This is a genomic window from Pseudomonas sp. NPDC077451 (genome assembly GCF_044543345.1).
Classification (GTDB): Bacteria; Pseudomonadota; Gammaproteobacteria; order Pseudomonadales; family Pseudomonadaceae; genus Stutzerimonas.
In genome coordinates this window covers 1-57,671 of sequence record NZ_JBITVX010000006.1, presented here as the reverse complement: position 1 = coordinate 57,671, position 57,671 = coordinate 1, and the positions used below count along the sequence as shown (strand labels likewise).

At 60.2% G+C, this 57,671-nt stretch carries 45 protein-coding genes and 1 pseudogene (1 of these 46 running past the window's edge); 31 read left to right on the top strand and 15 right to left on the bottom strand.

Annotated elements, in window-relative coordinates; genetic code table 11:
• The 9 genes from ACIGHL_RS11655 to ACIGHL_RS11615 all read left to right on the top strand — a co-directional run.
• Window positions 1-1,267, top strand: partial view of a potassium/proton antiporter gene (locus tag ACIGHL_RS11655; RefSeq protein ID WP_216707058.1) — the 3' portion only. It extends 479 nt beyond the left edge of the window; the window shows 1,267 of its 1,746 coding nt (coding positions 480-1,746); its start codon lies off the left edge, out of view; its stop codon occupies window positions 1,265-1,267.
• Window positions 1,268-1,376: 109 nt separating this feature from the next.
• On the top strand, window positions 1,377-4,679 hold the full coding sequence (gene mscK, locus ACIGHL_RS11650; RefSeq protein WP_128121642.1) for a mechanosensitive channel MscK: 3,303 nt from the start codon (window positions 1,377-1,379) through the stop codon (window positions 4,677-4,679).
• An 80-nt stretch (window positions 4,680-4,759) separates the two neighbouring features.
• Window positions 4,760-6,220, top strand: coding sequence for a protein adenylyltransferase SelO (selO, locus tag ACIGHL_RS11645; protein ID WP_216707057.1), 1,461 nt, complete (start codon window positions 4,760-4,762; stop codon window positions 6,218-6,220).
• Between the two features lie 281 nt (window positions 6,221-6,501).
• Entirely contained in the window at window positions 6,502-7,020 is a 519-nt protein-coding gene (locus tag ACIGHL_RS11640) for an Hcp family type VI secretion system effector (RefSeq protein ID WP_019339876.1), read from the top strand.
• 258 nt (window positions 7,021-7,278) lie between these two features.
• A complete protein-coding gene (locus ACIGHL_RS11635) occupies window positions 7,279-9,393 on the top strand; it encodes a type VI secretion system Vgr family protein (RefSeq protein WP_216707056.1) in 2,115 nt (704 codons plus the stop codon).
• Window positions 9,390-10,238: a DUF4123 domain-containing protein gene (locus ACIGHL_RS11630; protein WP_181690047.1), complete on the top strand. Its 849-nt coding sequence runs from the start codon at window positions 9,390-9,392 to the stop codon at window positions 10,236-10,238. Before ACIGHL_RS11635 ends, ACIGHL_RS11630 begins: the two co-directional genes overlap by 4 nt.
• A gap of 14 nt (window positions 10,239-10,252) precedes the next feature.
• Complete coding sequence (locus ACIGHL_RS11625; protein ID WP_128121640.1) at window positions 10,253-13,690, top strand: T6SS effector BTH_I2691 family protein; 3,438 nt, start codon at window positions 10,253-10,255, stop codon at window positions 13,688-13,690.
• A 7-nt stretch (window positions 13,691-13,697) separates the two neighbouring features.
• Window positions 13,698-14,471, top strand: coding sequence for a hypothetical protein (locus ACIGHL_RS11620; RefSeq protein ID WP_128121639.1), 774 nt, complete (start codon window positions 13,698-13,700; stop codon window positions 14,469-14,471).
• Window positions 14,472-14,797: 326 nt separating this feature from the next.
• Window positions 14,798-15,841, top strand: a complete 1,044-nt coding sequence (locus tag ACIGHL_RS11615; RefSeq protein ID WP_128121638.1) for a hypothetical protein — start codon at window positions 14,798-14,800, stop codon at window positions 15,839-15,841.
• 222 nt (window positions 15,842-16,063) lie between these two features.
• Here ACIGHL_RS11615 and ACIGHL_RS11610 read toward each other — a convergent pair whose 3' ends face one another.
• A complete protein-coding gene (locus tag ACIGHL_RS11610) occupies window positions 16,064-16,780 on the bottom strand; it encodes a UTRA domain-containing protein (protein WP_128121637.1) in 717 nt (238 codons plus the stop codon).
• A gap of 349 nt (window positions 16,781-17,129) precedes the next feature.
• On the opposite strand from ACIGHL_RS11610, the gene ACIGHL_RS11605 reads away from it, so the two are divergent.
• The 6 genes from ACIGHL_RS11605 (at window position 17,130) to ACIGHL_RS11580 (ending at window position 22,851) form a co-directional block, all read left to right on the top strand.
• Complete coding sequence (locus ACIGHL_RS11605) at window positions 17,130-18,188, top strand: ABC transporter substrate-binding protein (RefSeq protein ID WP_128121636.1); 1,059 nt, start codon at window positions 17,130-17,132, stop codon at window positions 18,186-18,188.
• Window positions 18,189-18,431: 243 nt separating this feature from the next.
• Window positions 18,432-19,235 carry an alkaline phosphatase family protein gene (locus tag ACIGHL_RS11600; RefSeq protein ID WP_128121635.1) on the top strand — a complete coding sequence of 268 codons (804 nt, stop codon included), beginning with the start codon at window positions 18,432-18,434 and terminating at the stop codon, window positions 19,233-19,235.
• Window positions 19,232-20,143, top strand: a complete 912-nt coding sequence (locus ACIGHL_RS11595; protein WP_241509288.1) for an ABC transporter permease — start codon at window positions 19,232-19,234, stop codon at window positions 20,141-20,143. The genes ACIGHL_RS11600 and ACIGHL_RS11595 overlap by 4 nt, the downstream gene beginning before the upstream one ends.
• The gene (locus ACIGHL_RS11590) at window positions 20,130-20,927 is read left to right on the top strand and encodes an ABC transporter permease (protein WP_128121634.1); all 798 of its coding nucleotides are present in this window, start codon (window positions 20,130-20,132) and stop codon (window positions 20,925-20,927) included. The genes ACIGHL_RS11595 and ACIGHL_RS11590 overlap by 14 nt, the downstream gene beginning before the upstream one ends.
• 269 nt (window positions 20,928-21,196) lie before the next feature.
• Window positions 21,197-22,198 carry an ABC transporter ATP-binding protein gene (locus tag ACIGHL_RS11585; RefSeq protein WP_128121633.1) on the top strand — a complete coding sequence of 334 codons (1,002 nt, stop codon included), beginning with the start codon at window positions 21,197-21,199 and terminating at the stop codon, window positions 22,196-22,198.
• On the top strand, window positions 22,198-22,851 hold the full coding sequence (locus ACIGHL_RS11580) for an HAD family hydrolase (protein WP_128121632.1): 654 nt from the start codon (window positions 22,198-22,200) through the stop codon (window positions 22,849-22,851). Before ACIGHL_RS11585 ends, ACIGHL_RS11580 begins: the two co-directional genes overlap by 1 nt.
• Before the next feature lie 18 nt (window positions 22,852-22,869).
• On the opposite strand, the gene ACIGHL_RS11575 is transcribed toward ACIGHL_RS11580, so the two are convergent.
• The 7 genes from ACIGHL_RS11575 to ACIGHL_RS11545 form a co-directional block, all read right to left on the bottom strand.
• On the bottom strand, window positions 22,870-24,066 hold the full coding sequence (locus ACIGHL_RS11575) for a hybrid sensor histidine kinase/response regulator (RefSeq protein WP_446697549.1): 1,197 nt from the start codon (window positions 24,064-24,066) through the stop codon (window positions 22,870-22,872).
• 3 nt (window positions 24,067-24,069) lie between these two features.
• Window positions 24,070-24,672, bottom strand: coding sequence for a chemotaxis protein CheB (locus tag ACIGHL_RS11570; RefSeq protein WP_128121630.1), 603 nt, complete (start codon window positions 24,670-24,672; stop codon window positions 24,070-24,072).
• Window positions 24,669-25,487, bottom strand: a complete 819-nt coding sequence (locus ACIGHL_RS11565) for a CheR family methyltransferase (protein WP_128121629.1) — start codon at window positions 25,485-25,487, stop codon at window positions 24,669-24,671. The genes ACIGHL_RS11570 and ACIGHL_RS11565 overlap by 4 nt, the downstream gene beginning before the upstream one ends.
• Window position 25,488: 1 nt before the next feature.
• Entirely contained in the window at window positions 25,489-28,992 is a 3,504-nt protein-coding gene (locus ACIGHL_RS11560; RefSeq protein ID WP_128121628.1) for a response regulator, read from the bottom strand.
• A 216-nt stretch (window positions 28,993-29,208) separates the two neighbouring features.
• Window positions 29,209-29,367 carry a YqaE/Pmp3 family membrane protein gene (locus ACIGHL_RS11555; RefSeq protein ID WP_045423855.1) on the bottom strand — a complete coding sequence of 53 codons (159 nt, stop codon included), beginning with the start codon at window positions 29,365-29,367 and terminating at the stop codon, window positions 29,209-29,211.
• Window positions 29,368-29,756: 389 nt separating this feature from the next.
• Window positions 29,757-29,972 (bottom strand): hypothetical protein, encoded by a 216-nt coding sequence (locus tag ACIGHL_RS11550; RefSeq protein WP_045423854.1) that lies wholly within the window; start codon window positions 29,970-29,972, stop codon window positions 29,757-29,759.
• Complete coding sequence (locus ACIGHL_RS11545; RefSeq protein WP_128121627.1) at window positions 29,972-30,805, bottom strand: MBL fold metallo-hydrolase; 834 nt, start codon at window positions 30,803-30,805, stop codon at window positions 29,972-29,974. Before ACIGHL_RS11545 ends, ACIGHL_RS11550 begins: the two co-directional genes overlap by 1 nt.
• Before the next feature lie 240 nt (window positions 30,806-31,045).
• Between ACIGHL_RS11545 and ACIGHL_RS11540 the strand changes: the two genes are divergently transcribed.
• From ACIGHL_RS11540 to ACIGHL_RS11530, 3 genes are read left to right on the top strand one after another with little or no spacing between them, the layout of a single operon-like run.
• A complete protein-coding gene (locus ACIGHL_RS11540) occupies window positions 31,046-32,410 on the top strand; it encodes an NfeD family protein (RefSeq protein WP_128121626.1) in 1,365 nt (454 codons plus the stop codon).
• Window positions 32,411-32,413: 3 nt separating this feature from the next.
• Window positions 32,414-33,175, top strand: coding sequence for a slipin family protein (locus ACIGHL_RS11535; RefSeq protein ID WP_128121625.1), 762 nt, complete (start codon window positions 32,414-32,416; stop codon window positions 33,173-33,175).
• Between the two features lie 9 nt (window positions 33,176-33,184).
• Window positions 33,185-33,685 (top strand): LEA/WHy family protein, encoded by a 501-nt coding sequence (locus ACIGHL_RS11530; RefSeq protein ID WP_128121624.1) that lies wholly within the window; start codon window positions 33,185-33,187, stop codon window positions 33,683-33,685.
• A gap of 186 nt (window positions 33,686-33,871) precedes the next feature.
• Here the strand turns inward: ACIGHL_RS11530 and treF are convergent, their stop codons facing one another.
• A complete protein-coding gene (gene treF / locus ACIGHL_RS11525) occupies window positions 33,872-35,470 on the bottom strand; it encodes an alpha,alpha-trehalase TreF (protein WP_128121664.1) in 1,599 nt (532 codons plus the stop codon).
• Window positions 35,467-36,234 (bottom strand): SDR family NAD(P)-dependent oxidoreductase, encoded by a 768-nt coding sequence (locus ACIGHL_RS11520; RefSeq protein ID WP_128121623.1) that lies wholly within the window; start codon window positions 36,232-36,234, stop codon window positions 35,467-35,469. Before ACIGHL_RS11520 ends, treF begins: the two co-directional genes overlap by 4 nt.
• 198 nt (window positions 36,235-36,432) lie before the next feature.
• On the opposite strand from ACIGHL_RS11520, the gene rarD reads away from it, so the two are divergent.
• A complete protein-coding gene (gene rarD, locus ACIGHL_RS11515; protein ID WP_128121622.1) occupies window positions 36,433-37,326 on the top strand; it encodes an EamA family transporter RarD in 894 nt (297 codons plus the stop codon).
• Window positions 37,327-37,333: 7 nt separating this feature from the next.
• Here the strand turns inward: rarD and ACIGHL_RS11510 are convergent, their stop codons facing one another.
• Window positions 37,334-37,852 carry a glycine cleavage system transcriptional repressor gene (locus ACIGHL_RS11510; protein ID WP_127840299.1) on the bottom strand — a complete coding sequence of 173 codons (519 nt, stop codon included), beginning with the start codon at window positions 37,850-37,852 and terminating at the stop codon, window positions 37,334-37,336.
• Between the two features lie 293 nt (window positions 37,853-38,145).
• Here ACIGHL_RS11510 and ACIGHL_RS11505 point away from each other — a divergent pair, with 293 nt between their 5' ends.
• The 11 genes and pseudogenes from ACIGHL_RS11505 to ACIGHL_RS11455 all read left to right on the top strand — a co-directional run bounded on the left by ACIGHL_RS11505 (window position 38,146) and on the right by ACIGHL_RS11455 (window position 52,052).
• Window positions 38,146-40,326 (top strand): malate synthase G, encoded by a 2,181-nt coding sequence (locus ACIGHL_RS11505; RefSeq protein WP_128121621.1) that lies wholly within the window; start codon window positions 38,146-38,148, stop codon window positions 40,324-40,326.
• Window positions 40,327-40,879: 553 nt separating this feature from the next.
• A pseudogene (locus ACIGHL_RS11500) lies at window positions 40,880-42,148 on the top strand (methyl-accepting chemotaxis protein); the annotation flags it as partial.
• Between the two features lie 21 nt (window positions 42,149-42,169).
• Window positions 42,170-43,318: a hypothetical protein gene (locus ACIGHL_RS11495; protein WP_216707054.1), complete on the top strand. Its 1,149-nt coding sequence runs from the start codon at window positions 42,170-42,172 to the stop codon at window positions 43,316-43,318.
• An 11-nt stretch (window positions 43,319-43,329) separates the two neighbouring features.
• Complete coding sequence (locus tag ACIGHL_RS11490; protein ID WP_128121619.1) at window positions 43,330-43,734, top strand: type 2 periplasmic-binding domain-containing protein; 405 nt, start codon at window positions 43,330-43,332, stop codon at window positions 43,732-43,734.
• A 182-nt stretch (window positions 43,735-43,916) separates the two neighbouring features.
• Window positions 43,917-45,851: a putative nucleotidyltransferase substrate binding domain-containing protein gene (locus ACIGHL_RS11485; RefSeq protein WP_128121618.1), complete on the top strand. Its 1,935-nt coding sequence runs from the start codon at window positions 43,917-43,919 to the stop codon at window positions 45,849-45,851.
• Window positions 45,848-46,552, top strand: a complete 705-nt coding sequence (locus ACIGHL_RS11480) for a 3'-5' exonuclease (RefSeq protein WP_045423828.1) — start codon at window positions 45,848-45,850, stop codon at window positions 46,550-46,552. The genes ACIGHL_RS11485 and ACIGHL_RS11480 overlap by 4 nt, the downstream gene beginning before the upstream one ends.
• A 121-nt stretch (window positions 46,553-46,673) precedes the next feature.
• Window positions 46,674-47,189: an RNA polymerase sigma factor gene (locus tag ACIGHL_RS11475; protein ID WP_216707053.1), complete on the top strand. Its 516-nt coding sequence runs from the start codon at window positions 46,674-46,676 to the stop codon at window positions 47,187-47,189.
• Window positions 47,190-47,191: 2 nt separating this feature from the next.
• Window positions 47,192-48,169 carry a FecR domain-containing protein gene (locus tag ACIGHL_RS11470; RefSeq protein WP_128121663.1) on the top strand — a complete coding sequence of 326 codons (978 nt, stop codon included), beginning with the start codon at window positions 47,192-47,194 and terminating at the stop codon, window positions 48,167-48,169.
• A 126-nt stretch (window positions 48,170-48,295) separates the two neighbouring features.
• Window positions 48,296-50,722, top strand: coding sequence for a TonB-dependent receptor (locus ACIGHL_RS11465; protein ID WP_128121617.1), 2,427 nt, complete (start codon window positions 48,296-48,298; stop codon window positions 50,720-50,722).
• A complete protein-coding gene (locus ACIGHL_RS11460; protein ID WP_128121616.1) occupies window positions 50,722-51,846 on the top strand; it encodes a PepSY-associated TM helix domain-containing protein in 1,125 nt (374 codons plus the stop codon). The genes ACIGHL_RS11465 and ACIGHL_RS11460 overlap by 1 nt, the downstream gene beginning before the upstream one ends.
• A 20-nt stretch (window positions 51,847-51,866) precedes the next feature.
• Window positions 51,867-52,052 carry a hypothetical protein gene (locus ACIGHL_RS11455; protein ID WP_128121662.1) on the top strand — a complete coding sequence of 62 codons (186 nt, stop codon included), beginning with the start codon at window positions 51,867-51,869 and terminating at the stop codon, window positions 52,050-52,052.
• Between the two features lie 120 nt (window positions 52,053-52,172).
• On the opposite strand, the gene ACIGHL_RS11450 is transcribed toward ACIGHL_RS11455, so the two are convergent.
• From ACIGHL_RS11450 to rloA2, 4 genes are all read right to left on the bottom strand, one after another.
• Window positions 52,173-52,694: a hypothetical protein gene (locus ACIGHL_RS11450; RefSeq protein ID WP_128121615.1), complete on the bottom strand. Its 522-nt coding sequence runs from the start codon at window positions 52,692-52,694 to the stop codon at window positions 52,173-52,175.
• A gap of 98 nt (window positions 52,695-52,792) precedes the next feature.
• Window positions 52,793-54,562: a sodium:solute symporter family protein gene (locus ACIGHL_RS11445; RefSeq protein WP_128121614.1), complete on the bottom strand. Its 1,770-nt coding sequence runs from the start codon at window positions 54,560-54,562 to the stop codon at window positions 52,793-52,795.
• 5 nt (window positions 54,563-54,567) lie between these two features.
• Window positions 54,568-54,834, bottom strand: coding sequence for a DUF4212 domain-containing protein (locus tag ACIGHL_RS11440; RefSeq protein WP_045423810.1), 267 nt, complete (start codon window positions 54,832-54,834; stop codon window positions 54,568-54,570).
• A gap of 648 nt (window positions 54,835-55,482) precedes the next feature.
• Window positions 55,483-56,004 carry a retropepsin-like aspartic peptidase RloA2 gene (rloA2, locus tag ACIGHL_RS11435; RefSeq protein WP_045423808.1) on the bottom strand — a complete coding sequence of 174 codons (522 nt, stop codon included), beginning with the start codon at window positions 56,002-56,004 and terminating at the stop codon, window positions 55,483-55,485.
• A 144-nt stretch (window positions 56,005-56,148) separates the two neighbouring features.
• Here rloA2 and dbpA point away from each other — a divergent pair, with 144 nt between their 5' ends.
• Entirely contained in the window at window positions 56,149-57,528 is a 1,380-nt protein-coding gene (dbpA, locus tag ACIGHL_RS11430) for an ATP-dependent RNA helicase DbpA (RefSeq protein ID WP_128121613.1), read from the top strand.
• Window positions 57,529-57,671: the final 143 nt, after the last annotated feature.

Below are 57,671 nucleotides of genomic sequence, written 5' to 3'. Positions count from 1 at the left end.
CAACGACCCGATGGCGATGTTTCTGACCGTCGCACTGATCGACATGCTCGCCTCCGGCCAGACCGGCTTTGGCTGGGGCTTCTTCATCAGCCTGCTGCAACAGTTCGGCATCGGCACCCTGCTTGGCTTGTCCGGCGGCTGGCTGCTGCTGTATCTGATCAACCGGCTATCGGTTGCCGATGGCCTCTACCCGCTGCTGGCAGTGGCCGGCGGCATCATGATCTACGCATTGTCCGGCGCCATCGGCGGTAGCGGCATCCTCGCGGTCTACGTCTGCGGTCTGCTGCTGGGTAATCGCCCCATCCGCAACCGCCACGGCATCCTGCACATGTTCGACGGCCTCGCCTGGCTCAGTCAGATCGGCATGTTCCTGGTGCTCGGCCTGCTGCTCACACCCAGCGAGCTGCTGCCCATCGCCCTGCCGGCGCTGGCACTGTCGTTGTGGATGATTCTCTTTGCCCGTCCGCTGGCGGTGTTCATCGGGCTGGCACCGTTTCGCAGCTTCCACCTGCGTGAGCGCCTGTTCATTTCCTGGATCGGCCTACGCGGCGCAGTGCCGGTGATTCTTGCGGTATTTCCGCTGATGGCCGGGCTGGAGAACGCCCAGTTGTTCTTCAACGTGGCGTTTTTCATCGTGCTGGTTTCGCTGCTGCTTCAAGGCACCACGCTGACCTGGGCGGCGAAGAAGGCCAAGGTCGAGGTGCCGCCCTCTCCGCTGCCGATCTCCCGCGCTGGGTTGCAGATTCACACGACCAGTCAGTGGGAACTGTTCATCTATCGCCTGACCGCCAAGAAGTGGTGCATCGGCGCCGCGCTGCGCGAATTGAAGATGCCCACTGGCACACGCATCGCAGCCCTGTTCCGCGGCAAGGCACTGCTGCACCCATCGGGCAGCACGCGCCTGCAAGTCGACGACATCCTTTGCGTCATCGGCCATGAAGAAGACCTTCCGGCGCTCGGCAAGCTGTTCAGCGAAGCCCCGCAGCGCGGCCGAGACATGCGCTTCTTTGGCGACTTCATACTTGAAGCGGAAGCCGAGATGAGCGCCCTTGCGGCCCTGTATGGCCTGAAACTGGGCGAAGTCGACGGCAGTCAGCAGATCGGCGACTTCATGGCCGAACGCGTCGGCGGCAAGCCAGTAACGGGCGATCAGATCGAATGGAACGGCCTGACCTGGACCATAGCCGCCATGGAGCATGGCCAGGTGCGCAAGGTTGGCCTGAAGTTTCCCGAGGGCAACAAACCCGGTCCATCGCTGCATTTCTGAAGCGCTGTACAGCCGCGACGCACCGAGCCAGAGCGTTCCGATCTATGGGCTCGCCTCGGCCTTCTGCAGCCCTTAGACTCCGCACTCTTTTCTTCACTCGATAATGTTCATGGCACCCTTGCGTATCTTCTTGCTGGCGACCCTGCTCGCCTTCGTTCCCGCTTCGGCATTCGCTCAATCCATTCCAGGCCTGACCGGCACCAAACCGGCCGCCGAAGAGGCGAAACCTGCCCAGCCGAGCGCTGACGAACGTGCTCAACGCCTTGCGGAGCAGGCCGCGACCGCGCAGCAGCGACTGACCGAACTGAAGGCCGAACTCGCCAGCGCGCCGAAAGAAATCGCCGAGTCCCAGCGAGATCTGAGCAAACTCAAGGCCAGCGACACCAGCGATCTGGTCGAAAAGCTGGCCAAACTGAAGATGCCGGCCCTCGAGCAACGCCTGGCAGAGCGTGTCGAGGAGTTATCGACCTGGCAGACAGCGCTGACCGCGGCTAACAGCATGATCATCAGCGCCCAGACGCGTCCCGAGCGCGCTCAGGCCGATATCAGCAAGTCGCAGATGCGGATCGACGAGATCAACAACCTGCTCAAGGCCGGCCGCGAAAACGGCAAGCCACTGAGTGATGAACGCCGCGCCCTGCTTGCGGCGGAAAAGTCTGCCCTCAACGCGCAGATCGAACTACGTCGCAACGAACTGGCCGGCAACAGCTTGCTGCAGGACCTGGGCATTGCTCGTCGCGATCTGCTGTCCGAGCGCATCGCCCGTGCCGAGCGCGAAACCATGGCGCTGCAGACGGCCATCAACAACAAGCGCCGGGAAGAATCCGAACAGACCGTCGCCGAATTCTCGCTAAAGGCCGAGAAGACCGGCTCCGACAAGCTGCTGCCGGCCGAAAGCGCCGAGAACAAGCGTTTGTCTGGCTACCTCTTGCGAGCCACCGAGCGGCTCAACGACCTCACCCAGCAGAACTTGCAGACCCGCCAGCAACTCGACACGCTCAACCAGGCCGACCAAGCACTGGAAGAGCAGATCGCCGTTCTTGAGGGCAGTCTGCTGCTGTCGAAGATCCTCTCGCAGCAGAAGCAGGCCCTGCCGCAGCTCTCGCTGGATAGCAACCTGGCGGATGAGATCGCTGATATTCGGCTCTATCAGTTCGAGCTGAACCAGCGCCGCGAAGCCGCCGGCAACGTCGAAGACTATGTAGAACAACAGCTGGCCAGTCAGCCTCCCAGCGAGGTGACTCCCGAATTACGCAGTGCGTTGCTGGAGCTGGTTCGCACGCGCAGCGAGCTGCTCGATCGACTCAACCACTCGTTGAACGCTCTGCTGAGCGAGTCGATTACGCTGCAGCTGAACCAGCGCCAACTGCAGAGCAAGGCCGAAGCCCTGCGCAATACGCTGGACGAGCAGATGTTCTGGATCCCCAGCAATCGGCCACTCGATCTGGACTGGTTCAAGAACATGCCCACGCTGCTCGACCGCCAGCTGCGGGCGATGCCCTGGGGCTCGGTGTTCGAAGCCTTAGGCGCAGGCCTGCTGGAGCGGCCACTATTCTTCGTTCCGCTGTTGCTGATGATCGGCGTGCTGCTCTGGCGCCGTCAGGCGATCAACACCAAGCTGGATTCGCTGAGCAGCGACATCGGGCACTTCCGTGACGACAGCCAGCTGCATACGCCGATGGCGCTGCTGCTGAATCTGTTGCTGGCGCTGCCGGGCGCATTGTTTCTCGCGCTGTGCGGTTACCTGCTGCAGATGGACGGGCGCGGGCAGAACGACGCCCTCGGCGCCGCGTTCTATCAGATGGCGCAGGCCTGGTTGGTGTTCTACAGCGCGTATCGGATGCTCTCGCCCAATCGGGTCGCCGAAACGCACTTCGGCTGGTTCCGGCCGCAGGTCACCTTCCTGCGCAACGAAATCCGACGGCTGGGGCTGGTGGTTATGGCCCTGGTGGCCGTGGTGGCGATTGCCGAACATCAACCGGGCAATCTAGTCGACGATGTGATCGGCATCGTCGTGGTCCTGGTCTGCTTCGCCCTGATGAGCTGGCGCCTCACGCGCCTGTTGCTGAAAGGCCCGGCCAGCCAGAACGCTTCACCGCTTCAGCGCTTCATCGGTCTGCTGTTCAGCCTCCTGCCGCTGGCGCTGATCCTGGTGGTGGGTTTTGGCTATTACTACACGGCGCTGAAACTGACGGGGCGCTTGATCGATACGTTGTATCTCCTACTGGCCTGGATCGTCATCGAAGCGACGCTGATTCGCGGGCTGACAGTCGCTGCTCGCCGACTTGCTTACCAGCGTGCCCTGGCCAAGCGTGAAACTCAGCCCGACGAGCCCATAGACAGCAGCGAGGCAAGCGGTGAGGGCGGCCTCGATATCGAGCAGGTCAACCAGCAGTCCCTACGCCTGACCCGCCTGGCGATGTTCGGCCTGTTCTTCGCGGTGCTCTATTGGGTCTGGGCGGATCTGATCAGCGTGGTCTCCTACCTCGATAACGTCGTACTCTACGAATTCGTCAGTGGTGCTGGCGACACCGCCACGACCAATGCCATCACCCTTAACAACCTGCTTGGGGCTCTGCTGATCGTCGCCATCACGGTGGCCCTGGCGCGCAACCTGCCGGGTCTGCTGGAAGTGCTGGTGTTATCAAAACTGCACCTGGCGCAGGGCAGCGCCTATGCCACCACGACGCTGCTGTCGTATCTGCTGGCCGGCATCGGCTTCGTCTCCTTCCTGTCGACGCTTGGCGTCAGCTGGGACAAGCTGCAGTGGCTGGTGGCCGCGCTCTCGGTTGGCCTGGGTTTCGGCATGCAGGAGATCTTCGCCAACTTCATTTCCGGTCTGATCATCCTCTTCGAGCGTCCGGTGCGGATTGGCGATGTGGTGACCATCGGCAATCTCTCAGGCACAGTCAGCCGGATTCGCATCCGTGCCACCACCATTACCGACTTCGACCGAAAAGACATCATCGTCCCAAACAAGACCTTCATCACCAGCCAGCTGGTGAACTGGTCCCTGAGCGACACCATCACCCGCGTGACGATCAAGGTCGGTGTCGCCTATGGATCCGATCTGGATCTGGTGAAAAAACTGCTCTACAAGACCGCGAATGAAAACCCGCGGGTATTGAAGGAACCGGAGCCACTCGTATTCTTCCTGACCTTTGGCGAGAGCACGCTCGACCACGAGCTGCGCGTCCACGTACGCGACCTCGGCGACCGCAACCCCGCCACTGATGAGATCAACCGGGCCATCGACTGCGAATTCGCCAAGGCTGGTATCTCGATCGCCTTCCGCCAGGTCGATGTGTTCCTGAAAAACTTCGACGGCAAACAGCTACACCTGGGAACCGCGCCACGGCTCGCTCAGCCCGATAACCAGGGCGCTACACCGCCCACCGACAGTCAGGCCTGAGGAACGTCCCCTCCTTTCCCGGCCTCCAAACACAAAGCGCGCCCGCACAGGGCGCCGAACCGCAAGGTGCCGGAGCCCCCGTGAAGACGCTTACCGAGCTGAATTTCGACAACCGCTTCGCCCAGCTGGGCGAGGTTTTTTCCACCGAAGTCACGCCCCAGCCGCTCGAAAATCCGCGCCTGGTAGTGGCCAGCGAAGCCGCCATGGCCTTGCTCGATCTCGACCCGGCAACCAAGGACGATCCGCTGTTCACCGAACTGTTCGCCGGCCACAAGCTCTGGAGCACGGCGGAACCACGGGCGATGATCTATTCCGGCCACCAGTTCGGCAGCTACAACCCGCAACTAGGCGATGGCCGTGGTCTGCTGCTCGGTGAGGTGGTCAACGAGGCGGGCGAGCATTGGGATCTGCACCTCAAAGGCGCTGGCATGACGCCCTATTCCCGCATGGGTGACGGCCGTGCCGTGCTGCGTTCATCAATCCGCGAGTTTCTTGCCAGCGAGCACCTGCACGCGCTGGGTATTCCCAGCTCCCGCGCGCTCTGCGTGACCGGGTCGGAGACACCGGTCTACCGCGAACGCCAGGAGCTAGGCGCAATGTTGATGCGCCTCGCGCCCAGCCACGTCCGCTTCGGCCACTTTGAATTCTTCTACTACACCAAGCAGCACGACGAATTGAAGAAGCTGCTCGATCATGTTGTCGAAAACCACTTTTCAGACTGCCTGGAGCATCCAGAGCCGTACCATTGCTTCTTCCGTGAAGTGCTGGAGCGCACCGCGGAAATGGTCGCTAAATGGCAGGCCTATGGCTTCTGTCATGGCGTGATGAACACCGACAACATGTCGATCCTAGGCATTACCTTCGACTTCGGACCTTACGCCTTCCTCGACGACTTCGATGCGCGCTTCGTCTGCAACCACTCCGACCATGCCGGCCGGTATTCCTACGAGAACCAGGTTCCGATTGCGCACTGGAACCTCGCCGCGCTGGCGCAGGCGCTGACGCCCTTCATCGCCATCGAGCAGCTGCGGGCGACCATGGACCTGTTCCTGCCGATCTACGAAACGGTGTGGCTCGGTCTGATGCGCAAACGGCTCGGCTTGCAGACCGCCGAGGAGAGCGACAAAGAGCTGATCCAGCGCTTGCTACAGCTGATGCAGAGCAGCGCCATCGACTACACGCGCTTCTTCCGCGAACTCGGTGACAGCCATCCAGAGATGGCTCTGGCTCGACTGCGTGAAGATTTCGTCGATATCAAAGCCTTCGATGAATGGGCCGCGACCTACCGCCAGCGTTCCGAGCGCGAAAGCGTCGATCACGAGGCGCGCCGGACCCGCATGCACGCAGCCAACCCGAAGTACATTCTGCGCAACTACCTGGCGCAAAAGGCAATCGAGGCCGCCGAGGCAGGCAACTACGGCCCGGTGCGCGAGCTGCATGGGGTGCTTAGCCGCCCCTTCGACGAGCAGCCAGGCATGGAGCACTACGCCGAGCGCCCGCCGGAATGGGGCAAACACCTGGAAATCAGCTGCTCGTCCTGAGCCATGACGCTGCGCAGAATGCTGCGCAGGCTTTGGCTTGGGGCGATCGACCTGTAGTTGTGAAGCGAGCAATGGTGGGTGCTAGAGAGACATGCGCCAAATATTGCGCAACTGCGGGCAGGATGTTGCCCAACTAAATGTGAGCGATGGCGCAGAGCAGACGGCCTGGACCACAGCGTGAAAGCCTAACTTATTGAAAAATAGAGATTAAATATAACTGGCACGCGCCTTGTACTTACTCTGCTGCCACTCTGGCATTCAACAAGGCAAGGAGAGCGTTCATGCCAACACCCGCGTATCTGTCCCTCGAAGGCACCAAGCAAGGCCTGATCACCGCAGGCACTTTCACCGAGGACTCGGTCGGCAACATTTTCCAGGAAGGACACGAAGACCAGATTCTGGTGCAGGCTTTCCAGCACCAGGTCATCATCCCGCGCGACCCTCAGTCCGGCCAACCCACCGGCCAGCGCGTTCACAAACCCCTGATGATCACCAAGGTGTTCGACAAGTCGTCGCCGCTAATCTTCAACGCTCTGACCTCGGGTGAACGCCTGAACAAGTGCCGCCTGGAGTGGTACCGCACCTCCTCCACCGGTACTCAGGAGCACTACTTCACCATCGAACTGGAAGATGCGGTGATCGTCGACGTGCAGTCGCGCATGCCCAACTGCCAGGACCCGAACATGTCCCACTTCACCCATCTGGAAGACGTGTACTTCACCTACCGCAAAATCGTCTGGACCCACGAAGTCTCCGGTACTTCTGGCTCCGACGACTGGCGTACCCCGATCTCGGCATAAGCCTCGATCAGGCCTCGCGGCCACGGTTAATCCACATCGGCCAGGTTTACCTGGCCGATGCGTTTCTAGCTGACGCATTCGGCAAACAACGTAGTGCTTCACACGGATATTTCGCCAAAAGGGCGAGAATAGCTGCCAGCTTTCTGCGGAACTGGATGCCTCTCCAATCCGCGCTACGGCACGCCAGAAATACAGGCGATGCCGCCTTGCGAGCCATTACCGGCTCGCCGCCATGGACTGGTTACAAAGGAACAGGGAATGTTCAATCCGGCTAACGACACGCACTTCAGCCTTGCGATTGAAGGCGCTCAATTTGACTTGCAGGTACTCGAATTCAAAGGTCGAGAGGCCATCTCGCAGCCCTTCGCGTTCGACCTCGAACTGGTCAGCGAGCGCTCCGATATCGATCTGGAAAGCCTGCTACATCAGCGCGCCTTTCTAGCCTTGTCGCCTGCTGGCAAGGGTATCCATGGCTTGATCTACAGCGCAGCGCAAGGCAACTCCGGCAAACGCCTGACGCGCTATCGCCTCACCTTGTGCCCACAGCTAGCCTATCTATCTCACCGCACCAACCAGCGCATCTTCCAGCACCTCTCGGTACCGCAGATCATCGCCAAAGTGCTAGAAGAGCACGGCATTCTCGCCGGCGACGGCCACCGTTTCGATCTTGGGCCGGTGGTTTATCCCAAGCGGGACTACTGCGTTCAATACGATGAAACGGACCTCCAGTTCCTCCAGCGCCTCTGCGAGGAAGAAGGCATTCACTACCACTTCCAGCACAGCGATGCCGGCCACATGCTGGTCTTCGGTGATGACCAGACGGTATTTCCGACGCTTGCCTCGGTTGCCTATCAGCAGGACAGCGGTCTGGTTGCCGATGAGCCGGTCATCAAACGCTTTGGCGTGCGCGTCGAAACCCGCACCGGCCGCGTCACCCGCCGCGATTACGATTTCGAGAAGCCCCGTCTGACCATGGAGGCGGCGGTTAGAAGCAACACCCAGCCCGACCTCGAGGATTATGACTATCCCGGCCGCTTCGTCGACCGCGAGCGAGGCAAGCACCTATCCCAGCGCGCGCTGGAACGCCATCGCCACGACTTCGAACTGGCTGAGGGAGAAAGCGACCAGCCGCTGCTGGTCAGCGGCCACTTTCTATCACTCAGCGATCATCCGCGCGGCGACTGGAATCAGCTATGGCTGCTGACTGAAGTTTTCCACGAAGGAAAGCAACCTCAGGTGTTGGAAGAGTCCGTCACTGATTCTTCAGGCATCGCCGCGCTGACGCCCTTTCCCCTAAGTGGCGGGGAAAGGGAAGCCCGGCTAAGGGATGAGAGATCCCTTGCAAACAACGACTTCACCCAAGGCTACCGAAACCAGTTCACCGCGACCCCTTGGGCCGCTCCCTTCCGCCCCGCACTTCGCAACCCCAAACCACGCATCCTCGGCAGCCAGAGCGCGGTCGTAACCGGCCAGGCCAGCGAAGAGATCCACTGCGACGAATACGGCCGAGTGAAGGTACAGTTTTTCTGGGACCGCGAAGGCAAAGCCGATGAGCACGCGAGCTGCTGGCTGCGCGTGTCATCCAGTTGGGCCGGCGACCGCTACGGCGGCGTGGCCATCCCACGCGTCGGCATGGAAGTGCTGGTGACCTTTCTCGAAGGCGACCCAGACCAGCCCCTGATCACCGGCTGCCTGTACCACAAGGAAAACGCCGTCCCTTACGACCTGCCTGCGAACAAGACCCGCAGCGTGTTCAAGTCCCTGAGCAGTCCGGGCGGTGGCGGTTACAACGAACTGCGCATCGAAGACCGTAAGGGCGCCGAGCAAATCTACCTTCACGCCCAGCGCGACTGGGACGAGAACATCGAACACGACCAGAAGATCCGCGTCGGCCACGAACGCCACGACACCGTCGAGGCCAACAGCTACAGCGAATTCCGCGCCGAAGAACACCGCACCACGCACGCCGACCGCCGCAGCGAAGTCAAAGCAGACGACCACCTGACCGTCGGCAATAACCAGCACGTCAAGATCGCCACCGGCCAGTTCATCGAAGCCGGCAACGAAATCCACCTCTCCAGCGGCCTGAAAGTGGTCCTCGAAGCTGGTAGCGAACTGACCTTCAAGGCCGGTGGAAGCTTTATCAAGCTTGATGCTGATGGCATCACGATGGCCGGGCCTTTGATCAGGATGAACTCGGGTGGTAGTCCCGGGAAGGGATCGGGAGCGGCGCCGATTTTGCCTGGGCAAGTTAGCCCGGCGGATGTGGATATGGCGGGTAGGCTGCTGGTACCTGCCCAGCGCCAGGCGTTATTGCGAACGACACCAAGGTGTGAGATATGCGAGCGAGCCAACCAGGAAGCCGAAGCATGAGCCGCAATTTCCTGCTCGTGGACGGTGTGCTTCGTCAGGACGCCCTGCAATGGCTTTATGGGGTAGGGGAGCCTATCGAGGTCATTCCTCTCTACAGCGGCACCCGCTGGGACGGCGTCAAAGAGCTCGGCCCAATTCTGGTTGGTCTGGACAGCCATTCGTCCTTACTGGGTGAATGGCGAAGCAGCCCCTCTCTTCAGCGCCAGACCAGCAGAATACAAAGCTCGTCATCACTGAACGATGTCGCCGATCACCTGAGCCAGTTCATCACCATCACGGACAATTTAGGTAGCTACAGCCTCTTCCGTTTCGCGGATCCGCTGGTGACCTCTTACTGGCTGAACAGCTATCCCCAATCTGCTTATCAAACTCTTCTGGGCCCCATAATCGAATGGCTCGTACCCCTACCCCCGCCTAACTGGGCTCCCTCGCATGCAGTCGAATGGCAGTCCTATCGCTCACAGCCCAACAGCTCCAGATTGGAAGGCAAGCTCAACCATCTCATTGATGATCAGGTTGAGGCGCTCGAACAGGCCTATCGGCGCAGCTTCAAGGAGCGGCTATACGGTTGGTTGATCGAAGATTACCCCCAAACCTTATCAGGGCTTGGTGAACAGGAGCGAGGCCAATGGCTGGAACAACGCTTGCTCGATGCCGAAGCCTGGGGACTGGTCAACGAGCGGAGCATTGCGATCTGGCTCGAGCGCTGCGCCTGCTGGGGCGATAACTTCGCTACACGCTCCGATAGCCCTTACCAGGCCTGGTTAGCTAGGACACCAGACGCCCAGAAACTACCGCCAGAACGGCGTATTCAAGCCCTGGATGAAGACTGCCTTGCCGGCTAAAGGAACGGATTTCCATGAGCACGACGACCTCCGATACAACCTTGCAACAAGCCAAACGCAATCAGGCCTTCGAGAACAAGCCCGCCAATGCAAACGGCCAGTGCCCGCTAAAAGCAGTTGATATTGCAATCCATCCCGTTCGCTATTCGATAGATGAGTCACCGGCACGCGGCAGTGCACAAGGTCCAAACCCGCTGCCCAAAGGCTGGCCGAGCAACCACCTGCCGACGCTCAAGACGCGCAGTTATACCCTGCGCCAGCTCCGTGACGGCTGGCTTTATGTGTGGGATGAAACTGATCGCACCCTTCACGAATATCAGGTGAAGGGGCACCAGCTCATCCGCCACCAATGGGGCAGTGCACAGCTGGGCAAGGATGAACGAAACAACCCCGGTGACAGCAAACCCTACCTGCTTTACCCAAAGCGCAGCCGCCTGCTCATTGCCTATGCCCCGGTGCAGTGGACCTGGCGCTTGTGCGAAAAAATACGCAGCAATCCCCAGGAGCAAAACCGTTGGATGCGCACCTTAAACCTGCCGCAATACTGCACCAAGATGCAGGCAGCACATGCCGCACCTATCCGCGAAATAGGCAGTGCTGTCGCCGACATCCTGGCAGGAGGGGAAGCCCCGACCTTCAAAAGCTGTCTAATAGCGACAAACCAAGACGACACGTCCCGCCCCTGCAAGAAGCCGATCGACCAAGCCCTTATTCTGGGCAGCGTACCTGATCAGGACAGCGCTCTCGTTGTCGCCCTAGACGATCCATTGGCCATCGTCGACGACCTAGCCATGAATCTGCAGGGGCGATGGTTGGAACTGGCAGCAGCAGAGACGCAGCATGCCAACAAGACCAATAGCGCCACCCTTATTCACGAGCTTTGCGGCGTCAAACTAGACCCCTTCATTCCCAAATCGGTATCAGCCAACCCAAGCCGCAAGCAGGCATTCATCAAGGATGCTCACGCCCTGCTCGATAGCGAGACACAGCTGCTCAATCACAGCGGCAGTGACGCGACCTTGACGCTCAAGTCGCTGCAAGTGCAGCGGGCTCAGCAGCAATTTCGTACGAATTGGGGCAACCCACCGTCGGGGCCAAAATGGCGCGCACTGGTAGAAGAATGGCAGCAGAAAAAAACCTGGCGCGAGGACGTTCGCTTCGATGAGGCCTTGAGTTATCTGCAAGAGCGCTCCGATGAAATGGAGCGCCTCAATGCCCACATCCAACGCAGCGAAAGCGACCTACTCGCCTGGCTGAAAAGCCTCAGCCCGAAAGCGGAAGAGGTTTTCTATGACCCCTGCCACCCGCAGCAATCGACCTATCTGCTGGACACCATGGCCAACCTGTACGAGCAATTGGGCGCGAGCGACACGGGCAAGCAATGGCTCTGCGAGCAGTACGGCAACCCCACTACGCTGGCAGGCCTGGCGCTGTTCAATTTCAACGCCGAGCTTTCCGCGCTGATCGACAAGATTTCCACCAACTTCACCACCTACGGCACCATCGACAATCTGGGACGGCAAAGCGACGGTAGCGGACAGGCCCACGGCGGGCTCTCCGACACCACCAGTGAAGTCAGTCGGGCCAACGAGGTGCAATCGGTACTAGATCTGCCGAGCGTACAAGCTAGTAACCTGTACAAGAGTCTTTCCGAGCCCGGCAAGCGTGCCTTCGAGACCCTGCGCAACGTAGTAGGACAAAAGGCCAAGGACAGCTGGAACCTGATGGCCTTTGTTCTACTCCCTGCCTTGAGCACGAAATTTGCGCCCAAGGTTCGAATCTTTGCCTTCAGCGTCACCCAGGTCTTGGTTTCTACGGAAATCTCCACACAGACGCGTTTGATTCTGAATGCCGAGTTCACGAAGAAGAACCGTCAATGGCAAATGCAGGTTGCTCAGCTCGAGAAGAATATCAAGGGCCTGCAACGCACTCTTTCTCTACCCGGTGAAGGCCCCGACAAACGCTCGGCACGCATACAGTTGCTCGGGCTGGAACAAAAGCGCGAGACGCTGAACCTGCAAAGGCCTAACGAGGTAATCGGTAGTGTCGTAACCGAAACCAAGATCACCAAGGTACAAACCCGCCAAGTGAATATGTGGCTCGCGACACTGGGCCAACCAGAACTGCTTGATCAGTTGCAGCTCAAAGCAAAAAATTCGGCAGGCTACGCAGCCCGAAGCCGTCAGTGGATCAATCAAGAGCTTGGCGGCAGCCTGCCTGTGCTGGTCGCAGGGCTGAATATCTGGAACTTCATCAATAGCCTGGACAAGGCACGCAATGACGGAATTTTCAGTGAGGATGAGCTGCGCACGGTCGGGGCCAATGCCGCCTATACCGCCAACGCACTGATGGCGCTCTGGACGGTGCCGGCTTGGAACAAGTGGGCCAAGCTTGAAAAAACAATTGGCCGGAATACCACGCAACTTGCAAAAGCAGGCGTAAGGGCTTGGCTTAAAACGGGTGAAGTTGAAGCATCATTGCTGGCTCGGCAGTTGGTTTTACGCACCATGGGTATGGCCGCATTCGGCGCTATCGCTGCGGGTGTAGAGGCCTGGCAGGTTTCCAACGATATTCGTAACGCGACCAGTTCTGAAGAGAAATATGCTCAAAGCACGAAAATGGTTGCATTGCTATTTATGTCATCAGTAGCCGGCATCCAACTGGTCGGCAGTGCGTTGGGCTTTTGGTTTGGTTTTGCCTGGGTAATGTCCAACCCGGTCACCATCATCATCGCGTTACTTGGCGTGATCTACCTGATCGCCAGCATGGTCGCCAACCAATACAAGCGTGAGGGTCTGCGGCTCTGGCTGTATCGCAGCAGTTGGGGCAAATCCACCACTTGGACACACAGCGACGAAGATCACAAGGAAGAACTGCGCACCCTGAAGGAAATCTGCCTGCGCCCCAGCCTGGCGGCTCGCGCCGCCACCTTGCCTTACTATGGCCGAGGCCCGCGTATCTATACCGGTTTCTGGCTACAGCTCCTGCTACCGTCCGAACTGGCGGGAACAGCCGTCAAGCTGCAACCGGCCATGGTCGACAGCGGCTGGTTTTCCGATAGCCTGATGCAAGGCATGGCAGACAAGTTCTACGACCAGTTCCTCGAAGGCCACTGGGCGCCCATCGACCAATTTGGCCAACCGCCCGTACAGCGTCCCAGCGGATCACTGCCAGGCGACACTCTCTACCCCAAGGACACACAGCACCGCCTCTGGCAAACTTGGATCGCCTACCAGCGCCCCCCCGTGCTGGAGCTGGAAGTTCGCTACCCGGAGCAGATTCTGGAAAGCGCCAACGGCCAGGGCTATATGTTCCGCATGGACATAGGCACCTCGTCCTCCGAGGCGGATCTGAAAAACGATGCGTTCAGCAAGGAGCCTAATAGCGATATGGTGCTTTCCTCACAAAATACCCGACTGCTCTCCTTGCAAGTGCCACATACGAGTGAATGATTTATTTATGAGCAGTACATTGAGAAAATCCCCCCAGACTCTTCCTTGGAATAAGTCCATAGAGCTTCCAAACCACCATCAGTGGAAGCATGCTAATCAATCTGCTTTGCTGGAGTGGAAGATCAAGGCGCGTCCTTACAACACAACCATCGCCAATGGCATGTTTGCTTTCATGCTATGCGTAACTTTGATTTTTAGCTATTTCTTACTATATAAGAATGCAAAATTCACATTATTCGAAACTTTCTTTATTGCTGCGCCAGGTTTTTTTCTTTTTTTCTTAGCCCTATATGGCACAACTCATCAAAAAACAAAATTCGCTTATCGCCTGACCGAAACAGGCATAGAGGTCTGCGAGTGGAAAGCGCCAGGTAAAGGCTGGATGATCGCCTTGAAATGGCTGACGGTTATTGCCGCTATCGCCGTTCTATTCGTTGTCGCACTTGATCCTTCGGCCTTTTGGATAGCACTCGCCGGGCCTGGCGGCATGGGTTTTCTTTATCTAGGCCTAGCTAACTCAAAGCAATTCCAAGAAATTCACAGCCTCTACAGACACAACGTATTTACCTGGGATGAAATAAAGCATATTTATATAGACAAATCACGCCACCTAATAAGCCTAGAGTACGAATGGCTGAACGAGAATATCAATAAGACGCTACCATGGTGGACATATGTTTTCTGCGATAAAAAAGACTTTGACCACATCCTTAACGCCATACTTTCAAAAAACCCAAGCATCCCCCACACGCGAGAAAAAGTAGAAGTATTACAATTTTAAAGTTGTTTTCAGCACGAACCAACTATAGATATAGCGCATTTCACAAAGCAGCCGATTACTCCCTCTGCAGGTGTTACATGCGAGTGAATGATTGCTTATGAGCCATACCCTGAAAGGACTTGTACGGACCTCCCTCCTAGTACCGGCCCATCGAACTTCCAGACCATGAGTGGCAGCACGCTAATCAGCCTGCATAACTGAATGTGGAGGATCAAGGCGCGCCCTTATATCTGATAACCACGCCCATCCATATTTCACCAAAACCAAGCAGCCGTTCTGGGCCAATGAACAGACTCATCCGGACAGCCAGCCGTAAGGATGCCCCCATGACTGCCCACTACTGCCCCAGCGCCTACCAGCCGGCGCGCATCCCCGACCAGCCAGCAGCGGTCAAGCGCAGTTGGTTGTTCCACTTTGGCAGCTCACGTCTGCCTTGGGGGCACACCCAAGACATCGTGCCGCATAGCATGCTGAGCGGCACGACCCCAGCCTATCTGCGAGACGCCGAACGTCGTGAGAACGCTCTGGCAATGGGGGAGGAGCAACGGGAGGCATACGAAGTGCTGGATTACCACCAGATCATCGATCACGAACGCTATCGATATGCTTCACTCTCCAAACGAAGCCTGTTCTGGTTTTATCTATGGGGAGGGGGGCGCTTTGTTTTTTGGGCTTTCCTGTTGCTCTTACCTTTTCCATTGCTGATGGAAGCCTATGAATCTAAATCCGGATTTTTCTCAGCGTTCTTTCATGCTGCGATCGAAAGCGCACCATTGTTTTTAGCGCCTCCCCTCGCCTGCTGGGCCATAGGATCGCTAGTCGTTCATAAGCTGCCCAACTGGTTTGTCCACCCTTCCAAGGGGCCGCTCTGGGAACTCAACCGTCGCACAGGCATGGTCACCATCTTCGATTACGACAATATGGGTGAGTACCAGCGCAGCGGCACCATCGGTGACACTAATCCCTTTTACGAGTTCGATGCCTATATCAGCAGCGGCCCAGACCGGCAGGGGCTGATCTGGCATCAGTTGCATCTGGTACATCGCTATCACGACCTGGCCATCGACCTCAGCCCCATCGTGCCCAAGGACTCCAGCATGGCGCCGCACTTCGCCGCCTGGGACTTTCTACAGAACTATATGGATACCAGCAGGCCGCTGCCGGATATCCCACTATTCGAGGAGCACCGCGCGCAGGATCCGGTGACTGCCGAACATGATCGTCACATTGGTCGGCCCGAGCGCTACTGGCGCGATATAGACGACGCCACCTGGGATGCCCGAGTGATGAAGAACCTGGCGCTTGTCAACGCTTACGACATCACTGGCCGCTTGAACCTGATGGATCGGCATGTGCGATATGCCGATTGACCTGTGACATCCGCGAAAACCAACCCTAAGAATGCCCACATAGCTACCCGCTACAACGCCAGCGCATGCCCGCGGCATTACTGGCCGTCTCTATCTCATGGGCGGGCATGTGCGCTATGTCGATTAGCTTCGGCCGCCCAAAACGCGCCGGAGCAGGGGAAGCAGGCAATGTCCCGCACCTAGTCCGAAATGCATCTGCCGCAACGTCGCCAACTTATCACCCTACTCCGGCACCTCTACACACACATGAATCGCATCATGCCGCCAATACTCTACATCGCAGTCAATGATCCGCTCGTGCTGATCACGGTTTAGACGGGTGATGCGCAGGGCTGGGCTACCGGGGGCGGTGCGTAGGGTGGTGGCGGCTTCCGGGTGGAGGGCGGTGGGGACCATGTCGAAGCGGACGCGACCGTAATGGATACCGTATTCGCTGGCGTACAGCTCGGTAAGTGAGCAGGTCAGGTCGTACTTTAGGATGCCCGGGAAGTGGGCTGGGTTCAGGTAGTGCTCGACGTAGAGTACGAGGCGGCCGTCGATGCGGCGTGCGCGGCGGATCTGGATGACGCTCGATAACGCCGCAAGCTCCAGGCGCGAACAAATCTCCGCAGTAGCAGGCTGCAGCCTTGCCGACAGCACCTCGGTAGCAGGCAAACGGCCCTGTTCGCCCACCATCGCGTGGAAATGGCTCCGCACCAGCGGGTTGTAGAGCACCCGGGGTGGCGACACGAACCAGCCACGACGGTCTTCGCGATAGATCATGCCGAGGGATTCCAGCTGCCCCAAGGCTTCGCGTAGCGTGATGCGTGTGGTGGCGAACAGCTCACTGAGCTTTCGCTCGGACGGCAACTGCCCGCCCGGCTGCAGCAAGCCATGACGGATCTGTTCCTGTAGCGAGCTACAGATCGCCGTCACCGTCCGCGGCACTTCATCGCGCATCGTCTTTTCTCACTGGACTATACCAAGGACCAAAGCGGGGCACGGGCTGCCGTCTTTTCCCGGTTGATGGCGGGTAACGCTAGAGCGTAACGATGACTGTCGCATGACAATGCAGCGGCAAAAACAGCCCGCGGACCTTATAGATGACGCGGTGCACTACGGACAAAAAAACTGTGCAGGCCTTTTCAGGCAGGGTTTTGCGCGTGCGCTAGGCTTGTTACGGCACTCCTGTCGCAGTGTCGCCCGTTACGGCGATGGCGGAGGCAACGACATCAAACTGTCACTTGCACCCCCTAGTTTGGTTGCATCGAACTGATCTAGACCAATCGACCTGCGTAAGGAGCTTCGAATGAAACGACTGCTGCTGGCTTCACTACTGGGATCAGCGATCGCCCTGGCGACATCGGCGAACGCTGCACAAACGGATCTGAAAGCGCTCGAAGAGGCGGCTCGCGCGGAAGGTGAGGTTAATAGCGTCGGCATGCCAGACAGCTGGGCCAACTGGAAGGACACCTGGCAGGACCTTGAGCAAAAGTACGGTCTCAAGCATATGGACACCGACATGAGTTCGGCCCAGGAGATCGCCAAGTTCGCAGCCGAAAAAGACAATGCCACGGCCGACATCGGTGACGTCGGCGCCGCCTTCGGGCCGATCGCCGTCCAGCAAGGTGTTACCCAGCCATATAAGCCCACCACATGGGACCAGATTCCCGAATGGGCCAAGGACAAGGACGGTCACTGGATGCTGGCCTATACCGGCTCCATCGCCTTTATCGTCAACACGCAGCTGGTCAAGGATGTGCCGACCTCCTGGGCCGAGCTGAAGGATGGTCAGTACAAAGTCGCCATCGGCGATGTCAGCGCTGCTGCACAAGCGGTCAATGGCGTACTGGCCGCGGCCATCGCCAACGGTGGGGACGAGACGAACATCCAGCCGGGCCTGGATTATTTCGCCGACATCGCCAAGCAGGGCCGCTTGTCGCTGTCGAACCCGACGATCCAGACGCTGGAACGCGGCGAAGTGGAAGTGGGTGTGGTCTGGGACTTCAATGGCCTGTCGTACCGCGACCAGATCGATCCCAGCCGCTTCGAGGTCGTGATTCCGTCCGATGGCTCGGTGATTTCCGGCTACACGACCATCATCAACAAGTGGGCCAAACACCCCAACGCCGCCAAGCTCGCCCGCGAATACATCCTCTCCGATGCCGGGCAGATCAACCTGGCCAAGGGCAACGCCCGGCCGATCCGCGCCGAGCACCTGACACTGCCCTCCGAAGTGCAGGCCAAGCTGCTGCCGAACGAGCAGTACGTCAAGGTCAAGCCGATCGAGAACGCCGATGCCTGGGAAGCAACTTCCAAGGCCCTACCACAGCAGTGGCAGGAAAACGTAATCATCGAAATGGAGTGATCGGCTGCCAACCGACAGGGTCGTAAGGTGGTGAGCGGCGCCCCACTTCAGCCTGCCAGCACGCAGGCGGTGGGCTGAAGCCCACCCTACGACGCGCACCAGGTGTGCCGGAAGACGGGTTGGGTCGGGTTTTTGTAGGGTGGGCTTTAGCCCACCAGAGAAAGTCCCGCAGAAGAAACGGTGGGCTGAAGTGGAGCGCCGGCCGGCCCACCCTACGGCCCACTGCTGATAAGGAAAAGTCCCATGGGCAAAGCCATCCTCGTTGTGCTCGACGGCCTCAGCTATCAGGTCGCGGAGCACGCACTCGGCCATCTGCAGGCCTATTGCGTGGCCGGCCGGGGCGCGCTGTACCGCTTGGAATGTGAATTACCCGCGCTGTCTCGCCCCCTTTATGAATGCATCCTGACCGGCGTGACACCAATCGACAGTGGCGTGGTGCATAACGACGTGGTGCGGCTATCCACCGAGCGCAGCATCTTCCATTACGCCCGCGACGCTGGTTTGAGCACAGCGGCCGCGGCCTATCACTGGGTCAGCGAGCTCTATAACCGCGCGCCTTTCCTGGCGGCACGCGATCGTCATAGCGAAACGCCCGAACTGCCGATCCAGCACGGTCACTTCTATTACGAGGATCACTACCCCGATTCGCATTTGTTTGCTGACGCGGAAAGCCTGCGGCTGCGGTTCAGTCCCGACTTCCTGCTGGTACATCCGATGAACATCGACGACGCCGGCCACAAGCACGGCCTGGATTCGTCCCAGTATCGCAACGCCGCGCGCCGCGCCGATATCCTCCTCGCCGACCACCTGCAGCGCTGGCTGGACGATGGTTACCAAGTCATGGTGACGGCCGATCACGGCATGAACAACGATCGCTCCCACAACGGCCTATTGCCCGAGGAGCGCGAGGTGCCACTGTTCGTTCTGGGTTTAGCTTTCAGCCTCGACCCAGGCGCACGGCCGAAACAGACTGAGTTATGCGGAACATTATGCGAGTTGCTCGGCGTGGCCCATGACAAGCCCCTGTGCCAGGACTTGCTGAAATGAGCGCGCCGCTTGAAGACAATCTCAAGACTGCAGCCATTCGAGACGGTGCTGTCCCTAGAATCGCAAACCGTCAGGCGCCGCGCGGCAAATGGCTGGCGCTGCTCTGCCTGCTGCCGTTCGCCGTGTTCTTTTTCGCCTTTCAGATTGCCCCGTTGCTGTGGGTCACGCTCAACAGCCTGAACACGGCGAACGGCTGGAGCCTGGCCAATTTCGAGAAAATCTTCGGCTCCAAGTTCTATCTACAGGCTATCAAGCACAGCTTGCAGATCGCCTTCTGGTCCAGCCTGTTCGGCATCGTCATCGCCATCCTCGGTAGCTACTCGCTGCGCCAGGTCGATTCGAAGTTGCGCGACTTCGTCATGGCCTTTTCCAACATGACCAGCAACTTCGCCGGGGTACCGCTCGCGTTCGCCTTCGTCATTCTGCTCGGCTTCAACGGGGCGCTGACGATCCTGCTCAAGCAGGCCGGCATTATCGAGGACTTCAATCTCTACTCCAAGACCGGACTGATCGTGCTCTACACCTACTTTCAGATCCCGCTGGGCGTGCTGCTGCTCTACCCCGCCTTCGATGCACTGCGCGAGGACTGGCGTGAGTCAGCCTCGTTGCTGGGTGCGGGCACCTGGGGCTACTGGCGTTATATCGGCCTGCCGGTACTGACGCCGGCACTGCTGGGCACCTTCGTCATCCTGCTGGCCAATGCGCTGGGGGCCTATGCCACGGTTTATTACCTCACCACCGGCAACTTCAACGTGTTGCCGATCCGCATCGCGGCGATGATTTCCGGCGATATTTCCCTCGATCCGAACATGGCGAGCGCATTGGCGATGGTATTGGTTGGGTTGATGGGCGTGATCACCGTGGCGCATCAGCTGCTGCTCAGGAGGAGCTACCATGCGGGCCGCTGAAGCCAAACGCGGTGCGCTGTACCACCGCACGGTGGTGTGGCTGCTGTTCCTCATCTTGTTGCTACCCCTGGCAGCGACCTTTCTCTACTCGATCTCAAGCAGTTGGTCAGCGACCATCCTGCCGGACGGGCTGACGTTCGACTGGTATGTGCAGCTCTGGAGTGAAGAGCGCTTCCTGCGCGCATTCGCCCAGTCCTTGCTGGTCTGCCTCGGGGCGCTGACCCTGGCGGTGGTGCTGATCCTGCCGCTGCTATTCGTGGTGCATTACCACTTTCCCAAGCTCGACGGGCTGATGAACATCCTGATCCTGCTGCCGTTTGCCGTGCCGCCGGTGGTGTCCTCGGTCGGCCTGTTGCAGCTCTATGGCTCCGGGCCGCTGGCCATGGTTGGCACGCCATGGATCCTGATTGGCGCCTACTTCACCATTGCGCTGCCGTTCATGTATCGCGCGATCAGCAACAACCTGCAGGCGATCAATCTACGCGACCTGATGGACGCCGCCCACCTGCTCGGCGCCAGCACCTGGAAGGCGGCGTTTCTGGTGGTGCTGCCGAACCTGCGCAAGGGGCTGATGGTGTCGCTGTTCCTGTCGTTTTCGTTTCTGTTCGGCGAGTTCGTCTTTGCCAACCTGCTGGTCGGAACCCGCTACGAAACCTTGCAGGTGTACCTCAACAACATGAAAAACAGCAGCGGCCATTTCAACAGTGCGCTGGTGATTTCCTACTTCTTCTTCGTGCTGGTGTTCACCTGGGCGGCGACTCGGTTGAACCAGAACAAGCCCTGAGGGGACGTGTTAGCAAGAGGGCCGGGCTAGGTCGGCGTTTCCTCGGTGAGCTGAAGCCCACCCTACGTGACTCACCGGGCGTGCCGGGAGGTGGGCTCGAGATTTTGTAGGGCGGGCTTTAGCCCGCCAGAGAGAGCCCCGCCGAAGAAGCGTTGGGCTGAAGCCCACCCTACGCAATAGCAGCGGGGCGGCTGAAATGGAGCACCTCATTGCCACCCTTTTAAGACGGACTACGACCACCGCTGCGGCTATTCGAGACAGGAACATTCATGAGCTACCTCAGCATTCGCAACCTGCACAAATCCTATGGCGACACCCAGGTCTTCACCGATATCGACTGCGAGATAGCCAAAGGAGAGCTGATTACATTGCTCGGCCCCTCAGGCTGTGGCAAGTCCACGCTGTTGCGCTGCATCGCCGGGCTCACCGAGGTCGACGGTGGTCAGATCTTGCTGGATGGCGAGGATCTAGTGCCCACCTCACCGCAAAAGCGCCAGATCGGCATGGTCTTCCAGAGTTACGCACTGTTTCCCAACATGACGGTGGAACAGAACGTCTCCTTCGGTCTGCGCATGCAGAAGATTGCCAGCGATGAAAGCGCCAGGCGGGTGGCCGAGGTGCTGGCGATGGTCGAGCTAGGCGACTTCGCCCGCCGCTACCCGAGCCAGCTCTCCGGCGGGCAATGCCAGCGGGTGGCCCTGGCACGCTCGCTGGTCACCCGCCCTCGCCTGCTGCTGCTGGACGAACCCCTGTCGGCGTTGGATGCGCGTATCCGCAAGCACCTGCGTGAACAGATCCGTGCGATCCAGCAGGAGTTGGGGCTGACCACTATCTTCGTCACCCATGATCAGGAAGAAGCACTGACGCTGTCTGATCGCATCCTCCTGATGAACGCCGGACGCATCGTCCAGAGCGCCGATGCCGAGACCCTGTACACCTCGCCTGTGAGTGCCTTCGCCGCGGGCTTCATCGGCAACTACAACCTGCTCGCCGCCGATGTCGCCTCACGACTGTTGCAACGCCCTGTTCATTCGAAAGTGGCGATCCGACCGGAAGCCATTGCCCTGGTCAATTCATCAGGAAGCAACGAGGGGATCGCGGCGGTCATAAAGAGCCACAGCCTGCTGGGCAATGTGATCCGCTACCGCGTCGAAGCGCGCGATGTCGACCTGATGGTGGACGTGCTCAACCGCTCTGCCGCCGATCTCTATCCCCACGGCCGCCAGGTAAGCCTTACCATCGACGCTTCGGCAATTCACGAGGTGGCTTGATGGCACTGGCAATTTTTGACCTGGACGAAACCTTGATTGACGGTGATTGCGCCAGCCTATGGGCGCACGAGATGGCCAAGATCGGCTGGGTGGACGGGGAATCCTTTCTGCGCAAGGACGCCGAGCTGATGGCCGAGTACGCCTTCGGCACGCTGGCGATGGAAGACTACATGGCCTTCAGCCTGACCCCGCTGGTGGGCCGCACGGCGGAAGAAGTGGCTCATGTTGTCGAGCCCTTCATTGAGGACGTGATCGAGCCGCTGATCTACAGCGATGCCATGCGCCAGGTCGCTCAGCACCGCAAAGCAGGTGACCGCATCCTGGTGATCTCCGCTTCGGCAGCGTTTCTGGTCGAAGCAGTGGCCAGCCGACTTGGCATCGGGGATGTGCTGGCGATCCAGTTGGAAGAACAGCACGGTTTCTACAGTGGCAACACCCGTGGGGTGCTCACGTACCGAGAAGGCAAAGTCAGTCGGTTGCGCGAGTGGGCTGAAGCTGAGGGTGAGTCGCTGGAGGGGGCGTATTTCTACTCCGACTCGATCAACGATCTGCCGCTGCTCGAGCAAGTGGCGCACCCACACGTGGTGAATCCTGATCCACTGCTGCGCGAGCAAGCGGAGGCCAAGGGCTGGCCGCAACTGAGCTGGGTCTGAGTTTCGCCTGGGGCCGCCTCAGGCTCCGGCGTTCAGCGGCAGCAGAACACGGAACAGCGCGCCCTTTCCCTCTTCGCTCTCGACCTGAATGCGGCCGCTGTGCGCCTTGATGATCTGCTCGGCGATGAACAAACCTAGCCCGAGTCCGGCGCTACTCTCGCTACCTTCAGCTCGCTCGAACTGACAGAAGATTCGAGCCAGACTCTTCTGGCTTATACCGATGCCGTGATCGCGCACCTCGATGCAGGCGCCCGCTGCGGTAGTACTGACGTTCACCTGCACCGGTTTGCCGGCGCCGTAACGCATGGCATTGGTCAACAGGTTCGCCAACACCTGCTCGATACGAAACTCGTCCCAAAGACCGATCACCGGTTCCGGGCGCTGGAACAGCAATGTGCAACCACTCGCTTCCATCTGCGGGGCGAAATTCTCCACCACGCTGGCTACGAGCTTTCCCAGATCCACCTGCGTCGGCCGAATCGACAGTTTGCCGGTACGGATCCGCGAGACATCGAGCATGTCATCAATCAGCCGGATCAGGCTCTGGATCTGCCGTTCATCCTTGTCGACCATCTGTTGCAGCTTGTCATCGCTGAATGCAGCAAGGTTCTTGCGGCCAAGTTGCAGCTTGCGCAACTGCACTTCGAGGATGAGGGTGTTGAGCGGCGTCTTCAGCTCATGGGAAACAATGGACATGAAGTCATCGCGCATACGCACCGCATTCTCTAGCTCGACCTTGGTGCTGCGCAGCTCGTCGAGCAACACTTCCTGCTCGCGGCGACTGCGCTCCAGCTCTTCAAGCTGACGCGCCAGGCGCTTGCGATTGCGATACAGGTCGACGAACACGCTGACCTTGCTGCGCACTGCATGGGTATCCAACGGCTTCTGCATGAAGTCGACGGCCCCGCTCTCGTAGCCCTTGAATGCGTAGTCGAGCTCGCGTCCGGCCGCGCTGACGAAGACGATCGGAATCGGCTTGGTGCGCTCGGTGCTGCGCATCAGTTCGGCCAACTGAAAGCCGTCCATGCCAGGCATCTGTACGTCGAGTATGGCCAGCGCGAACTCATGGCGTAGCAGCAGCTCGAGCGCCTGCTCAGCCGACTCAGCCTGATGCACGTGGATACCTGGGCCTTTCAGCAGCGCATCCAGCGCCAGCAGGTTCTCAGGTAGATCATCGACTATCAGCAGGTTCGCTTCATCGGTGTGTTCGAGCATGGGTCACTCCAGTTCACGCAACAGTCGATGGATATCGCGCAAGGGCAAAATGTAATCCGGCGCGAAGCGCTGGAGTGCTGCAAGTGGCATGGTCGGGACCTCGGCTTCGCCAGGGTCCTGAACAATTGTGAGGCCGCCGGCCTGCTTGATCGCCTCAAGACCGGCGGCGCCGTCCTCGTTGGCGCCTGTCAGAAGAATCCCGGCGACACGCTCGCCCCAGGCATCAGCCGCCGACTCGAAGAGCACGTCGATTGAGGGTCTGGAGAAATGCATCGCATCATCCTGGCTAAGCGACAGGCTCATGTCCGCCTCGACCAACAGGTGATAACCCGGCGCTGCGAAGTAGAGCGTGCCGCCGCAAACGGGCTCCTTGTCGCCCGCTTCCTTCACGGCCAGATCGGTTTTGCGTTGGAAGATTTCGACCAGCTGCGTCGGCCCGGTTGCCGGCACGTGCTGAACCATCAGCAGCGGCAAGCGATAGGTTCGAGGCAACCCGGTCACCAACGCGCTGAGCGCAGCCAAACCGCCGGCGGACGCACCGATTACCACGGCATCCACGGGTCGGTCGAGCGGTTGAGAAAAGGCTTCAGCGGCAGTGAGCGTCATAGTTTGCGGAACACCCTTTCCGGCTTGTCGAACGCCTCGAACTGTTCGGCATACCCGGAAAACTCAACGGTTTCCTTGCTGCCAAGACCGAGAAACCCGCGGTGGCAGAGCGAGTCGTAGAACAGGCCGAAGGCGCGGTTCTGCAGCGGCTTGTTGAAGTAGATCAGCACGTTGCGGCAGGAAATCAACTGGGTCTCTGCGAAAACGCTATCGGTCGCCAAACTGTGATCGGCGAACGTGATGTTTTCTTTCAATGACTTATCCATGATTGCCGAGTCATAGGCCGCCGTATAGTAATCGCTCAGGCTGTGCTTGCCACCGGCACCTTGATAGTTACTGGTGTACTGGCGCATGTTGTCGATGTTGAAGATGCCCTGGCGCGCACGTTCGAGTGACCTTGGATTGATGTCGGTCGCGTACAAGATAGTGCGATCGAGCAATCCTTCTTCTTTGAGCAAGATGGCCATCGAGTAGACCTCTTCGCCCGTGCTGCAGCCGGCAATCCAGATCTTCAATGACGGATAGGTGCACAACACCGGTATCACTTGCTCGCGCAACGCCAGGTAATAGCTGGGGTCGCGGAACATCTCGCTCACCGGAATGGTGAGAAACTGCAGCAGCTCCATGAACGCCTGCGGATCGTAGAGAATCCGGCGCTGGAGCGCCGAGATGTTCTCGCACTGCATTTGCTTGAGCGCCAGCAGCACGCGGCGCTTGAGCGAAGCACTGGAGTAGTCGCGAAAATCGTAGCTGTAGCGCAGGTAGATCGCTTCGATCAGCAGCTTCAGCTCGATGGCTTGGTTGCGGTCCGGCATGTCACAGCAGCTCCACTTTCGGCAGCCAGACACGGATCAGCGAGAACAGACGGTCCAGATCGATGGGCTTGGCCAGGTAATCGTTGGCACCCGACCGCAGGCAGCGATCCTGATCGTCTTTCATCGCCTTGGCGGTCACTGCGATGATCGGCAGTTTGGCGAAGCGCGGATCCTTGCGGATCTCCTGCATGGCAGTGAATCCATCCATCTCCGGCATCATGATGTCCATCAGCACCAGATCGATGTCGCCGACATTTTGCAACTGAGCGATGGCTTCGTGACCGTTGCGGGCGATCTCGATCAGCGCGCCCTTCTGCTCCAGTGCGCTGGTCAAGGCGAAAACGTTACGCACGTCGTCGTCGACCACCAGGATCTTGCGGCCCTCGAAGGCCTTTTCTCGGCTGCGCACGCTTTTGAGCATCTTCTGCCGCTCCGGCGGCATATCGGATTCGACCTTGTGCAGGAACAACGTGACTTCGTCGAGCAGGCGCTCCGGCGACCGTGCGCCTTTGATGATGATCGAGCGCGAATATTTCAGCAGCGCACCCTCTTCGTCGCGAGTCAGGTTGCGTCCGGTATAAACGATGACCGGTGGGAAGGAGCAGATATCTTCACGCGCCATGCGTTCGAGCAGCTCGTGGCCGTCCATGTCCGGCAGCTTGAGGTCGATGATCATGCAATCGAACACGGTGGAGCGCAGCAGCTCCAGAGCCTGCTCGCCGAACTCCACGGCGGTGATTTCGATGTCCACGTCCTCGATCAGCCGCGACACGCTTTCACGCTGACGCGCATCATCTTCGACCAGCAGGATACGTTTGACCTTCTGCTCCAGCTTGGCTTCGAAGAGGCCGAACACAGCCTTAAGGTCCTCGCGGGTGGTCGGCTTGGTGGCGTAGCCGATGGCCCCCATCTGCAGCGCAGCTTCCTTGCGGTCTTCCACCGACACGATGTGCACCGGAATGTGCCGTGTGATGGGGTTTTCCTTGAGCCGCTCGAGCACCGTAAGACCGGAATGGTCCGGCAGCCGCATGTCCAGCAGGATCGCATCGGGACGGTACTGCACAGCCGTGTCGAAACCGTGATCGGCGTTCTGCGCGATCAGACAGCTGTACTTCAGTTCATGGGCCAGGTCTCGAAGGATGCCGGCAAATTGCGGCTCATCTTCGATCACCAGCACCGAACGCTCGAACGGGAAGCGCTCGCGGTCATCCGTAAGGGTCGCCACGCCCTGCTCCGGCACCGGTCTCGGTGTCGCGGTGATCGGCGTCGCAACCGGTGCCGGCGCGTCCGGGATATTGAACGACTTCGGCTCAGGCAACGGCTCGGGTTCCTGCTCGGCCACCGGGGCGCTGTAGTTCTCCGGAACGATCAATGTGAACACACTGCCGGCGCCCGGTTCGCTACTGACTTCAATGGTGCCGCCGAGCAGTTGGGCCAGCTCACGGGAGATGGATAAGCCCAGCCCGGTGCCGCCATAACGCCGGTTGGTGGTGCCATCGGCCTGACGGAAGGCTTCGAAGATGACTTCCTGCTGGTCGGCAGGGATACCGATTCCGGAATCACGCACGGCAAAGGCTATCTGTTGGTCGTCACGGCGAGTCACCCGAAGTTCTACCGAGCCCTTCTCGGTGAACTTGAAAGCGTTGGACAAAAGGTTCTTGAGAATCTGCTCCAGCCGCTGGCGGTCGGTATAAAGGCTCGGCGGCAAGTCCTCGGCCAGCTCGACATTGAACTGCAGCGACTTTTCCAGCGCTTGGGCGAGAAACAGGCTCTTCAGGCCATCGACCAGTCGCGTGAGAATCAACAGCTCGGGATGGACATCCAGCTTGCCGGCCTCGACCTTCGAGATATCCAGAATGTCGTTGATCAGATTAAGCAGGTCATTACCCGCCGAATAGATCGAGCGCGCAAACTGCACCTGGTCTTCCTGCAGATTGCCGTGCGGATTGTCGGCCAGCAATTTAGACAGAATCAGCGAGCTGTTCAGCGGCGTGCGCAGCTCGTGGGACATGTTGGCGAGGAATTCCGATTTGTAACGACTGGCGCGCTGCAACTCATCGGCGCGCTCTTCGAGCATCAACTGCACTTCGTGCAGCCGGTTGTTCTTGAGATCCATCTGGTCGCGCTGGCGGGCGAGCTCTTCGGAGTGCTCCGCAAGTTGCTCGTTGGTCTGTTCCAGCTCGGCCTGCTGCTCTTCCATGTGCGCCTGCGACTCGCGCAAGGCGTTGGATTGCTCCTCGAGCTCTTCATTGGCCGCGCGCAGCTCTTCTTGCTGGACCTGTAATTCCTCGTTGAGCTGCTGGGTTTCAGCAAGCATGCGCTGCAGTCGCTGGCGATAGCGTGCAGCCTCGATAGCCGAGCCGATATTTTCGCTGACCCGCCGCAGCAACTCATTGTCCTCGTCACGCAGGGGTCGCAAGAAGCCGACTTCCAGCACGGCGTTGAGCATGCCGCTGTCTTCCACCGGGAAGATCAGTACGGACGAGGCGGCGGCGCTGCCCAGCGCCGAACTCACGTTCAGATAACCCTGCGGCACATTGTCGAGCTGCACTACGCGACGTTCCAACGCCACCTGGCCCACCAATCCCTCGCCCAGCTCAAGATTGCGGCCGGCATGTAACCGGTCCCGATCCCAGCCGAATTCCGCAACCCGCTGCAGTTTGCCTTCCTGGGTGACATACAGCGCCCCGACCGCAACGCCGAGGTAGCGCGCCAAGAAACCAAGCACGTTCTGGCCCAGCGTCGGCAAGGCCTGCTCGCCGATCATAGACTCGCTGAGCTGGGTCTGACCGTTTCGATACCAGGCCTGCTTTTCCAGTGCGGCGGCATGCGCCTGTTGCTGTTCGAGCGACTCCGAATAGCTGTCCGACAAACTGATCAGGTCGCGCCGCCCGAAATAGACCAGCAGGCCGCTAAAAATCAGACTGAACAGCAGAAACGCGCCGATCAGCGCGGTGGTGATCGTTTCGGACGTATCGGTACGTTCGGCTCGGATTTGTCGTTCGTAGGCAATGAAGTCGTTGAGCAGCCGACGCTGTTCTTCCTTCAGCTTCAACCCTTCCTGACTGCGCACATATTCAACAACGGATTCGTTGCGAGCCCTGCGGGCGATCGCCTCCTCGGAAAACGCCACCCATTGCTCATGCAGCCGACCAAGGCGCTCGACACGATTCAGCTGTACCGGATCATCGGCGGCGTAATCGGCAATCAGGTCGAACTGGTTCTCGAATACGGGCAGTTCGTTTCGGTAGGGTTCGAGAAAAGCATCGTCCCCAGCAATCAGATAGCCTCGCATCGAGGCTTCCAGATCACCCATCACTTTCAGCATGTCGTGAGCGTAAGCAACGCCCACCACGGAGCGCTCGACCCAGTGACTGACGTTGAGCAGGAAGTAAACGATGGCGCTGAAGAAAAACGCGCTGAGGAAACCGAAACCGAGGGGCACCGCCACGTTGCGGTTGAGGATTCGCTTGAAGTGATTCTGATCGATGAAAGAGTCGCCCATCTGGTTCCTTCCTGGGTACTGTGCGAGCAACAGTGACCCACGGCCACGCGGGCGGCTGCGTCGCCACCAGCGAACGCCTCCGATCCCGACAAGTTCTTGGTGATTCGCGCGAGATGCCACAACGCGCGCAGTCGACCGCGGACTGTACACCGCCTCGCTTGCGAGCACAAAAAAGCCCGGCCGAATGGCCGAGCCCTGTTGCTAGCTGATCAACCCTCAGCGACGGGCGATGATCCAGACTGCGTGAATGATGCCGGGTATATAGCCCAACAGCGTCAGCAGAATATTCAGCCAGAAGGCGCCACCCAGGCCGACTTGCAGGAACACCCCTAGCGGCGGCAGCAATATAGCGATGATGATGCGAATCAGGTCCATTGTGGTTCCCCCTCAGTCTGGTTTTGGCCAATTGGCTTACTGTGAATCGACCGGATCGCCGGAGAGGGGTTCCTTTCCGGCGGGAATCAGGGGCTGGCAGGGCCACAGGACCTGGGAGTTCGATGGAACAACCACAACCGAGACGGCAGTGATTTTAAGCATCCGGTAGCGACCGTTTGAGTCGCCAGGGGCACCCAACGGGTGCACGAGAGAGAGAACGCGGCTGGCCATGGAATTGGGTCAGCTGAATGCGCAGATGCCGCCTGCCTTGTGAGCCGCGCGCAACGCCAAGCAGTATCGCTTCAGCCAGCGGACTATCGCAGATCGATCAAGCCCGTCGCCATACGCGAAAGGTCGAACATGACAACCGGATTCCCGAGCCAGTGCCGCTACCGGTGCCTTGGCGGTTCAGGCCTGTTGCGCTTGCGCCGGATGTTGATCCACGACAGCACGGCCAGCGCCAGCATCAGCCCGGTCATGTTGAAGTTGCCGATCACTGCGTAGCCCAACGCCGCCAGCGAACAGGCTACGAAACCGACCCACCGCACGTAGCCCATCATGGTGCGCACCGCGCCGCCGACGCGATCATCCTCTGGCTGCCCCATCAAACCGACCTCGCCCGCATGCGTTCAAGCTCCTTGGCATCATGGCTGCAGAACAGCGTCACCTCGTCCTTGTGTTCCAGCGACAGGGTCCAGAGCCGATGCTGGTTGGCCAGGCGCGCCGTGCGATCGGTCTCCATCATGCGCTGATAGAAGCGCAGCCCCGGCGTGCAATGACGTTTGATCTGGCCGACTTCATCGCGGTAGAAATAAGCGTCACCGGCGTGCAGCAGCCAACCGTGGCCGGTATCCAGCGCGACGCCGGCGTGGCCATGGGTGTGCCCGGTGAGCGGAATCAGCAAGATCTCCGGCGGCAAGCCGCGCAACTCGCGTACCGCCTGAAAACCGAACCAGGTGTCCCCGCCCGGCTCGTAGAACTGCCAGTGGCGCACCTCGTCCCATTGCTGGTGGCGATAGCGGCGGTGGCCGAGGAAGCTGTGGGTCGAGCGCGCCGCGTCCATCTCGCGCTGAAGCACGTGCACCTGGGCATTGGGAAAGTCCGCGAGCCCACCGGCGTGGTCGAAATCCAGATGGGTGAGCACGATGTGCTGCACGTCATCCGCGCTGAAACCCAACTGCCGAACCTGCTCCAGCGCCGTGAAGCGACGCTCGAACTTGATGTTGTTGAAGGCAATGAAGAACGAACTGAGTCGCTTGCGTGGCTCCAGCACATCGCAGCTGCCAAAGCCGGTATCGACCAGCACCAGCCCATGCCCATCGGTCTCGATCAACAGACAGTGGCACACCAGGCTGGCGGTCAACCCACTGCTGAATCCGTCGAACAACTTGCCGCCGACCGGGCACATACAGCCGCAATTGAGATGATGAACGCGCATGGAGATCTCCTCAGGAGCGGAGCATCACGCAACGGAACGCTGCGCGGTCGAGCCCCTTTGTTCAGCCTCGTATGAGTTGTGAGGCTCACCTACCGCGCAGAGTTCAGGTGTCGGCGCCATTGATCGATGACCTGAGGCAAGGCCCGGCACGATGGAGAGGAACCTGCGGCTGGCTGGACTATCCTCTGAGGACTGCCTCGATCAATCACCGGCTTGCCGTCGACCTGGGAGTCACCGCTGATGCACCGTCGCTTCACTCATCGATTCGCCTGGCTGCTTGGCGTGCTGCTGGCCTTCGCCAGTGCTGCACATGCGGCCGACCCGGTCATGGTGCTGCGAGTAGACGGGATTATCGGCCCGGCTAGCGCCGACTACGTCATCCGCGGCATCCAAAAGGCGCAGGAGGCTGATGCGCAGCTGCTGGTGTTGGAGCTGGACACGCCCGGCGGGCTGGATAGCTCGATGCGCGCCATGATCAAGACAATCCTCGCCAGCCCGGTGCCTATAGCCACCTATGTCACGCCCAGCGGCTCGCGGGCGGCCAGCGCCGGCACCTACCTGCTCTACGCCAGCCACATCGCCGCGATGACTCCCGGCACCAACCTGGGCGCCGCGACTCCGGTGCAGATCCGTGGCGGTGGGGGCACACCGGTGCCTTCACCGGATGCCGAGAAGGAAAATGAAAACAGCGGCGACGCCATGAGCCGCAAACAGGTCAACGACGCAGCAGCGTACATTCGCGGTCTGGCGCAACTGCGCGAGCGCAATGCCGAATGGGCCGAGCGGGCGGTGCGAGAGGCCGTCAGCCTCTCGGCAGCCGAGGCGCTGGAGCAGAACGTGGTCGACTACCTGGCTAGCGATCTCGATGACCTGCTGACCCAGCTGAATGGCAAGACGGTCGAGACCCGCGCAGGCACGCGCACGCTGCAGACTGCCGACGCCGCGCTCGAGCGCCATGACCCGGACTGGCGGGTGCGCCTGCTGACCGTGATCACCAACCCCAGCGTGGCGCTGATCCTGATGATGATCGGCATCTATGGACTGGTTTTCGAATTTTCCAACCCGGGCACCGGTGGTGGCGGCGTCATCGGCGGAATCTGCCTGCTGCTGGCGGTGTTTTCGCTGCAGATGCTGCCGGTCAACTATGCGGGCGTCGCACTGATCCTGCTGGGTCTGGCGTTCATGGTCGCCGAGGCCTTCGTTCCCAGCTTCGGCGTGCTCGGCCTCGGCGGCGTGGCCGCCTTCGTCACCGGCGCGGTGATTCTGATCGACACCGAAGTGCCGGGCTTCGGCATCCCGCTGGCGCTGATCGGCACCCTTGCTGTCATCAGCGCGTTGCTGGTCTTTGCCATCGTCAGCATGGCGCTGAAAGCCCGGCGGCGACCGATAGTCAGCGGCGATGCCGAACTGATCGGCACACTGACCCAGATTACCGGCATCAAGCCAGATGAGCCGGGCACCGGTTGGGTGCAGCTACACGGTGAACACTGGCAGGTGCATGGGACCGGGCCACTGCAGGTGGGCCAGCAGGTCCGCGTGGTGGCACGGCATGGCTTGCAACTGGATGTGACAGCGGCCGACAGGCCGTCAACCGAGAAGAGGTGAAGCATGGGTCTTGAAATGAGTTTTATCGTCGTCGCGGTGCTGGTGATTGCACTGCTGGCTTCGACGTTCCGCATCTTGCGTGAATACGAGCGCGGCGTGGTGTTTCAGCTGGGCCGCTTCTGGAAGGTCAAGGGGCCGGGGCTGATCCTGATCATTCCCGGCATCCAGCAGATGGTCCGGGTCGACCTGCGCACATTGGTCCTGGACGTTCCGACCCAAGATGTAATATCGCGCGACAACGTCTCGGTGAAGGTCAATGCGGTGGTCTACTACCGGGTGCTGGATGCTGAAAAGGCGATCATTCAGGTCGAGGATTACCACTCGGCCACCAGCCAGCTGGCGCAGACGACGCTGCGTGCGGTGCTCGGCAAGCACGATCTGGACGACATGCTGGCCGAACGCGAGCAGCTCAATAACGACATTCAGCAAGTGCTCGACGCGCAGACCGACGCCTGGGGCATCAAGGTCGCCAACGTCGAAATCAAGCATGTGGACCTCGACGAATCGATGATCCGCGCCATCGCCCGGCAGGCCGAGGCGGAACGCGAGCGGCGGGCCAAGGTCATTCATGCTGAGGGCGAATTGCAGGCGTCTGAGAAACTGATGCAGGCCGCCGAAATGCTGGGTCGCCAGCAAGGAGCGATGCAGCTTCGCTACATGCAGACCTTGAGCAACATCGCTGGCGACAAGAACTCGACCATTGTCTTCCCGCTGCCTATGGAGCTGCTCCAAGGCCTGAGCAACCTCACCAAGAAAAATGAATAGAGACCCTTTATGCCCCTGCGCTCAGCCGTACCCGTTGTTCGCCTGCTGTCGGTCTGCCTGCTGGCACTGACGCTCACTGCCTGCGCTGCCTTCTTCCAGCGCGACCCACTGAACGTACAGGTGGCCGGCATCCAGCCGCTGCCCGGCGAAGGGCTGGAGCTGCGCATGGCGGTGAAACTACGGGTGCAGAATCCCAACGACCGCCCGCTGGATTACGACGGCGTAGCCCTGGAGCTGGAAATCAACGGACGCAACCTGGCCAGCGGCGTCAGCGACGCAAGCGGCACCATCCCACGCTTCGGCGAAACCGTACTGAGTGTGCCGATGACCATCTCGGCATTCTCTGCCGCGCGGCAAGCGCTGGGCCTGGCTGAGCACATCGGCATGGATGAAGTGCCCTATGTGCTGCGCGGGAAACTGGCGGGCGGGAGTACGTTCGGCACTCAGCGGTTCATCGAGAAAGGCACCCTGAATCTGGAAGGCGCGTTGCCGAGCCCGTATCGGCGGTGAATCGCTGAGTTTCGCAGCTGGCAGACGCGCGCTGGCAAGCGGATAACTAAGCCAGCGGTATCTCCGAACGCCTCACGAGCAAGCTCGCGCCTACAAAGGCATCTACCGCCTCGCCGCGTAGAGCGCGCTTGCTCGCAAATGGCAGGCTTGCTGGCCCGCTCCAGTTGCGGTGGCTGTCCGCCCGGCTCATTCCACCCGGCAGCGACCGGCTCGGCAACGGTGGGCTTCATGGGACGGGTCGGCCTGCATCAGTTTGCGGGTCACGCCATTGGTCCAACCGAAGCCATCCTGCAATGGATACTCACCACCGCCGGCGTGCTCGGTGCATGGCCGCAGCACGTATTTCTCCACCAGCTTGCTCTCGCTTTCAAACAGCAGCGAGACGATCTTCAGCCAGCGCTCTTCGATCTGCAGTGCCAGTGCATCGTGGCCATAGTGTTGCAGCCCACGGATGCCCATCCATTGCAGCGGCGCCCAGCCGTTCGGGCGGTCCCACTGCTCACCACTGCCGCCGACCTCGGTGGTGGATAGCCCGCCGGGGGCGAGCAGCCGTTCACGAACCACCTCAGCCACCCGCGCCGCCTGCTCGGCACTGGCAAGCTTGACGAACAGCGGCGTCACGGTGGCGGCGGTAAGGTTGTCTCGCGGTTTTGCGAGGCACCAGTCGTAGTCGAAATAGGCGCCGTGCTGCTCGCTCCACAGGTAACGGTCAATCGCTGCTAGACGTGCTTCAGCACGCTGACGGAACGCCTCGGCGCAGTCATGCCAGCCCTTGGCGTGACTGAGACGGGCGATCTGGCGCTCAAGGTTGTAGAGAAAGCTGTTCAGGTCCACCGGAATGATCTGCGTGGTGCGAATGCTTGACAGCCGCTGGGGATCGCCCAGCCAGCGCGAACTGAAATCCCAACCGGACTCGGCGCCGGCGCGCAGGTCACGATAGACCTCGTGCGCGGGCCGGCTGGATGAACGCGCCGTTTCGACGTCTTCGAGATAGGACTCCTCGCGCGGCGTGTCCCGCTCATCCCAGTAGCGATTGAGTACGCTGCCATCGGCCAGACAAACGCAGCGACGATGGGATTCTCCAGGCCGCAACTGATCGTCTCCATCGGTCCAGAACGCATGCTCCTTGCGCAACTGCGGCAGGTAATCGTTGGCGCGATGCACGCCGGACTCCTCGAACAGATCGGTCATCAACGCGAAAACCGGCGGCTGCGAGCGGCTCAGGTAATAGGAGCGGTTGCCATTGGGCACATGGCCGTAGGTATCGATCAGGTAGGCGAAATTGTCCGCCATTGATCGCAGCAGCTCGCAATGCCCACTCTCATCCAGGCCGAGCATGGTGAAGTAGGAGTCCCAGTAGTACAGCTCGGTAAAACGACCGCCCGGCACCACGTAGTCGTGGGGCAGCGGCAGCAGGGAGGAGAATTCCGGGTGCTGACGCGGGTGGCGGGTCAGCACTGGCCAGAGCCGGTCGATGTGCTCAGCCAGGGTATCGTCGGGGTTGGCGACGAACTCGGTTGGCTGTCGCTGGTAGACCTCGAAATGCTCTAGCACAAATCCACGTAGATCGAAGCCGGGCTCGCTATTCTGCGCCCGGTAGGCTTCGAGAATACGCTCCGGATGCTGCCGCGGGGCGCAGTCGACGAAGGTCTTGCTGTCAGCAAATACCCGCTGCATCTGCACCGCCACGAACAGTTCCTGGTAACGGTCCGCGGGGGTCAGGGTATCGGCGGCCGAAACCGCGCGAGTGTCGTAATCGAAGTCGCTCGAAGGGGTATCGGTCATTGCTCGCTGTAATTCCATAGCAGTCCACCATCTATCACCAGTGTAGTGCCGGTGACGTAGTCGGCGTCGTCCGAGGCGAGAAAGGCCACTGCACCCGCCACATCGTGCGGCTGCCCCAAACGCTTGGCCGGAATGTTCTCAAGCAGCCCGGCGAGTTTTTCCGGTTCGTTCATCAGCGCCTGATTGATTGGCGTCTCGATCGCGCCGGGTGCGACGTTGTTGACGGTGATCCCCAGCGGTGCCAGTTCGATCGCCAGGTTGCGTGTCAGCATTTTCAGACCGCCCTTGCTGGAGCAGTAGGCACTGAAATTGGGAAATGGCAGCTCCTCGTGAACCGAGCTGTTGTTGATGATCCGCCCGCCCCGCTCGGTGTCACGCAAGTGCCGGGCAAACGCCTGAGACAGAAAGAACGGGCCGCGCAAGTTAACGTTCAGCACCTGGTTGTAGTCCGCCTCGCTCACCTCGAGAAAGGCGTCGTGTTTCTGCACCCCGGCGTTATTGACAAGAATGTCCAGGCGGCCCATCTGCTCGACGGCCTGCTCAACCAGCCGATAGCAATTGGCAGGCTCTGCAACATCCGCGGCGATAAAGCAGACCCGATGCCCTTGGGCGCGCACCTGCTCGAGTGTTTCGCGCGCCTGGTCGTCGTCATGTCGCCCATTGATAACCAAATCGGCGCCTTCCTTCGCCAGGCGTATGGCGATGCCGCGGCCTATGCCCTGGGTGCTGCCGGTAACCAGGGCGACCTTGTTCTGCAGTTTCATCGAACACCTCGTGTGGCTGTCGAGTCGCAGCGGCGACCCCGAGTCGTCCACCTTGAGACGGGCTGCAGGCGGGCGCGTTCAACCTCGGGTGTTTGCGAATGCTTCCGGAACGCGCCCGGGGCGGTCTGCGCAGCAGACAAATGCCTGCATCAGAGCGCAAAATGGCCGGCTCTCCGCCGCCCCGCTTTCAGGACAGCCATGGCCACCGCCGATCTGCGCAAGGGTTACCTACTGGGTCTGATGACCTTTTCCATCTGGGGCCTGTTCCCGCTCTACTTCAAGTCCATCGAGCAGTACGCGGCGCTGGAAATCGTCACTCAGCGGGCCATCTGGTCAGCGCTGTTCGGCACGCTGGTGCTGAGCCTCTGGCGCCACGCAGGCTGGTGGCAGGAGTTGCTTGCCCATCCGCGGCGGATCGGTGTGCTGATGATTTCCAGCGTGCTGATCGCCAGCAACTGGCTGATCTACGTCTGGGCGGTGAACCACGACCACATGCTCGAGGCGAGCCTGGGTTACTACATCAATCCGCTGGTCAATGTGCTGCTGGGGCTGATCGTGTTGCGCGAGCGCCTGCGCCCGCTGCAATGGTTGGCCGTGGCGATGGCGGCTGTCGGCGTGCTGCTGCAGCTGATCACCCTCGGCGACTTTCCCTGGGTGTCGATCGCGCTGGCGCTGAGCTTTGGCAGCTACGGCCTGTTGCGCAAGCAGGCGCCGGTCGCCGCCCTGCCGGGTTTGGTGGTGGAAACCTGGCTGCTGTTGCCGATCGCGCTGGGCTGGCTGTTTTTCTTCGGCACTGGCCCAAGTACTGAATGGTCGTTCTGGATCGAGCCGCAGGCGCTGTGGCTGGTGGCTGCCGGGCCGGTCACGCTGCTGCCACTGCTGTGCTTCAACGCAGCGGCCAGGCATCTGCCCTACTCGACCCTGGGCTTCCTGCAGTACATCACGCCCACGTTGCTGCTGCTGCTCGCGGTATGGGTGTTCGACGAGCCCTTCCCGGCCGATCGCCAGCTGGCCTTTGTCTGCATATGGGCGGGACTCGCCGTGTACAGCTACGACGCCTGGCGCGTGATGCGCAAAGGCGCCAGGCATTAACGGCAAGTCAATCGGCAGGCTGCAGTTTCAACTCCACCATCAGGTCGTCGGCAAGCGTTTCCAGGTGTTCCTGCAGCTCGTCCAAGGACAGTTCACTCGGCACGGCCAACCGCGCATCAGCCCGGAACAGCAACTCGTTGGTCATCGGCGCGGGCAGAACGTCGGTGTCCAGGCTTTCCAGATTGACGCCGTGGCGGGCAAGCAACTGGGTGATATCACGGACGATGCCCGCGCGGTCGTTGCCCACCAGCTGCAGCTGAATCATCTGCCAACGCCGCTCTGGCTCCGCGCCGCTTTGCGCAACGAGTACCCGGATACCCTGTTGCTCAAGCTGCTGCAGGGCCTCGCTGAGATCAGCGTGAGCCTGAGCCGGTACCGCGACCCGCAGAATTCCGGCGAACTGGCCCGCCATACGCGACATGCGACTCTCCAACCAGTTGCCCCCATGCTCGGCGATGCACTTGGCCAGGCATTCGACCAGCCCCGGCTGGTCCTCGGCAATCACGGTAAGAACGAGATGATCCATCTGTGGCTCCTTTAATAGAGAAATACGGCAAGCGGCGTTGGCCGTGCGACTGCTGAGAGTAATGGACCGCTCTCGTGGCGTGCGACTCCATAGGTATAGAACAAACGTCGCCAACGCCGTATCAAAGAGGCCGGTACGCCGCGTGCCGACTGCCGGATGAGCAACAATCCAGGCCTTGAGCTTGCGCCGTGTGGCGGACTGATTTTCCGAACGGCTTCATGTAGTATCCGTCGACCCGGACTACAAGAAGAAACTGTCCGACGGATTTGAAGAAGAACCAAGTGAGGCGAGTAATGACTGAGCGCGTTCAAGTCGGTGGCCTGCAGGTCGCCAAAGTCCTGTACGACTTCGTGAACAACGAAGCGATTCCTGGTACCGGCGTTGATGCCGATGCCTTCTGGGCCGGCGCTTCCAGCGTCATCCATGACCTGGCGCCAAAGAATCGCGCGCTGCTGGCCAAGCGTGACGACCTGCAGGCCCAGATCGACGCCTGGCACCAGGCGCGTGCCGGTCAGGCCCACGATGCCGCGGCCTACAAAGCCTTCCTGCAGGAAATCGGCTACCTGCTGCCGGAAGCCGAAGACTTCCAGGCCACTACCCAGAACGTTGACGAAGAAATCGCCAGCATGGCCGGCCCGCAGTTGGTGGTGCCGATCATGAATGCGCGCTTCGCCCTTAACGCCGCCAATGCGCGCTGGGGCTCGCTGTATGACGCGCTCTACGGCACCGATGTGATCCCCGAAGAAGACGGCGCCAGCAAAGGCCCCGGCTACAACGAAGTCCGCGGCAACAAGGTCATCGCCTATGCCCGCGCCTTCCTCGACGAAGCCGCTCCGTTGGAAACTGGCTCGCATGCCGACTCCACTGGTTACCGCATCGCCGCTGGCAAACTGGTCGTCTCGTTGAAGGATGGCAGCACCACCGGCCTGCAGAACCCAGCGCAACTGCGCGGCTTCCAGGGCGACGCCAACGCACCGATCGCCGTGCTGCTCAAGCACAACGGCATCCACTTCGAAATCCAGATCGATCCGTCCAGCCCCATCGGCCAGACCGATGCAGCCGGCGTGAAGGACGTTCTGATGGAGTCGGCACTGACGACCATCATGGACTGCGAAGACTCGATTGCTGCGGTCGATGCCGATGACAAGACCATCGTCTACCGCAACTGGCTCGGCCTGATGAAGGGCGATCTGGCCGAGGAACTGGACAAGGGCGGCAAGCGCATCACCCGCGCCATGAACCCGGACCGCGTCTACACCCAGGCCGACGGCAACGGTGAGCTGACCCTGCACGGCCGCTCGCTGCTGTTCATCCGCAACGTCGGTCACCTGATGACCAACGATGCCATCCTCGACAAGGACGGCAACGAAGTCCCCGAAGGCATCATGGACGGCCTGTTCACCAGCCTGGCCGCGATTCATAACCTCAAGGGCAACACCAGCCGCAAGAACACCCGCACCGGCTCGATGTACATCGTCAAGCCGAAGATGCACGGTCCGGAAGAAGTGGCCTTCGCCACCGAACTGTTCGGCCGCGTCGAGGACGTCCTCGGTCTGCCGCGCAATACCCTCAAGGTCGGCATCATGGACGAGGAGCGTCGCACCACGATCAACCTCAAGGCTTGCATCAAGGAAGCGCGTGAGCGTGTGGTGTTCATCAACACCGGCTTCCTCGACCGCACCGGCGACGAAATCCACACCTCCATGGAAGCCGGCCCGGTAGTACGCAAGGCCGCCATGAAGTCCGAGAAGTGGATCAGCGCCTACGAGAACAACAACGTCGACGTGGGCCTGGCCTGCGGCCTGCAGGGCAAGGCGCAGATCGGCAAGGGCATGTGGGCCATGCCTGACCTGATGGCCGCGATGCTCGAGCAGAAGATCGGTCACCCCATGGCTGGCGCCAACACCGCCTGGGTTCCGTCGCCGACCGCTGCCACCCTTCATGCCATGCACTACCACAAGGTCGACGTGCAGGCGCGTCAGGTCGAACTGGCCAAGCGCGAGAAGGCCTCCATCGACGACATCCTCACCATCCCGCTGGCGCAAGACACCAACTGGACCGAGGAAGAGAAGCGCAACGAGCTGGACAACAACTCGCAGGGCATCCTCGGCTACATGGTTCGCTGGGTCGAACAGGGCGTCGGCTGCTCCAAGGTGCCGGACATCAACGACATCGCGCTGATGGAAGACCGTGCCACCCTGCGCATCTCCAGCCAGCACGTGGCCAACTGGATGCGTCACGGCGTTGTGACCAAGGATCAGGTGCTTGAAAGCCTCAAGCGCATGGCGCCGGTAGTCGACCGCCAGAACCAGGGCGACCCGCTGTACCGCCCAATGGCGCCGGACTTCGACAACAGCGTGGCCTTCCAGGCCGCCCTGGAGCTGGTCCTCGAAGGCACCAAGCAGCCGAACGGCTACACCGAGCCGGTGCTGCATCGCCGCCGTCGCGAGTTCAAGGCCAAGAACGGCCTGTAACCCGCACTGCTGCTGAGACTGAACCGCCCCACGGGGCGGTTTTTTTATGCCTTGTTTCGGCTGAGCGGCGCTCAAGTTATGCCTGCGACATCCGATAACGTGACCCGAATGCAAAAAAAGTCACAATTTATCCGATAGATGGCAATACGCTATCAGGCGCCGTCTCGTAGTATCCGCCACCCCGCCGTGGAGTCGTTGCATGTTCAAAAATTTCTCGCTAACAGCGAAGCTGTCGCTGGTTCCTGCCGTCGCCCTGCTCGGGCTGATCCTTTATGTCGGCTATACCTCGCTGCAGCTTTCTGCGACGGATTCACGCCTGGTCAGCATCGAAACTCAGAGCTATCCCACACTGGAAAAAACCGACGCGGTGATCTTCCAGTTTTCCCGTATACCCGGCCTGCTAAACAATGCCGTGGCAGCGGGCGAGCCGGGCATTCTCGACGAAGCACGCCAAGTACTCAGCGAAATCGATGCGCAGCAACAGGCGCTCGCCACGCTCCTGAACGCTCAACCGCAACGGCTACAGGCGCTCAACGAGTGGCGCAATGCAGTCAAGACCTACGCCGACAATGCGCTCGATGCTTCAGCGAAGCTGATCGATGGCAGCGCCTCGTTCGATGATCTGCGACCGAGCCTGGACCGTATGGCCAGCGATCTCGCTCAGGCTCAGAAACTCGCATCCGACTTCCGCACCGGTGCCTACCAGGATTTCCAGCAAACCCTGGCCGAAACCCGTGAAGCCAACGAAGCCACCACACGCCTGGGCATCATCCTCAGCGTAGTGCTGATCGTGGTGGTCAGTCTCGGCGCCTGGCTGGTAATACGCAGCGTGATGGCCAACGTGCGCGGCGTGATTGCCTCGCTGCAATCCATTGCACGCGGCGATGGCGACCTGACGCAACGCGTGAACGTCGAATCGAACGACGAAATCGGCGCCATGATCGAGCTGTTCAATGGCTTTCTCGACAAGCTGCAGCGCACGATTCGCCAGATCATCGAGGCGGCCAGCCCGCTCGGCCAGGTATCGAAAGAACTCTACAACCTGACCCAGGGCTCGGAAGAAAACGCCAAATCGCAGCAGCACCACACCGACTCCATCACCCGCGACATCCTCACCATGACCGGCAGCATTCAGGAGGTCGCGCAGCGTTCGCAGCAGGCTTCCAACGAAGCCAACTCCGCTGCGCGCCAGGCCGCCACGGCACGTGAGCATGTCGGCAGCCTGTCCACCGGCATCAGCGACCTAGGTGACAGCGTGATGGGCGCGGTCAAGGCCATGGAACAGCTGGAGGAAGAAACCCAGGAAGTCGGCTCCGTACTCACGGTGATCCGCAGCATCGCCGAACAGACCAACCTGCTCGCGCTGAACGCCGCCATCGAAGCCGCCCGCGCCGGTGAACAGGGTCGCGGCTTCGCCGTGGTGGCTGACGAGGTGCGTAACCTGGCGCAGAAAACCGCCGCTTCGACAGCAGAGATTCAGCAGATCATCCAGCGTCTGCAAAGCAGCGCCAACACGGTGCTCAACGTGATGAACAGCAATGGCGAGAAATCACGCGCCAGCATCGAGCGCTCGGTGGAAGCGACCCAGCTGCTCGAGACCATCGCCCGCACCGTCAACCAGATCGACGAACTCAACGCCGGGATCGCCCAGTTCACTCAAGAGCAGATCGGCCTGTCGAGTTCCATCCAACAAGAAACCCAAGTGTTGCAGCAGGACGCGAAAGCAACCGCAAACGGCGCCGAAGCCACCGCCCGACTGGGCGAGCAACTGGTCAGCACGGGCGATCACCTGCGTGCGGCCACGGCCCAATTCCGCGTTTAAATTGATTTTAGGAGCACCCTGATGACCGCAGTACGTGTTATCGGCCTGGCAGCCGTCTGCCTGGCGACCACTCAAGCCTTCGCCCTCGAGCAAGGCGAGCACCGCTTCAACGGTTTCGGCACCGTCGGTTTCACCCATCTGGGTGGTGAAGACGATGGCCGCAGCTATGGTGTGCAAGGCCAAACCAACGACTCCTGGCGCGGCGACCAACTGTCCAAGTTCGGCGCCCAGCTGAGCTACGGCATCACCGACACCGTCGGCGTGACCGTTCAGGCCACTGCCAAGGCGCAGCAGGATGAGTGGAAAGCCAACCTGGAGTGGGCTTACCTCTCGTGGCAGACCACCGATCAGCTGATGCTCCGCGCCGGTCGCCTGCGCAGCCCGGTCTACATGTATTCCGAAAGCCTCGACGTCGGCTACAGCTACCCTTGGCTGCGTCTGCCCGACGAGGTCTACAGCCAGGTCCAGGTGACCAATTACGAAGGCGTTGACGCCGTCTACACCGTTCCGCTGTCCTACGGCTCAGTGACCTTCCAGGTGGCGGGTGGTCAGGCCAAGAATCGTGACTACTACGCCTATGACGAGCAGTTCGATATTGACTACGGCAACCTTTTCGGCGCCAGCGTCAGCCTGGCCACCAATGATTTCGGCACGCTGCGCGTCGGCTATGTCGAAGCGGATATCAAGACGGATATCAGCGGTACGGTGGACGCCAGTGCTCTCGGCCTTGGCGCGAGCCGTTCGCTTTCGCTCCTGAGCCTCGATAAAGAGAAAGGCAAGTTCACTTCGATCGGCTACCAGTACGACAACGGCACCTGGGTCAGCAGCAACGAATGGACCTCGCGCATGATCGAAAACGACAGCATGGAATCAATCGATTCCTTCTACCTGATGGGCGGTCGCCGCTTTGGTGATTTCCTGCCGCACGTGACCTATGCACAGCTGGATGACAACGGCGGTCGCCAGTCCTCCTGGACGCTGGGCCTGAACTACCAAGCCGCCCCGACCGTCGTGGTCAAGGGCGAGTACAAGCGCGTCGACACCAAAAATGGCTATGACGGTGTGTTTACCCGCAACGCACAGGAAGTGTTTGAAAATGCCGTTGGCATTGCTCCTACCCGTAACTACGACGGCGACATTGTTTCCGTCGGCGTTGATTTCGTATTCTGAGGAGCGTCCAGATGAAAACATCCCTTCGCATCCTCAGCAGCGCAGCCCTGCTCGGCATGGTTTCCATGGCTCAAGCTGAAGTCGCGGTCATCGTTAATCCCGGTGCCGCCAAGGCGCCGTCGCAGTCCGACGTGGCCAACATCTTCCTGGGCAAAGACAAGTCCATGAAAGGTGTCGACCAAGCCGGCTGGACTCCTGCCAAAGAGGCTTTCTATTCAGGCGTCACGAATAAGAACGAGTCGCAGCTCAAGTCATATTGGTCCGGGCTGATCTTCACCGGCAAGGGCCAGCCACTGCCAAGCGTCGCCGACGACGCAGCGATGGTCGCCAAGGTTGCCGCCGAAGCCGACGCCATCGGTTATGTCGACAGCGCCGCGGTCAACGATTCGGTCAAGGTGCTGTTCACCCTGCCGTAATCGAACGCACCACCAGAACCGCCCTACGGGGCGGTTTTTTTATGCGCGCAAAATCCTGCTACAACCCTGCCCGCTCAGCTGACCCGTGTCAGCCCGATACAGCCTGCCGGCGACTAGACTTACGTCCAATGTGCCCCACCGGACCCACAGCCCACCATTGGGCGCAAAAATGGAACCGAACCATGAGCAAAGCCGATGCTTTCGCCGAGGCAGGCAAAACCGCCGTACTGCAGAATATCCACGGAACCATGGAGTTTCTGCGCAAGTACCCGCCGTTCAACCAGATGGAGCCCGGCCATCTGGCTTATCTGGTTGAGAACTGCCAGCTGCGCTTTTACAGCGAAGGCGATTGCATCATTTCGCCTGATGACGGCGTCGTCGAACACTTCTACATCATCAAGCAAGGCCGGGTTCATGGTCAGCGCCCACACACCAGCAAGCGCGGCACCGACACAACCTTCGAGGTGATCGTCGGCGAATGCTTTCCGATGGCCGCCTTGATGGGCGAGCGTGCCACCCGCACCGGGCACTTCGCCGCCGAAGACACCTTCTGTTTTCTGCTAAACAAGCCCGCCTTCGTCAAGCTGGTCTCCAAATCCGCGGCATTTCGTGACTTCGCCATGCGCGGCGTCAGCAGCCTGCTCGACTTGGTCAATCAGCAGGCGCAGATGCGCGCAGTGGAGAGCCTGGGCGAGCAATACTCGCTGGAGACGCGCATCGGCGAGCTCGCTTTGCACCATCCGGTCTCTTGCCTACCATCAATGCCACTCGCCGATGCGGTGGCCCTGATGCACGAAAACAACACCGGCAGCGTGGTAATTACCGACCTCGAATTTCACCCGCAAGGCATCTTCACCTTGCGCGATCTGCGCCGGGTGATCGGCACCGGCACGACCGACCTGTCTGCCCCGATTGCCGAATTCATGACGCAGGATCCATTCCATCTCCCGCCGGACGCAACGGCCTTCGATGCCGCTATCGCCATGACCGAGCGTCACATCGCTCACGTCTGCGTTGTCGATAAAGGCCTGCTGAGCGGGGTGATTTCCGAGCGCGATCTGTTCTCGCTGCAGCGCGTCGACCTGGTTCATCTGGCGCAGGCGATTTCGCACGCCGACAGCGTCGAGACGCTGGTGATCATCCGCAGCCGGATCTTGCAGCTGGTCGACAATATGCTGGCGCACGGCGCCTCCTCTACGCAGATCACACACATCATCACGCTGCTCAACGACCATACGGTTTGCCGCGTGATCGAACTGGCCATCGAATTGCTCGGCGACCCCGGCATTCCTTTCACCTGGCTGTGCTTCGGCAGTGAAGGGCGCCGCGAGCAGACCCTGCATACCGATCAGGACAACGGCATGCTCTTCGAAGCCGCTGACGCAGCCGAAGCCGCCTCTATCCGGGGCCGCCTGCTGCCGCTTGCAGAGCGCATCAACCACGATCTGGACACCTGTGGCTTCACCCTGTGCAAGGGCAACATCATGGCCAGCAACCCGCAGCTGTGCCTTTCACGACTCGAATGGCAGCGGCGCTTCAGCGCCTTCATTCGGGAATCGACACCGGAAAATCTGCTCAGCAGCACTATTTATTTTGACCTGCGCGCGATCTGGGGTCCCAGCGAGGGGTGCGAGCAGTTGCGCAGCAACATGCTTGAGGAGGTCGGCGAGAGTCGGTTGTTCCAGCGCATGATGGCGGAAAACGCGCTACGTCATCGCCCGCCCGTAGGACGTTTTCGCGATTTCGTGGTGACCCGCAAAGGCGACGGCAAGGCGACCCTGGATCTCAAAGTGCAGGGCCTGACACCCTTCGTAGACGGGGCGCGGCTGCTGGCGCTGGGCCACGGCATCACAGCGTGCAATACGTTGGATCGATTGCGCCAGCTGGTCGAAAAAGATGTCATCGACGGAAAGGATGGTGCTGCCTATGAAGAGGCCTACCATTTCATCCAGCAGACCCGCATGCAGCAGCACCAGCAGCAGGCACGCGACGGAAGGCCCTACTCGAACCGGCTCGATCCCGACACCCTCAATCACCTGGATCGGCGTATCCTGCGCGAATCCTTTCGCCAGGCCCAGCGCCTACAGAGCAGTCTGGCGGTCCGCTACCAGTTATGAATATGCCCTGGTTCAAACGTCGCGGCCCTATCCTCGAACTCGAACAACTGCAACGGCGTGATCAGCTTGTGCCGCCTGCCGCGCTGGACCTTTGCCCGCTCGACGTGCAGCGCATGGTGGTGCTTGATCTTGAAACCAGCGGTCTCGACATGCGCCGCGATATCGTCCTTTCCATTGGTGCGGTGGTTATCGAGCGAGGCGGCATCCAACTGGGGGACCAGTACGAGTCGACGCTGTTGCGCCGGGCGCAAAAGGTCAGCGAAAGCGTGCTGATCCACGGGATTGCGCCAAGCGAACTCGAAGCGGGCGAAGACCCGGCCGAAGCGCTTCTGGATTTGATGGAGTTCATTGGCGACAGCCCGATTCTGGCATTCCACGCCGGTTTCGATCAGCGCATGCTCACCCGCGCGTTAAAACAGACGCTAGGCTACAAGCTGCGCCATCCATTTATCGACATCGCCGAAGTTGCACCCATGCTCTGCCCCGACAACCGACCGAGACAAAACGGTCTGGATGACTGGTGTAGCCATTTCGGACTTCAAGTTCTGCAACGCCATCATGCCAGCGCAGATGCACTGGCCACTGCCGAGCTGGCGTTGATCCTGTTCAGCAAAGCGCGTCGACAGGGCGTGGACAGCCTTGAGGCGATGAGCCAACGATTGGCCAACTGGCGCAAACGGCAGCAGGCTCAATTCATGTAATGGGGCTTGCCGGGTTCCTGATCGAGCGGCGCAACATCCTCGTTGCACCGCTGCCGGCAACTTGCGATCATGTGCGAATAGTTCTCGTTATTGGCCGAGATGTCGGCCTTGGAGCATTCGCTTGTCGGCTGGGTCGACCCATCAACAGTTCGTTGGCTCGCTGTATCGCGATCATCGCGATTGGCTGTTGAACTGGCTGCGCCGCCACCAGGCGTGCCCTCATCGCGCCGAGGATCTGAGCCAGGACACCTTTCTGCGGCTGCTCAAGCGTGATGATATAGGCGATCTACGTGAGCCACGCACTTTGCTGGCGACGATCGCCCGCGGGCTGTTGATCGATCATTTTCGTCGCAGCGCGCTGGAGCGCACCTATCTCGATGAGCTGGCACTGCAGCCGGAAGACACGCAACCCAGCGCCGAGGATCAGCTGCAAGTGCTCCAGGCTTTGCGCGAAGTGAACCTCATGCTCGGAGCGCTCTCGGCTAATGCACGTGCAGCCTTCTTCTATAACCGCCTGGACGGCCTGACCCACGCCGAAATTGCGTCGCGCCTCGGCGTCTCAGTTCCACGCGTAAGACAGTACCTCGCCCAGGCTCTGCGCCAGTGTTATATCGCCGTTTACGGTGAGCCTAGATGAGTATGGACCGGCAACCGGTATCGGCCCGTGTGCTCGATGAGGCCATCGCCTGGCAGCTGCGTCTTGGCGACGGTGACGCGAGCCCTCAGGTCCGCAAGGCGCTACAACGCTGGTTGAGTGAAAGTGCCGAGCACGCTAAAGCCTGGGCACAATTGGGCGGCATCGATCAGCAACTCGGCACCATTAATTCCCCAACCGCGCGAAGGGCGTTGCAGATCAGTGCTCACTCTGGACGGCGGACAGTAGGTGGTGCGCTTCTGGGCCTGGCATTACTGTGCACGCTGGGCATGGGAATCGCACTGCAATCGCAGCCGCTGCCGGTGTGGTTAGCTGACGAACGCACCGGCGCCGGGGAACAGCAGAGCGTTACGCTGGCTGACAATAGCCACATACAGCTAAACAGCCGCAGCGCACTGGATATTCACTTCGATCAGCAAGAGCGCCGACTGTTTCTGCACAGCGGTGAGGTGCTTGTTGAAACCGCACCGGGCAATGACCCAAGACCCTTTGTCGTCGAAACCGAACAAGGCGATCTACGCGCGCTCGGCACGCGATTCATCGTTCGGCGAGAAGGTGATGCGACCCGCCTGGTCGTACTCCGATCCGCTGTGGCCGCGCTTCCCGGCGGCCTACAGGCGGGTCGGACTGTGCAGGCTGGCGAGCAGGTACTGATGCACCGCGATCAGCTCGATGACAATCAGGCAGCACCGGTTGCTGCAGACGCCTGGAGCCGGGGCATGCTCGTGGTAGAAGATCTACCGTTGAGCGAGCTGCTAGCCATACTCGGTGAGTATCGCCGTGGTTACCTCGGCCTCGATCCGAGCCTCGAATCCCTGCGCATCAGCGGCAGTTTTCCGCTGCACGACACCGACCGCGCGCTGGCAGCCCTGCCACCCAGCCTACCGGTGCAGATCGAGCGGCACACTGATTGGTGGGTCAAGGTCGTTCCGGCGCAACCTGTCAGCGATCCGGGCAAGTAGCTGCAGCGCCCATCACAGCGCTGACTCCAGGCCCAAAAAAATATTTTCAGCTGCCCTATCACTTTTCTTTTCTCATCCGGCCTCATGAATAACTGAGACATATTCCTATTCGGGAGTTATTCACAAATGCCATCGTTCTCACTGTTCCGCCCCAGCCTTCTGGCCGTTGCTATTGCCGTCGCGCCACTGCCACCACTGGCCCAGACGTCCAATGGCGAAACGGCTGCTGGCGAGGTTCGCGAGTACTCCCTGCCCGCCGCGCCTCTGGCCTCGACACTGAATCGCATCGCCGCCGAAGCAGGGCTGGTGCTCAGTATTGATCCGGCGCTGGTCCGCGACCGTATTGCCGAGCCGGTACAAGGCCGCTTCGACGGCCAAGGTGCGCTGCACGAAGCGCTACGTGGAACCGGACTTGAGCTGCGCCAGAGCACGTCGGGTAGTTATAGCCTTCATCCTGCTGCACCCGTTGCGATGGCGCTGCCGGATGTGACCGTTACGGCGACCGAGGCGGTGGCCAACGGCGGCGAAGAAAGCGGCTATCGCACCAGCGCCGTGCGAAACGTCGGCGCGCTGGGCGGAATGGCACTCCAGGATGCTCCCTATTCGGTGACAGTGATTTCCTCGGAGCTGATGGATAACATCCAGGCCACCTCCAGCGACGACATATTCAAGCTCAGCCCGACCACGCAGTTCACTTCCCCGACCAGCGCGGGTTACGCCAGCGCGGTAGCCATTCGCGGCTTCAGCGGCGTCGGCAACCTGAGCATCGCCAATGATGGCCTGCGATTCAGTAATAGCTACGATGGCGGAAATTTCATCGAGGAAATGGAGCGGCTGGAGATCCTCAGCGGCCTGTCCGGTTTTCTCTATGGTCCGGCCAGCCCCGGCGGACTGGTCAATTATGTGCTCAAGCGCCCCACTGCCGAGCGCTACAACAGCGTGACCTACGGCACCCCTGGCGGCGAGAACCAGTACCTGCACGGCGACTTCGGCGGGCCGATCGACGGCGAAGGCCGCTTCGCCTACCGCGTCAACCTGCTCGCCCAGGACGGTGAAACCGCCATTGACGGACAGGTCGAACGCCGTCACATGGCCAGCGTCGCACTGGACTGGAACGTCAGCGACGACTTGCTTATCCAGTTCGACGCCTCGCACAAGCAGAGCGAGACGCGGGGCCTCACCAGCTACTGGTACTTCGCCGACCAAGCATTCCGGCCTGATGCCGACGACTTGGAGAACGACGAGCTCTATAGCCAACGATGGGCCTACAACGACAGCCGCCACGACCGTGTCGGCAGCCGCTTCCAGTGGCGCCTGAGCGACGTGTTCAGCCTGCGCGGTGCGCTCGGCTACAGCCAGTACACGACCGAATACGCCTATACGGGGCCGACCGTGAACTCGGCCGGCGTGTACGTCCAGCCGCTCTACGCCTTCGCCCCGGTGGAAACCGAAGAGACCTCCGGTAACCTCTTCCTTGATGCGGTTTTCGACACCGTGGGCATCGGCCATGAGATGACCTTCGGTTACCAGGGAAACATTGCACGGGTTCGCTACAACACCGACTACATCCCGTTCCCGGGCCCACAATATGTATCGGTCACCCCCGAAGTGCCCTTCAGCGAGCGGCCGCAGGTGGCCAAGCCCGCCTACGATCTCGGCGATGGTGACTACCATCTGGCCAGCCGCAGCCAGTCCGACAGCGTGCTGATCGGCGACGTCATCACCTTCAACGAGCAGTGGTCGACAATTCTTGGCGTGACGCACTCACGTATCAAGACCTTCAGCGACAACTTCGTCTGGGTCGAAGCGTTCGGCAGCCCGCCGGCGATCGAGGACTACAGCGAAACTAAAACCTCGCCCAACGTCTCGCTCGTCTACAAGCCGGTCGAGTGGCTGACTACGTACGTGACCTACATCGAAGGTCTGCAGACGGGTGGCGTCGCGCCGAGCGGCACGAACAATGCGGGCCAGGCACTGGCGCCGATCGTCAGCGAGCAGTACGAAATCGGTGCGAAAGCCGAGCTCGGCGGTGCCCTGTACACCGTTGCGCTGTTCGACATCGAGAAGCCCAACACCTACACCAATGCAGCCAACTTCTTCGTTCAGGATGGCATGCAGAACAACAAGGGCCTGGAGTTCAGCGTAACGGGCAACGTTACCCCAGCACTGACACTGGTGGGCGGCGTCACCCTGCTCGATCCGGTCGTAGAAGGCGCGGCGAATGCTGCCAACGACGGCAACCGCCCGGTCGACGTGGCTCGGCACCTGGCCAAGCTCTACGGCGAATACGCGATATTCGGCGTACCCGGCCTGACGCTCACCGGTGGCGCCTTCTATACGGGCAAGCAATACACCGACGAGGCCAACGACCACACCATCCCCTCGTTCACCACTTTCGACTTGGGCGGCCGCTATCGCATGGCCTTGGCGGATGAACGTGCCCTGACCCTGCGCGCCAACCTGAGCAACCTGACCGACGAGGAATACTGGCTGAGCAGCCATTACCTTGGAGCACCACGCACGTTCAAGCTGTCGGCGCAGCTGGAGTTCTGATGCGGGCCACCACCATCCGCCGCTGGTCCTTCGTCCATACCTGGACCAGCTTGATCTGCACGCTGTTTCTCCTCTTACTGGCGGTCACCGGATTGCCGTTGATCTTCCATCACGAACTGGAACATCTGCTTGGTGAGGCTCCGGAGTTGCGTGAGATGGCACCCGATACGCCGCATCTCGATCTGCAGCAGTTGGTGACAGCCGCCGAGCGGCACCGCGAGGGTGAGGTGGTGCAGTATTTTGGCTGGGAAGCGGACGAGCCTAACGGGGTCGTGGCGATCACCGCTGCAACAGCCGGCACCGAACCCAACTCTTCCTACACCTTCATGCTCGATGCCCGCACCGGCGAAGCTGTCGAAATGCCGGCGGCTAACGGCGGCCTGATGATGTTTTTCCTGCGCATGCATGTCGACATGTTTGCAGGGCTACCCGGCAAGCTGTTCCTGGCCTCGATGGGCTTGCTGTTTATCGTGGCAATCATCTCAGGCGTCGTGCTTTATGCGCCCTTCATGCGCAGGCTCCAGTTCGCTCAGGTACGTCACAGCCGCTCCAACCGGACTCGCTGGCTGGATCTGCACAACCTGATCGGTGTGGTAACGCTCAGCTGGGCGCTGGTAGTGGGTATTACCGGCGTGGTCAGCGCCTGCGCCGATCTGGTGATCGAGGCTTGGCGCGCCGACTCGCTCGCGTCAATGCTCGCGCCCTACCGTGATGCGCCAGCGCTGACGTCGCGCGCCCCGGCAAGCAACCTTCTGAACATCGCCACCCAAGCAGCACCCGGTATGCAGCCGGACTTCATTGCCTTTCCGGGCACGCGCTTTTCCAGCGAGCACCACTACACCGTATTCATGAATGGCAGCAGCCATTTAACCTCGCACCTGTTCACGCCTGTGCTGATCGATGCGCAGACACTGGAGGTCACGGCTGTAGGCGAGCGTCCTTGGTACATGGATGCGCTGGGTCTGTCACAACCACTGCACTTCGGTGACTACGGCGGCCGACCGATGCAGATTCTGTGGGCCGTGCTCGATGTGCTGACCATCATCGTACTGGGTAGCGGGCTTTATCTATGGTGGGTTCGTCGACGTGGCGTGCAGGCGGCAGGTCGCGAGGTGGCAGCGTGAGCTGGCGTGAATCGACCTTCATGCTGCCGGGCCTGATTGCTGTGCTCAGCCTCGTTGGTCTTTTCGCTGCGCTTCTTGGGGATGGCTGGTGGGATGGAATTGCCTGGCTCGGCCTTGGCCTACCGGCAGTTCTCGGTATATGGCCGCTGCTACGCCGCCGAACGACAATGCCGGTCCAGACTGGGCAGCCCAAGATCAAAGACTGACATATCAACGCTTCGGCCTGCCGCCCGGCCTCCCTGGCCAGGCGTCGCCTCAAACGCAGTGCTGCGTACCCATCAGCGGGCGCAGCGGTGTGCTAAACAAGTTCATCCGCCGCCCGGAGCTCAGCGCGAGTCGGCGCCGCAGATGCGCTGGAATAGTGGCGAATCGGCGTCCAACTCGGTCAAGGTTTCGGCTTTGGCCTGACCCGCCTCGTTCAGCCTGAACATGGCCTTTTCCGCGCAAATCAGCTGATAACGCCCACTGACGACGGTGGAAGTTAGATGCTGCTTATCGAAGCGATACAGGACAAAGCGGGCGATGCGGCCCTGATTCGTATCCTGGATCTGCGCGTTTGCCTGATCGAGCACCGTGTAGCTCAAGGGCATGGGGTACATCATGGTCCATGGGCGCCACAACATTTCTCCCTCTTCGCTCGAAACAACCACGGTCCCTTCCGGTAAGCGGGCCTGTTTGGTTTCGAACCAGGTGTATTCGTAATGGATGGTGTAACTCAGCATTCCCAGACCTGCACAGACAGGAATGATCCATTTCGGCACTCGCTTGCGCGTCAGTGAGCGCAGCAGCAGCCCGATGCCTGCACCCGCTACACCAGCGACGATTGCCGCGATTAGATGCCAGAACATATAAAAACTCCCCTAAAAAAATCGGGCTTCCATATGGAAGCCCGACTTCTACCTCAACCTTGTGTCAGAACAGGTCTGACGTCCGGCTGCATTATCAGTTAGTGATCAAGCGCAACGCCAGCACCCTTAGGAGTACGAACGCTCTCGACCAGATCCTGAATCTCCTGCGGCGGAGCCTCGGTAGCCATCGACACAGCGTAGGCAACAGCGAAGTTCAGCATCGCACCTACCGCACCGAAGGCCTGCGGCGAGATGCCCATCCACCACTGATCAGGCGTGTTGGGGATGCTTGCAGTGCCAGGAATGAAGAACCAGCCCAGGTACAGGAAGATGTACACGGCGGTGGAAATTACACCAACCAGCATTCCTGCGACAGCGCCCTTGCTGTTCACACGCTTGGAGAAGATGCCCATCATCAGCGCCGGGAACAGACTCGCTGCCGCAAGACCGAACGCCAAGGCGACGACCTGAGCTGCAAAGCCCGGAGGATTCAGACCCAGCCAAGTCGCCAGCAGAATCGCTGCGGTCATGGCTAGACGGGCGGCCAGCATTTCGTTCTTCTCACTGATCTTTGGATTGATCAATGTCTTGATCAGGTCATGACTGATGGCAGAGGAGATCGCCAGCAGCAGGCCCGCAGCAGTGGAAAGTGCAGCGGCAATGGCGCCCGCAGCGATCAGACCAATGACCCAGCTCGGCAGGTTGGCGATTTCCGGGTTGGCCAGAACAATGATGTCGTTGTTCACGGTCAGCTCGTTGCCATTCCAGCCACGCTCTGTAGCGGTCGGAGTAAAGGCGGCGTTAGTGTCGTTGTACATCTGCACACGACCGTCGGCGTTCTTGTCTTCCCATGCGATCAGACCAGTCGTTTCCCAGGTCTGGATCCACTCTGGACGATCTTCGTAGCGGATCGCTTCGGCCTGTGGACCTTCCGGATAGATGGTCTGTACCAGGTTCAGGCGTGCCATGGAGGCAACAGCCGGCGCGGTGAGGTACAACAGAGCGATGAAGATCAGCGTCCAGCCAGCGGACCAACGGGCGTCAGCCACCTTCGGTACGGTGAAGAAGCGGATGATGACGTGTGGCAGACCAGCAGTACCGATCATCAGCGACAAGGTGAACAGGAACATGTTCAGCTTGTTGTCGACGTCCGCGGTGTAAGCGGCGAAGCCAAGGTCAGTGACCACCTGGTTCAGTTTTTCGAGCAGCGGCATACCGGATTCGGTATGGGTGCTGAACATGCCGAACATCGGGATCGGGTTGCCCGTCAGCTGCATGGCAATGAACACGGCCGGAATAGTGTAGGCAATGATCAGAACCACGTACTGCGCCACCTGGGTGTAGGTGATGCCCTTCATGCCGCCGAATACCGCGTAGGCGAACACGATCACGGCTGCGATCCAGATACCGGTGGAGTTGCTCACTTCGAGGAAGCGAGAGAACGCCACGCCCGCACCAGCCATCTGGCCGATTACGTAGGTCACGGAGATCAGGATAAGGCAGACCACCGCTACCAAGCGCGCGCCACGGCTGTAGAAACGGTCACCGATGAAATCCGGAACCGTGAACTTGCCGAACTTGCGCAGGTAAGGCGCCAGCAGCATGGCCAGCAGCACGTAGCCACCGGTCCAGCCCATCAGGTAAGCCGAGGTGGCATAACCGCCGGAAGCGATCAGACCGGCCATGGAAATGAAGGAAGCTGCAGACATCCAGTCTGCTGCCGTTGCCATGCCGTTGGTTACCGGGTGAACACCACCACCAGCGACATAGAATTCTTTGGTCGAACCGGCGCGGGCCCAGATCGCGATCCCGATATAAAGCAGGAAGGACGCGCCCACGAACGACATGTTGATCCAATATTGGCTCATTCTAGTTACTCCTCAACCCCGAATTCCTTGTCCAGTTTGTTCAGCCGCCACGCGTAGTGGAAGATGATCAAAATGAACGTAATGATGGAACCCTGTTGAGCGAACCAGAACCCCAGGTCAGTTCCCCCGACCGGGATACCCGCCAGCAAAGGGCGCAGAAGAATGGCGAAACCATATGAGACAAGAGCCCAAACTACCAAGCTCCATGTTATGAGGCGAACATTCGCCTTCCAGTACGCATCAGCATTTTTTTTGTCGTCGTCGTCGGCCATGACGTTCTCCGTCTTATTTTTATTACGGGTGAAGGGAACCACATCGTGAATTTAGCAAGGATGTGTCGTGGAAAGATAGCCCCGACTTTAGTCTGACGGGCTCTAGAACGAGCGCTAAAACGACACCCCCAACCTTCGCCTGACCGGCCCATATGCTCCCCGCAGGCCATATGCCAGCGCACTAGTAGTGCCTGAAGACACGCGACCCTCAAGCCATACACTGAGCGCTTCTGCCAGCACCTCAGCGAAATGGAACCCAATCTTTCGAGCCGCTTGCCGCGCGCAGAGGATCATTATTCCCTGACTCAGCGGTCACGAAACAAAACAAGCGTTGAACTAACGTTTTCTAATCCTCGAATACTAGCTACTAAACAAATACCCGAAATAATAAAGGCGCAAAACGACCCATATTTATCTTTCGCATAGGAGGGCACGAAGATCAGAGCAGCAATAAGATGCGCGAACTAAATAACACCTGAAGATTATGATTAGATTACAGCCGAGTCAGGTTCGTCGACGGTAATAGTCGTTAATACGCATCGCTAAGTGCGATTCTGATTGCGACAAACCATAGGGGTTAAATGGGTGCGTCGGGCGCGGGAGGCTATTACCATCCGCGCCCGCTTGGCTCGCAGGAAGCGAGCCGAACTAGCAGGTGGGACGCCCAGCCGTATATTTCTGGGCAGGGTCGATTGCCGCCTCCAGGTCGCGAATCGCCGTCGCACCTATCAACAGCGGATAGCGGAAGTGGCTACGGTCGGTCAGGTTGACCTCGGTTTCGCGTAGCTGGTCACCGATGCATAACTGCATCTCGACAACCGGCCGCTCGGCTACATCCGGCCCACGCTCCACATCGGTGTCGTCGTCCGGGTCGACCGCCTCTTCTTTGCGGGTCTTGATTTCGGCGATTCGCGCCAGCCGATGCTCATATAGCGTGTCGTCAGCGCCCTCGACTGCCAGGCGGAATCTCACCCAGTCTTCACCATCTCGTTCGAAGCGTTCGATATCGCGCGCCGACAGCGAGGCTGTCATAGCGCCGGTGTCCATCTTCGCCTTGAGGGTCTTGCCGAGGTCTTCGATCTTGATCTGCTCATAGCGGCCGAACAGGGTTGGCTCAGCGGCAACGGCGGGAAGGGTTAAAGCGCTCAATAGCAACAACAAACGGGACAAAACGGCCTCCTGACTCTGTATTGACTTCAGTGGGACCGGCTGTCGCCGCGATCCGTTCCGCCCGTTGTGCCGGGCCATCGGCAGCACGCGTGGACGCGGGCCGCCTGTTAGACTGCGCCTCACTTTTTCTAGCAGATCAATACCGTGCCCAGTTCAGCCTTCGCCACCTTGCCTCTCAGCCCTGCAACGCTGGCCAACCTCGACGCCCTCGGCTATGCCGAAATGACGCCGATTCAGGCGCAAAGCCTGCCGGTCATGCTTAAAGGTATGGACCTTATCGCGCAGGCGAAGACCGGTAGCGGCAAGACCGCCGCTTTCGGTATTGCCCTGCTGGAGCCAATCAACCCGCGCTATTTTGGCTGTCAGGCGCTGGTGCTTTGCCCGACCCGCGAGCTGGCCGATCAGGTCGCCAAGGAACTGCGCCGGCTGGCGCGCTCGGCAGACAACATCAAGATCCTGACCCTCTGCGGCGGGGTTTCCATCGGCCCGCAGATCGGCTCGCTGGAGCACGGCGCGCACGTCATCGTCGGCACTCCGGGACGCATTCAGGAACATCTGAAGAAGGGTTCGCTCAAGCTCGACGGCCTCAACACGCTGGTTCTGGACGAAGCCGACCGCATGCTCGACATGGGTTTCTACGACGCCATCGCCGAGATCATCGGGCAGACGCCGAGCAAGCGTCAGACACTGTTGTTCTCCGCTACTTACCCGGCCAGCATCAAGCAGCTGTCCGCGACCTTCATGCGCGACCCGCAGCAGGTCAAGGCCGAGGCGTTGCACGACGACTCCCAGATCGAGCAGCGTTTCTACGAGATCGACCCCGATGACCGTATGAATGCAGTGGAGCGCATCCTCGCCAGCTTCCGGCCAGAGACCTGCGTGGCATTCTGCTTCACCAAACAACAGTGCCAGGAGCTGGTCGACCAGCTCAGCGCCAAGGGCATTTCGGCAATGGCTCTAAATGGCGATCTGGAGCAACGTGATCGCGATCAGGTGCTGGCGATGTTCTCCAACCGCAGCCTGTCCGTGCTGGTGGCGACTGATGTGGCGGCACGCGGTCTGGATATCGATGCGCTGGACATGGTGATCAACGTCGAACTGGCGCGCGATTCGGAGATTCACATCCACCGCGTGGGTCGCACCGGGCGCGCCGGCAAGAAGGGCATTGCCATCAGCCTGGTTGCACCGTCCGAAGCCCATCGCGCGCGCGCCATCGAGGAACGCCAGAAGGCGCCACTCAACTGGCAGCCGTTGGGTAACCTGAAGCCTCAGCCTGGCGAGCCGCTGCAGCCGCCAATGGTTACGCTCTGCATTGGCGCAGGCCGCAAGGACAAGCTGCGACCTGGCGACATCCTCGGCGCACTGACAGGCGATGCGGGAATTCCGGGCAAGCAGGTGGGCAAGATCGCGATCTTCGACTTTCAGGCGTTTGTCGCGGTCGAGCGCGACCTGGCCAAGCAGGCAATGAATCGCCTGAACTCCGGCAAGATCAAGGGGCGTTCATTGAAGGTCAGGCAGCTCTAAGCTGAATGCTGAATGCTGAATGCTGAATGCTGAATGCTGAATGCTGAATGTAGATACCGTCTTCCCCATTAGCGCGCAAGGGCCAGTTGAGGGTCGAAACGCTGGCCCGATTTAAGTACCCCATAGGCGATGTGCAGCAGCTT

Bases quoted from the DNA above. Each gene is read 5' to 3' on its own strand.
- ACIGHL_RS11480 (WP_045423828.1), top strand. From the start codon at position 45,848: ATGAATATGCCCTGGTTCAAACGTCGCGGCCCTATCCTCGAACTCGAA.
- ACIGHL_RS11600 (WP_128121635.1), top strand. From the start codon at position 18,432: ATGGGCAAAGCCATCCTCGTTGTGCTCGACGGCCTCAGCTATCAGGTC.
- ACIGHL_RS11610 (WP_128121637.1), bottom strand. From the start codon at position 16,780: ATGCGCGATGAAGTGCCGCGGACGGTGACGGCGATCTGTAGCTCGCTA.
- ACIGHL_RS11625 (WP_128121640.1), top strand. From the start codon at position 10,253: ATGAGCACGACGACCTCCGATACAACCTTGCAACAAGCCAAACGCAAT.
- ACIGHL_RS11505 (WP_128121621.1), top strand. From the start codon at position 38,146: ATGACTGAGCGCGTTCAAGTCGGTGGCCTGCAGGTCGCCAAAGTCCTG.
- ACIGHL_RS11590 (WP_128121634.1), top strand. From the start codon at position 20,130: ATGCGGGCCGCTGAAGCCAAACGCGGTGCGCTGTACCACCGCACGGTG.
- ACIGHL_RS11470 (WP_128121663.1), top strand. From the start codon at position 47,192: ATGGACCGGCAACCGGTATCGGCCCGTGTGCTCGATGAGGCCATCGCC.
- ACIGHL_RS11560 (WP_128121628.1), bottom strand. From the start codon at position 28,992: ATGGGCGACTCTTTCATCGATCAGAATCACTTCAAGCGAATCCTCAAC.
- ACIGHL_RS11460 (WP_128121616.1), top strand. From the start codon at position 50,722: ATGCGGGCCACCACCATCCGCCGCTGGTCCTTCGTCCATACCTGGACC.
- ACIGHL_RS11495 (WP_216707054.1), top strand. From the start codon at position 42,170: ATGACCGCAGTACGTGTTATCGGCCTGGCAGCCGTCTGCCTGGCGACC.
- ACIGHL_RS11640 (WP_019339876.1), top strand. From the start codon at position 6,502: ATGCCAACACCCGCGTATCTGTCCCTCGAAGGCACCAAGCAAGGCCTG.
- ACIGHL_RS11450 (WP_128121615.1), bottom strand. From the start codon at position 52,694: ATGTTCTGGCATCTAATCGCGGCAATCGTCGCTGGTGTAGCGGGTGCA.
- ACIGHL_RS11550 (WP_045423854.1), bottom strand. From the start codon at position 29,972: ATGGGGCAGCCAGAGGATGATCGCGTCGGCGGCGCGGTGCGCACCATG.
- ACIGHL_RS11605 (WP_128121636.1), top strand. From the start codon at position 17,130: ATGAAACGACTGCTGCTGGCTTCACTACTGGGATCAGCGATCGCCCTG.
- ACIGHL_RS11595 (WP_241509288.1), top strand. From the start codon at position 19,232: ATGAGCGCGCCGCTTGAAGACAATCTCAAGACTGCAGCCATTCGAGAC.
- ACIGHL_RS11485 (WP_128121618.1), top strand. From the start codon at position 43,917: ATGAGCAAAGCCGATGCTTTCGCCGAGGCAGGCAAAACCGCCGTACTG.
- ACIGHL_RS11510 (WP_127840299.1), bottom strand. From the start codon at position 37,852: ATGGATCATCTCGTTCTTACCGTGATTGCCGAGGACCAGCCGGGGCTG.
- ACIGHL_RS11530 (WP_128121624.1), top strand. From the start codon at position 33,185: ATGCCCCTGCGCTCAGCCGTACCCGTTGTTCGCCTGCTGTCGGTCTGC.
- ACIGHL_RS11615 (WP_128121638.1), top strand. From the start codon at position 14,798: ATGACTGCCCACTACTGCCCCAGCGCCTACCAGCCGGCGCGCATCCCC.
- ACIGHL_RS11455 (WP_128121662.1), top strand. From the start codon at position 51,867: ATGCTGCCGGGCCTGATTGCTGTGCTCAGCCTCGTTGGTCTTTTCGCT.
- mscK (WP_128121642.1), top strand. From the start codon at position 1,377: ATGGCACCCTTGCGTATCTTCTTGCTGGCGACCCTGCTCGCCTTCGTT.
- ACIGHL_RS11570 (WP_128121630.1), bottom strand. From the start codon at position 24,672: ATGACGCTCACTGCCGCTGAAGCCTTTTCTCAACCGCTCGACCGACCC.
- ACIGHL_RS11580 (WP_128121632.1), top strand. From the start codon at position 22,198: ATGGCACTGGCAATTTTTGACCTGGACGAAACCTTGATTGACGGTGAT.
- ACIGHL_RS11585 (WP_128121633.1), top strand. From the start codon at position 21,197: ATGAGCTACCTCAGCATTCGCAACCTGCACAAATCCTATGGCGACACC.
- ACIGHL_RS11440 (WP_045423810.1), bottom strand. From the start codon at position 54,834: ATGGCCGACGACGACGACAAAAAAAATGCTGATGCGTACTGGAAGGCG.
- ACIGHL_RS11630 (WP_181690047.1), top strand. From the start codon at position 9,390: ATGAGCCGCAATTTCCTGCTCGTGGACGGTGTGCTTCGTCAGGACGCC.
- ACIGHL_RS11555 (WP_045423855.1), bottom strand. From the start codon at position 29,367: ATGGACCTGATTCGCATCATCATCGCTATATTGCTGCCGCCGCTAGGG.
- ACIGHL_RS11565 (WP_128121629.1), bottom strand. From the start codon at position 25,487: ATGCCGGACCGCAACCAAGCCATCGAGCTGAAGCTGCTGATCGAAGCG.
- treF (WP_128121664.1), bottom strand. From the start codon at position 35,470: ATGACCGATACCCCTTCGAGCGACTTCGATTACGACACTCGCGCGGTT.
- ACIGHL_RS11520 (WP_128121623.1), bottom strand. From the start codon at position 36,234: ATGAAACTGCAGAACAAGGTCGCCCTGGTTACCGGCAGCACCCAGGGC.
- ACIGHL_RS11465 (WP_128121617.1), top strand. From the start codon at position 48,296: ATGCCATCGTTCTCACTGTTCCGCCCCAGCCTTCTGGCCGTTGCTATT.
- rarD (WP_128121622.1), top strand. From the start codon at position 36,433: ATGGCCACCGCCGATCTGCGCAAGGGTTACCTACTGGGTCTGATGACC.
- ACIGHL_RS11540 (WP_128121626.1), top strand. From the start codon at position 31,046: ATGCACCGTCGCTTCACTCATCGATTCGCCTGGCTGCTTGGCGTGCTG.
- ACIGHL_RS11575 (WP_446697549.1), bottom strand. From the start codon at position 24,066: ATGCTCGAACACACCGATGAAGCGAACCTGCTGATAGTCGATGATCTA.
- ACIGHL_RS11635 (WP_216707056.1), top strand. From the start codon at position 7,279: ATGTTCAATCCGGCTAACGACACGCACTTCAGCCTTGCGATTGAAGGC.
- ACIGHL_RS11535 (WP_128121625.1), top strand. From the start codon at position 32,414: ATGGGTCTTGAAATGAGTTTTATCGTCGTCGCGGTGCTGGTGATTGCA.
- ACIGHL_RS11490 (WP_128121619.1), top strand. From the start codon at position 43,330: ATGAAAACATCCCTTCGCATCCTCAGCAGCGCAGCCCTGCTCGGCATG.
- ACIGHL_RS11620 (WP_128121639.1), top strand. From the start codon at position 13,698: ATGAGCAGTACATTGAGAAAATCCCCCCAGACTCTTCCTTGGAATAAG.
- ACIGHL_RS11445 (WP_128121614.1), bottom strand. From the start codon at position 54,562: ATGAGCCAATATTGGATCAACATGTCGTTCGTGGGCGCGTCCTTCCTG.
- ACIGHL_RS11545 (WP_128121627.1), bottom strand. From the start codon at position 30,805: ATGCGCGTTCATCATCTCAATTGCGGCTGTATGTGCCCGGTCGGCGGC.